Source organism: Pontibacter lucknowensis (genome assembly GCF_900156415.1).
Taxonomy (GTDB): domain Bacteria; phylum Bacteroidota; class Bacteroidia; order Cytophagales; family Hymenobacteraceae; genus Pontibacter; species Pontibacter lucknowensis.
This window is the reverse complement of the sequence record NZ_FTNM01000006.1, coordinates 288,358-346,028: the sequence shown is the minus strand read 5'-3', so window position 1 is coordinate 346,028 and position 57,671 is coordinate 288,358. Positions and strand designations below refer to the sequence as shown.

42 protein-coding genes (2 of these 42 only partly in view) are annotated in these 57,671 nt (G+C 47.5%); 6 read left to right on the top strand and 36 right to left on the bottom strand.

All coding sequences use genetic code 11. The features are described 5' to 3' along the window. On the bottom strand, positions 1 to 2,270 hold the 5' portion of the coding sequence (locus BW972_RS18200) for a SusC/RagA family TonB-linked outer membrane protein (protein ID WP_076423172.1). It extends 850 nt beyond the left edge of the window; only the first 2,270 of its 3,120 coding nucleotides appear in the window; the start codon lies at positions 2,268 to 2,270; the stop codon falls past the left edge of the window. Between the two features lie 649 nt (positions 2,271 to 2,919). Between BW972_RS18200 and BW972_RS20155 the strand changes: the two genes are divergently transcribed. Then, positions 2,920 to 3,045 carry a hypothetical protein gene (locus BW972_RS20155; RefSeq protein ID WP_255345402.1) on the top strand — a complete coding sequence of 42 codons (126 nt, stop codon included), beginning with the start codon at positions 2,920 to 2,922 and terminating at the stop codon, positions 3,043 to 3,045. A gap of 63 nt (positions 3,046 to 3,108) precedes the next feature. Here the strand turns inward: BW972_RS20155 and BW972_RS18195 are convergent, their stop codons facing one another. From BW972_RS18195 to BW972_RS18105, 19 genes are all read right to left on the bottom strand, one after another. After that, positions 3,109 to 3,792 (bottom strand): hypothetical protein, encoded by a 684-nt coding sequence (locus BW972_RS18195; RefSeq protein WP_076423239.1) that lies wholly within the window; start codon positions 3,790 to 3,792, stop codon positions 3,109 to 3,111. Positions 3,793 to 4,059: 267 nt separating this feature from the next. Then, positions 4,060 to 6,180, bottom strand: coding sequence for an ABC transporter substrate-binding protein (locus BW972_RS18190; protein WP_040574421.1), 2,121 nt, complete (start codon positions 6,178 to 6,180; stop codon positions 4,060 to 4,062). A 104-nt stretch (positions 6,181 to 6,284) separates the two neighbouring features. Further along, entirely contained in the window at positions 6,285 to 6,647 is a 363-nt protein-coding gene (locus BW972_RS18185; RefSeq protein WP_007658663.1) for a DUF1622 domain-containing protein, read from the bottom strand. Between the two features lie 20 nt (positions 6,648 to 6,667). Continuing rightward, a complete protein-coding gene (locus BW972_RS18180; protein WP_076423171.1) occupies positions 6,668 to 7,441 on the bottom strand; it encodes an MBL fold metallo-hydrolase in 774 nt (257 codons plus the stop codon). An 80-nt stretch (positions 7,442 to 7,521) separates the two neighbouring features. Continuing rightward, positions 7,522 to 8,892, bottom strand: coding sequence for an amidohydrolase family protein (locus tag BW972_RS18175; RefSeq protein WP_076423170.1), 1,371 nt, complete (start codon positions 8,890 to 8,892; stop codon positions 7,522 to 7,524). A 183-nt stretch (positions 8,893 to 9,075) separates the two neighbouring features. Beyond that, positions 9,076 to 9,771 (bottom strand): ABC transporter ATP-binding protein, encoded by a 696-nt coding sequence (locus tag BW972_RS18170; protein WP_076423238.1) that lies wholly within the window; start codon positions 9,769 to 9,771, stop codon positions 9,076 to 9,078. Between the two features lie 54 nt (positions 9,772 to 9,825). Then, a complete protein-coding gene (locus BW972_RS18165) occupies positions 9,826 to 11,301 on the bottom strand; it encodes a DUF5687 family protein (protein WP_234986442.1) in 1,476 nt (491 codons plus the stop codon). Between the two features lie 81 nt (positions 11,302 to 11,382). Further along, the gene (locus BW972_RS18160) at positions 11,383 to 12,858 is read right to left on the bottom strand and encodes a serine/threonine protein kinase (protein WP_076423169.1); all 1,476 of its coding nucleotides are present in this window, start codon (positions 12,856 to 12,858) and stop codon (positions 11,383 to 11,385) included. 195 nt (positions 12,859 to 13,053) lie between these two features. Continuing rightward, entirely contained in the window at positions 13,054 to 15,783 is a 2,730-nt protein-coding gene (locus BW972_RS18155; RefSeq protein WP_159439873.1) for an InlB B-repeat-containing protein, read from the bottom strand. 282 nt (positions 15,784 to 16,065) lie between these two features. Further along, a complete protein-coding gene (locus tag BW972_RS18150; RefSeq protein WP_076423167.1) occupies positions 16,066 to 17,556 on the bottom strand; it encodes a T9SS type A sorting domain-containing protein in 1,491 nt (496 codons plus the stop codon). A gap of 283 nt (positions 17,557 to 17,839) precedes the next feature. After that, positions 17,840 to 18,904, bottom strand: coding sequence for a glycosyltransferase (locus BW972_RS18145; protein WP_076423166.1), 1,065 nt, complete (start codon positions 18,902 to 18,904; stop codon positions 17,840 to 17,842). After that, the gene (locus BW972_RS18140) at positions 18,901 to 19,881 is read right to left on the bottom strand and encodes a glycosyltransferase family 2 protein (RefSeq protein WP_234986441.1); all 981 of its coding nucleotides are present in this window, start codon (positions 19,879 to 19,881) and stop codon (positions 18,901 to 18,903) included. Before BW972_RS18140 ends, BW972_RS18145 begins: the two co-directional genes overlap by 4 nt. A 106-nt stretch (positions 19,882 to 19,987) precedes the next feature. Next, positions 19,988 to 21,031: a glycosyltransferase family 2 protein gene (locus BW972_RS18135; RefSeq protein ID WP_083674255.1), complete on the bottom strand. Its 1,044-nt coding sequence runs from the start codon at positions 21,029 to 21,031 to the stop codon at positions 19,988 to 19,990. Further along, a complete protein-coding gene (locus BW972_RS18130) occupies positions 21,028 to 21,954 on the bottom strand; it encodes a glycosyltransferase family 2 protein (RefSeq protein ID WP_076423163.1) in 927 nt (308 codons plus the stop codon). The genes BW972_RS18135 and BW972_RS18130 overlap by 4 nt, the downstream gene beginning before the upstream one ends. A gap of 7 nt (positions 21,955 to 21,961) precedes the next feature. After that, on the bottom strand, positions 21,962 to 22,969 hold the full coding sequence (locus BW972_RS18125; protein WP_076423162.1) for a polysaccharide deacetylase family protein: 1,008 nt from the start codon (positions 22,967 to 22,969) through the stop codon (positions 21,962 to 21,964). 9 nt (positions 22,970 to 22,978) lie between these two features. Further along, positions 22,979 to 24,598: a glycosyltransferase gene (locus BW972_RS18120; RefSeq protein ID WP_076423161.1), complete on the bottom strand. Its 1,620-nt coding sequence runs from the start codon at positions 24,596 to 24,598 to the stop codon at positions 22,979 to 22,981. A gap of 2 nt (positions 24,599 to 24,600) precedes the next feature. Then, positions 24,601 to 25,860: a glycosyltransferase family 2 protein gene (locus BW972_RS18115; RefSeq protein ID WP_076423160.1), complete on the bottom strand. Its 1,260-nt coding sequence runs from the start codon at positions 25,858 to 25,860 to the stop codon at positions 24,601 to 24,603. A 10-nt stretch (positions 25,861 to 25,870) separates the two neighbouring features. Next, entirely contained in the window at positions 25,871 to 27,163 is a 1,293-nt protein-coding gene (locus tag BW972_RS18110) for an ABC transporter ATP-binding protein (protein WP_076423159.1), read from the bottom strand. A gap of 11 nt (positions 27,164 to 27,174) precedes the next feature. Then, on the bottom strand, positions 27,175 to 28,029 hold the full coding sequence (locus BW972_RS18105; protein WP_076423158.1) for an ABC transporter permease: 855 nt from the start codon (positions 28,027 to 28,029) through the stop codon (positions 27,175 to 27,177). A gap of 862 nt (positions 28,030 to 28,891) precedes the next feature. Here BW972_RS18105 and BW972_RS18100 point away from each other — a divergent pair. The 5 genes from BW972_RS18100 to BW972_RS18080 all read left to right on the top strand — a co-directional run bounded on the left by BW972_RS18100 (position 28,892) and on the right by BW972_RS18080 (position 36,815). After that, positions 28,892 to 30,622 (top strand): polysaccharide lyase family 20 protein, encoded by a 1,731-nt coding sequence (locus tag BW972_RS18100; protein ID WP_076423157.1) that lies wholly within the window; start codon positions 28,892 to 28,894, stop codon positions 30,620 to 30,622. Between the two features lie 740 nt (positions 30,623 to 31,362). Next, the gene (locus BW972_RS18095) at positions 31,363 to 32,607 is read left to right on the top strand and encodes a polysaccharide lyase family 20 protein (protein ID WP_076423156.1); all 1,245 of its coding nucleotides are present in this window, start codon (positions 31,363 to 31,365) and stop codon (positions 32,605 to 32,607) included. A gap of 797 nt (positions 32,608 to 33,404) precedes the next feature. Next, positions 33,405 to 34,787, top strand: coding sequence for an undecaprenyl-phosphate glucose phosphotransferase (locus BW972_RS18090; RefSeq protein WP_076423155.1), 1,383 nt, complete (start codon positions 33,405 to 33,407; stop codon positions 34,785 to 34,787). 151 nt (positions 34,788 to 34,938) lie between these two features. Beyond that, positions 34,939 to 35,739, top strand: coding sequence for a polysaccharide lyase family 20 protein (locus BW972_RS18085; RefSeq protein ID WP_159439872.1), 801 nt, complete (start codon positions 34,939 to 34,941; stop codon positions 35,737 to 35,739). Between the two features lie 107 nt (positions 35,740 to 35,846). Continuing rightward, positions 35,847 to 36,815, top strand: a complete 969-nt coding sequence (locus tag BW972_RS18080) for a polysaccharide deacetylase family protein (protein WP_076423153.1) — start codon at positions 35,847 to 35,849, stop codon at positions 36,813 to 36,815. Positions 36,816 to 36,868: 53 nt separating this feature from the next. On the opposite strand, the gene BW972_RS18075 is transcribed toward BW972_RS18080, so the two are convergent. From BW972_RS18075 to nusG, 16 genes are all read right to left on the bottom strand, one after another. Next, on the bottom strand, positions 36,869 to 38,044 hold the full coding sequence (locus BW972_RS18075; RefSeq protein ID WP_076423152.1) for a polysaccharide pyruvyl transferase family protein: 1,176 nt from the start codon (positions 38,042 to 38,044) through the stop codon (positions 36,869 to 36,871). Positions 38,045 to 38,051: 7 nt separating this feature from the next. After that, entirely contained in the window at positions 38,052 to 39,587 is a 1,536-nt protein-coding gene (locus tag BW972_RS18070; RefSeq protein ID WP_076423151.1) for an oligosaccharide flippase family protein, read from the bottom strand. A gap of 25 nt (positions 39,588 to 39,612) precedes the next feature. Next, positions 39,613 to 41,514 carry an asparagine synthase (glutamine-hydrolyzing) gene (gene asnB, locus BW972_RS18065; RefSeq protein ID WP_083674254.1) on the bottom strand — a complete coding sequence of 634 codons (1,902 nt, stop codon included), beginning with the start codon at positions 41,512 to 41,514 and terminating at the stop codon, positions 39,613 to 39,615. Positions 41,515 to 41,549: 35 nt separating this feature from the next. After that, the gene (locus BW972_RS18060) at positions 41,550 to 43,232 is read right to left on the bottom strand and encodes a GNAT family N-acetyltransferase (RefSeq protein ID WP_076423150.1); all 1,683 of its coding nucleotides are present in this window, start codon (positions 43,230 to 43,232) and stop codon (positions 41,550 to 41,552) included. 24 nt (positions 43,233 to 43,256) lie between these two features. Beyond that, a complete protein-coding gene (locus BW972_RS18055) occupies positions 43,257 to 44,675 on the bottom strand; it encodes a GNAT family N-acetyltransferase (RefSeq protein ID WP_159439871.1) in 1,419 nt (472 codons plus the stop codon). A gap of 325 nt (positions 44,676 to 45,000) precedes the next feature. Continuing rightward, on the bottom strand, positions 45,001 to 46,668 hold the full coding sequence (locus BW972_RS18050) for a GNAT family N-acetyltransferase (protein WP_076423148.1): 1,668 nt from the start codon (positions 46,666 to 46,668) through the stop codon (positions 45,001 to 45,003). Between the two features lie 104 nt (positions 46,669 to 46,772). Further along, positions 46,773 to 48,437, bottom strand: coding sequence for a GNAT family N-acetyltransferase (locus BW972_RS18045; RefSeq protein ID WP_076423147.1), 1,665 nt, complete (start codon positions 48,435 to 48,437; stop codon positions 46,773 to 46,775). A gap of 45 nt (positions 48,438 to 48,482) precedes the next feature. Further along, complete coding sequence (locus BW972_RS18040) at positions 48,483 to 49,571, bottom strand: DUF354 domain-containing protein (RefSeq protein ID WP_076423146.1); 1,089 nt, start codon at positions 49,569 to 49,571, stop codon at positions 48,483 to 48,485. Positions 49,572 to 49,588: 17 nt separating this feature from the next. Beyond that, on the bottom strand, positions 49,589 to 50,644 hold the full coding sequence (locus BW972_RS18035; protein WP_076423145.1) for a glycosyltransferase: 1,056 nt from the start codon (positions 50,642 to 50,644) through the stop codon (positions 49,589 to 49,591). A gap of 99 nt (positions 50,645 to 50,743) precedes the next feature. After that, the gene (locus tag BW972_RS18030; protein ID WP_143732138.1) at positions 50,744 to 51,943 is read right to left on the bottom strand and encodes a hypothetical protein; all 1,200 of its coding nucleotides are present in this window, start codon (positions 51,941 to 51,943) and stop codon (positions 50,744 to 50,746) included. Between the two features lie 74 nt (positions 51,944 to 52,017). After that, positions 52,018 to 52,962: a glycosyltransferase family 2 protein gene (locus BW972_RS18025; protein ID WP_076423143.1), complete on the bottom strand. Its 945-nt coding sequence runs from the start codon at positions 52,960 to 52,962 to the stop codon at positions 52,018 to 52,020. Then, positions 52,955 to 53,647, bottom strand: coding sequence for a phosphotransferase (locus BW972_RS18020; RefSeq protein ID WP_159439870.1), 693 nt, complete (start codon positions 53,645 to 53,647; stop codon positions 52,955 to 52,957). Before BW972_RS18020 ends, BW972_RS18025 begins: the two co-directional genes overlap by 8 nt. Before the next feature lie 227 nt (positions 53,648 to 53,874). Next, entirely contained in the window at positions 53,875 to 54,501 is a 627-nt protein-coding gene (locus BW972_RS18015) for a hypothetical protein (protein ID WP_076423141.1), read from the bottom strand. A 31-nt stretch (positions 54,502 to 54,532) separates the two neighbouring features. Beyond that, a complete protein-coding gene (locus BW972_RS18010) occupies positions 54,533 to 55,972 on the bottom strand; it encodes a lipopolysaccharide biosynthesis protein (protein WP_083674252.1) in 1,440 nt (479 codons plus the stop codon). Positions 55,973 to 55,975: 3 nt separating this feature from the next. After that, complete coding sequence (locus BW972_RS18005) at positions 55,976 to 57,211, bottom strand: nucleotidyltransferase family protein (RefSeq protein ID WP_076423139.1); 1,236 nt, start codon at positions 57,209 to 57,211, stop codon at positions 55,976 to 55,978. Between the two features lie 36 nt (positions 57,212 to 57,247). Beyond that, positions 57,248 to 57,671, bottom strand: the 3' portion of a protein-coding gene (nusG, locus tag BW972_RS18000) for a transcription termination/antitermination protein NusG (RefSeq protein ID WP_076423138.1). Its footprint extends 74 nt past the window's final position; 424 of the gene's 498 nt are visible here — the last part of the coding sequence; its start codon lies beyond the right edge, outside the window; the stop codon is at positions 57,248 to 57,250.

Sequence of the window (57,671 nt, the reverse complement as noted above, 5' to 3'; positions counted from 1 at the left end):
AAATCCTGCGTTTGAACAGGCACGGCGTTCAGAACGATCTCCACACCCTTGTTGCGCATTTCACCGGAGTTCACGGCAGCGCGCACATAACCTGTTGTAGAGGCGACGGCAATGTTGATAATCTGGTCTTTGCTGAGTGAGTAATAATAAGTGAAGTCAAAACCCAGGCGATTGTTCAGAAACGACATCTCCAGACCAGCTTCATAAGTGTCGGTAAATTCGGGGCGCAGATCCACATTGCCCAGCAGCGCAGCGCGTGTAAAACCAGTGTTTCCTGTCGGCAGACCTGTGTAGGAAGCGAAACCGGATGAAGTGGCATATTCCTCCGCATCCTTACCTATCTGCGCATACGACAACCTCAACTTAGTTTGGTTGATGAAAGAAGGCAGCTCCATATGCTCAGAGAACACATAGCTCAGGCTTGCAGAAGGGTAGAAGAATGAGTTATTCGGTTTTCGCAGGGTAGAGGTGATGTCGTTGCGGCCGGTCAGTGTCAGGAAAAGGAAGTCCCGGTAGTCGACAGAGGCCTCTGCGAACAAGCCCATCAGGCGGTATTCCCTTAAATCCTGAGTAGAGGTAAGCAGACGTGCGTTTGGCAGGAAGAACCAGTCGTGCACCGTCAGCTCATTGCCGAATACCCCGAAGCTTTTGACTCTTCTGTCGTACAACTCGTGCCCCAGGCGCAGGGTAGCGTTAAAGTCTTCTCCAAAACTTCTGTTCGCGGATGCCAGGAAAGTGGAGTTGATAGCACGGAACTTGGTGGTATACTCCCCTACGAAGCCTTGTCCGTTGTCTTCGTACACACGCTCCCCCGCCACACCCAAGGGGCCCGGAGCCGTTCGTGTGCGGTCATCGTTGTAGGTGTCCAAACCGATGCGGTAGGTCAGGTCAAGCCAACTGGTGGGAGTGTAGCCAAAGCTCAGGCCACCTATGAATCTGTTTACGTCATCTTCCAGTCGGTTGGTCGCGGCTCCGTATATCGGGTTGTTGTTGCCGTAGGAGTTCATGGTGCCGTCCGGCTTCCGGTAATCCGTCACATCCCATCGGGGCGACCAGTAGCTCAGGCTTTCATTAAAGCGGTCGGCGTTGTAGCGGGCCCCTCCGGAATTCACATAGTTGAAATTGGCGCCGGTTCTAAATTTATCGCTAATCTTTACTTCGGCGTTCAGGCGAGCCGAGGTATTGCTGAAGTCCGTGAATGGCAGCACTCCCTCATGTGTAAGGTGGGAGATAGAGGAAAGGAAGGTGATGGCCTCGGTACCGCCCGAAAAGGAAAGTGAGTTGCGGAACTGGTGTCCCATCTCGTAAGCGTCTTCAAAATGGTTGTAGAGTCTTTCGGGGTGTGTCGGATCTAGCTGACGGGCTTGTTCTACACGGGGACCCCACGATGGAAAGAAGTTTGTTGCGTCATATACACCCCGGGTTCCCTGGCTATAGGTACTCTGCATATCCGGGAATTTGTTTACCTCTTCTATACCTGCTGTGCTGGTAAAATTCACGCGTAGCGAGCCCTGCTCACCCCGCTTGGTGGTAATAACCACGACACCATTAGCACCGCGCAAACCATACAGCGCTGTTGCGGCTCCACCCCGCAATACGTTGATACTCTCAATGTCATCGGGGTTGATGTCAGCGAGGCGGTTACTCATGCCCCTGAGTTCGGCACCGGCCCCCACAGTGGAGGTGGAGTTGTCCATCAGCACCCCATCAATCACAAAAAGCGGCTGGTTGTTACGGCCCACGTCAATCGAGTTGATGCCCCTGATCTGGATATTGGTGCCTTGCCCCGGTGCGCCGCCTGTGCTCGAAATAGTAGCGCCGGCTACTTTTCCCTGCAGGGCATTGAGTACGTTGGGCTGACGGTGCTGTGTCAACTCTTCCGATTGGACGGACTGCGCGGCATAGCCCAATGCCTTTGTCTCACGGGTAATGCCCAGCGCCGTCACCATCACTTCCCCGAGCTGCTGCGCATCGGTGTTGAGGGTCACATTGATCGTGGACTGGCTGCCTACTGTAATCTCTCTTGTCTGGTAGCCCAGAAAGCGGAAAACTAGGACTGCGCTGTTGTCGGGCACCTGGATCTGGTAACTGCCTTCGGAGTCTGTTGCTACACCGGTGGTGGTGCCTTTAACGGCCACACTTACCCCCGGCATGCCCTGGCCTGTGTCAGAGGCGGTCACACGGCCGCTGACTTGCCGCTGCTGTGCCCAGGCACCTGTGGCACCAAGCACAAATAGCATCAACAAAATGAGTGTAAAGGTGTTCTTCATAAGTTTCTCATTTATTGCATTATAATATTTATTTAAAGCGCATCATCTGTCTGTTATCCAGCATAACGGGTGGTCTAAGTCATGATGAAGCTAGTCCGCTCATGAACTACAGGGTATTGCCTTGTAGGACGTGAACCTGCTGCTATATTCTGGCTTAGTGTCATCTGGTAGAGTGGAATAGAAGTAATGGTTAATGTATGTTATATGAATAATTTATAAAAAAGTTGTCTTATCTGTGTGAAATACGCAGATATAGGAATAGCTGCTACTGGAAACTTGCTGCTAGCTGCAAGTTTTGAGTTTAATCCGATAAAGTTTGGCAGCTTAAATAGGAGGTGTGTTACTGGGGCTGTATGAAAGACCAAATTGGGATAGTACCAGTTTTTAAATAGGACCTACTACACCTCAAGGATAGCAGCGATGAGATATGCATTAGTATTACAAATAGATTTCCAGCTGACACATTGGACTTGACAAGCTGTGCCAACGGGTTATATGCTCCTTTGATCCTTTGCAAACTGGAGTGGTATCCGGGATTGGCTTATCGGTTTGAGTTATAAACACTTCGCTTGTTAGCGGGTACTAACCTTTTAAAATGGGGGAGTTTAAAGCAGGATGCCTTTTGTGCAGGTTTTACGTATAGAAGGGCATGGAGATCATCATCATCGCATCGGTACTCGCCCTTTATGCCGTTGGTTACTTCGTGTATTACATGTATGGCAGGGACAGAAAGAAAAAACGCAGGAAGAAGTTTTACGATCACTTCTGGCCATAAAAAAACAGGCTGCCCTTTGAAGTAGGACAGCCTGTTCTGCGTAGCGGCTTGATAGAAAGATGCTTATACGTGTACTTTCTTCTGTAGCACGGCAATCTGCTCGTTTAGTTCTGCAACAAGGTTCATCTCTGTCTGTAGCTCACGCTTGATCTTGATCTCACGCTCACGGGCATTCTTCTTGAAGTCTGCAAACTCACGGTCGATATCGTCAAACTCTTTCTTCTTCTGGTCTGTCACCTTTCTGCTGCTCTTGAACTGCGTATACACTACACCCAGCGCAATCAGTAGCAGGGCAATAATAGCTGTGTTGATGACCACGTATACCTGCTTGTGGATGGGAATGCCCAGTACATGCAGGTTGTTTACTGCATCTTCGCTCTGCTGCACGGCAGCTTCTTTTTGGGCGTTGTCAAGCTTCAGGGCTTCAATTTCCTTTTCCTGCTCGGTGATGCGCGCCTGTGCTGTTTCCAGGTCCTGGCGGGTGGCGTTCAGATCTTTCATCTGCTTCTGCTCCACTTCCTTGATGGTGGACTGCACACTTTGCCAGAATGAGTTAAGCAGGCCTACATTCACCACTTTATACTCCCTGTTGCCCTCCATGTAGGAATTGGACTTGCTCTTAAGATCGTTGAACTGTCCTGTCAAGGCAGTAGCTGACTTGTTCTCATCTTTAGCAGTTCCCTGCGCCTGCACTGCTTGTGCCGCTGTGGTCAGCACGATCAATAAGGAAAGAAAGAATGCTTTCATGTTATTTTGAATAATGGTAAAAGTTGAATTGCGGTAAATATAAAAATAATATTTTTTTGAGAAAGTCGAATGCTTGATTTTGTGCTCCAAATCCAAAAACCTTTTTACACTAACTTTAAAAGTTTATTTTTTATTGCCAAAACTGACTCAAAAAGATAGGCCGTGTCATCTTGCAAATTCAGGAGGCGCACCGCCTTTACATTCCCGCTTAACACTCGCCGTTCCGGTAAAGTTCTGATTATTAGCGGCAATTAATCGATTGGGGCTCTACCACACTACCGCCAGGGTAAACACCAGCACGATGGCCGGAAAGATATAATGCTGGTAAACGCGTGCCAGGCGGCTTTCAGTGTTATATTTCTTGCGCTTAACAAACTGCAAAATGGAAGTGCCGATGAGGGAGGTGATCATCACATAAGTGAAGATAAAGATTTTGTCTGATACAGTAGCGTACTCCATCTCAGGTTTGTAAGCCGAGAAGTAGAGCGCTATGGATGCGAGCAGCGACGTGACCTGTATAGCCTCCTGTGTTTCGAAGCGGTGCAGCGGGATGAAAACCGAAAAATAGGTGATCGTCAGGATAACGAGGAGCGGGGTAAACACTTTCAGAAAGAAGTCGATGCGCGCCCTGGCAAGCACAAAGGTATAGTTGAACTTATAGAACGGAATAGTATGGCGCGAGGACTCAAAGGTGTTCACTGAACTGATGATGTCGTGATCGAAGCCAACATAGTGACTGTTGTAGTTCCAGCCTTTCACCTCAAACACCGTATCGCGGGAGGCAGGGTGGGAGGGTTGCACCAGAAAAGGCCTCAAAGCACTTGCTGGCTGAAATGAAATAGGAAAACGCTGGGTGTCAAAGGGGTATTGGCGCAGGTCAGGCTCAAAGATGAACTTGCCGGAAATTTTGTAGAGGTAGTTATACAGGGGGGTGACGCCCTCAAGTTGGCGCTGTCGCACCAGTTTGATATCCAGCAGGTAATTATGACTGATTTCACTGCGGGCGGCATTCGTAAAATCGAGTTGCTCTACCATGAAGCGCCCTGCCGATGTCACCTCCAGGTAAAAAGTAGCATAAAAGCTTCCATCCGTATCGCTTACCCTGTTAATCTGTACCAGGTCCATGTGGGTATAGAGCACTGGCACGTTACGCAGGGTATCATCCAGGTGCATGTACTGTCGAGGGGCCAGTATATGCTGCGACGTGTTAGGCGGTTTCCAGGCAAGCAGTACATCCCCAGCGATGGCTCTTTCAGGAGTAAAGTACCAGTCGTTGAACCAGCCCCTGTAAATGCGGCCTGCCCCAATATACTGCTGCATGCCCTGGTTAATACGTTCTCTGATGGGCAGGTCGGCACTGTCTGCCGTACCTGAAGACCGTGCCGCCTCCGCCAGTATACCTATACTATCCGCAAGGCGAGCGCCGAAGCTCAACTGTAGCTCCAGTGTTTGACCATACCTGATCTCCTTCTTAAAAGCCGGTACCTGCTCCTGTAGCCGCAGGTTGAAAGTGCCCGGTATACCTACCACGTTCAAGTCGTACAACTCGCCGGCTTCCTGTCCGTCAGCCTGTGACGCTACAAAGCCCAGGTCGCCCAGGGCTGTGTAGATGGGCATGGTCAGGCCGGCCTTCCGGAGCTCACGGACAAGATATGAGGTGATGCCACTCTCAAAAGATAGCACCAGAAAGTCAGCCTCATTGGAAAGCAGCGCCTGGCTAAGGGAATCGATGTCGGCAGGGGTATAGCGGTGTTCTCCCGCAAACCACTTTTCATGAACAAGCTTCATCTCTGGACTTAGGTCCGCTGTTTCCTGCATTTTTCTGAAAATGGCAATCGAGTACAGGTCCTCTGCCTTACCCACAAAAGCCGGACGGCGGTAAGCTGCAAGCAATTCATTGAAAACTGTGGCTAGGTCCACGATGCTGCGCTCGGCTGTGTACATGGTAGGGTAGGCGGTGAAGAGAGGTGTAAGGGCATAGCCACCGACAAAAGGTATACGGGCTGGCCCCACCAACTCGGATATAGCTTTGGAGCGGGTAGAACTCCAGCAGCCCACATAGCCGATCAGGCGCTTGTCGTCCATCGTTTCCCGCACTATTTCACGGGCTTTTTCAGAACTACCTTCGTCATCCAGGTACTTTACGCGCAATTCCCGACCCTGCACGCCTCCCTGTCTGTTTATTTGCTCCAGTTTTTTGCTGATGATCAGTTTGACAACATCCATATCACCGGGCGTGAGTTCGATCGTGTTGAGAATTACTCCTATCGTATAGTGACCACGCAGGCGGTCAAAGCTTGTAAAGTGTCGGAAGATGATATACAGGACTAACAAGACGCCTGCCAGCAGCACGACTGTTTGTTTGGGAGATGGGACTTTTGTGCGCATGCACAGCGATGAGAGAACCGATACAGGTATAACAGCAGGTATGGCATGGCGCGTGAGCCATGATCCGGGGAGTATGCTTTTATACGTAGTTTGGCGGCAGAATGCTAAAGCGGGTGTTCTGCCTCAGGTCTTCTGGGCTGCCAGGGAAAACGACCCTCGAGTTCTACCTGCAGGGAGAGGCTCAGGAATGTCCTGATCAGCACAATCAGGCCAAGCGTGACCACCCGATCCATGGAGGGCTCCGTGACTACAGTGGCGATGATATCGGCGGCCACCAGTATTTCAAGCCCCAGCAGGATGGCTTTGCCGAGTTCGTGGCGCAGCACTTTGTAAGAACGGCGGGAGTTGTGCCGCAGCGGAAAAATGAAGCGAAAGAGCGCAATGGCTGCCCCGCTCGCAATGATCAGGACGCCAATGGCTTCTATAACACGGGCAACATATTCAATGTACAGCCTGGATTCGTGCATGTAGTGGGAGAGTCGTTTTTTTACTTTTTATCTGTTTCCGGGTACCAGTTGCGCAGGCGCACGTCTATATCCCGGTTACCTTCGTTTACCTTTCTTTTGAATGCCTCAACATCGCTCAGGCCATCCTGACCCCGGTAGTGGTAAGGGTATACGATAGCAGGTTTGAACTCGAGCACAGCAGAGGCAGCCTGGTCGATATCCATGGTATAAGGCAGGTTCATGCAGACAAATGCCACATCGATGTTGCGCAGGGCACGCATCTCCGGTATGTCTTCGGTGTCACCTGACAGGTATACGGTCTTGTCTGCAAACTCCAGCACATAGCCATTGCCCCGGCCTTTGGTGTGGCGGGAGTCCTCAGTTTCGGGAAGGTTATACATGGGGAGAGCTGCAATGGCAATACCGAGTTGCTGTATGTGTTCATTGTTACCCAGCACAACAGAACGCTTTTTAAAGTTTTCAGGTAATTTGTCGGCCACCGCCTGCGGCACTACAAAGGTCGCTTTGTCGGTATTGATAGCCTCTAAGGTTTTCAGATCGAGGTGGTCGCCGTGGATGTCGGTGATCAGGATCAGGTCAGGGGCGGCTATACCTTGGAATACTTCTGCTCCTCCGTAAGGATCGACATAGATCGTTTTGCCATCCCAGGTGAAAGCCAGTGTGCCATGCAAAATGGGCTGGATGGTAAGCGGACCTTTCTCGGTTTCGATCTGGTCTGTTGTTTCTGCTTGCTGGGCATGTGCTGCCACATACAGTAGCATACCTGTCAGTAGCAAAGTCAATTTTAATTTCATAGTCTTAGCTTTTGGATGATCATATTTTTTCAGTGTCGGATTGCTAACAAGCCAAATGGTGTTTGGTTACATCCGCTTGTTCACCTTGTCTTTTCCATCTTCTTCAGTTCCTGCTTTATATAGGTCTCGGGTAGATAGGTATGGCCAATCACTATACCTGCTATACGTTGGGTTTGGGAGATATCGTTGAGCGGGTTGCCATGGAGGAGAAGCATATCTGCAGTGGCTCCTACTTTCAGCACGCCTATATCGTCACGGTCGAAATACCTGCCGACATTGACCGTGCCCGTACGAAGCGCTTCGTATGGGCTGAGCCCTGCGGCTACCAGGTATTCGAGTTCCTGGTGCGTAGAGATGCCGGGCACGTTAAATACCTGCGGTGCATCACAGCCAAGCAGCAGGCCCACCTGGTTGTCGTTGCAGGCTTTGATCAGTTTCCGGCGGAGGTCCACATACCTGTTAATCGCTTCTGCATCGTAGCGTGGGTCTGCCATCAGCTTCTGTTTCGTAGCCACCCAGTTCTGTACTGTTTTAGGATTCATATACTTCATTTCAGGCTTGTTGCCCAAGGTTTCAGGCGACTCTGCTGGTGACATCCAGCGTTCGGCGAGGGCCTGTGTGGGCACTACCCAGATGTTCTTCTCGCGCAAGGCAGTCATCAGTTTAGGTATACGTGTTGTATCTGCCTGGTCTGCAATGTACATGGCAAAGAGTCCGGCCTCCTGCTCAGGTATAGCCTCCAGGCCCGGCACGAGACTCTCCACAAAACCATCCATGTGGTCGATCGAAGCGTAGCCCGCCTCAATGGCACGCCAGACACCTACATCATAAGACACATGGCCGGCAAAAGGCATCCCGATCTGGTTTGCTGTGCTGGCGATAGCACCAAAGGTTTCGTTGTTAAGCCCGGGATGAAGCTTCAGAAAATCATAGCCCGCCTGCTTTTGCTGTCGCACCATCTCAGCACCGGCTTCCGGCGTTTTGACGCTGTTGCCATTCAGGGAGGGGCCGGAGGTATAGAACCTTGGCCCAATCAGTTCACCGGACTGCAACTTGCTGCGCAACTCCAGGTGGCGCGGGTGACCCAGCATTCCCCGGATGGTAGTAATGCCATGGAGAGTAAACAATTGAAGCACTTCTTTCATTGGCTCCAGGTCATCTACGGGGGGGACGTGCGCATGCATCTCAGCCAATCCTGGCATCAGGTATTTTCCTTTGCCGTCTACGATCAGCGCATTTTTACTATGCTTCACTTTTGAGGCGTTACCAATGGCAGTTATTTTTCCGTCTTTCACTACTACCGTCTGGTTTTCGATCACCCGCTCTTTGTCCATCGGTATCAGGCTGACTCCCCGAAACACTACCTCCCGATCGCGGGAGTTAACAGGCTGCTGTGCCAGGGTCGGGTATAAGCTGACAATCAAAAACAGGAGTAGAAAGTATGCCTTCATAATAGAATATTATAACGGTTATATTTGTTTTGTTAAAGTCAAAGTTGGCTGATTTATATTGTCTGTATGCTTAAACGTAAAACAGGCTATTAAGTCGATATGTGTTCGGAGCAGCCTTCTCCAGAAAGCAAAAGCCACCTGATCCGGGATAGGTGGCTTTTAGTGTTGGCTATGATACTAGAATTAAACTGTAAAGTAGGCTTCCAAAGCCTGTAGGGTATTTTCGGTGGTCTGCATATCCTGCACAATCTGCCCTTTCTCCAATATGACAATGCGCTTGCATACCTCCGTCACGTGGTTAAGGTCGTGGCTGGAGATGAGCATGGTCATGCCGTGCTGTTCGTGCAGGTTGCGCAACAGGTTCTTCAGCCTGATCTGGGAGCTAGGGTCGAGGTTGGCGAATGGCTCATCGAGAATTAGGAGTTCAGGGTGGGAAAGGGCAGCTGCCGCTATACCTACCTTTTTCTGGTTACCTTTCGAAAAGTCGCGGATATACTTGCGCTGCTTCAGTACTTCGCCGTTGAACAGGTCAGTAAATGGCTGCAGCCGCTCCTGTATGTCGCCGGTGGATAGGCCATGCAGGTCACCGATAAACTTAAAGTATTCTTCCGGCGTCAGGTAGTCTATCAGGAAACCCTCATCGAGGTGTGAACCGGTATAGTATTTCCAGGCGTCGGTGTGAGCCACGGGTATACCTTTGGAGGTAACTACGCCGTCTGTAGGGCGCACCAGGTCCAGCAGCATCCGGAACAGTGTGGTTTTGCCTGCCCCGTTGTTCCCCACCAAACCAATGGTTTCGCCGGGCGCAATGTACAGCGCAGGTATATTTACGACTGTGGCACTGCTATAGGACTTTACAAGATCTCTTACTTCAATCATATTCATTTCTTTTCAGGTATAGCTGATGTTTTCTTCTTCAGGTAAGGGTGGCGCTTAGTGTTGTCTGAAACCAGCTGCCAAAGTATACTTCCGGTCTTGAAGTCGTTTGGCCATCATGCTGAGCAGCTGGCGGTGGAAAACGATGCCAAGTGCACCGCTCAGCGCGATGGCGAAAATGCCCCATTGCGGTATGTCCATGAGCGAGAAAGGCAGGAAGATCGCAATCGGCCCGAGCACCATAGGCAGCATCATTACAAATCTGGAGGCTCCCACGCCTTGCCAGTTAAAGGCAGAACCATTGCTCAGGTCGAGCCGGTCTTTGTTGAGTGCTGCAAAGTAAAGCACCACAATGCTGTTCACCCCAATGTTAAAGAGGCAACTGGCCAGGTTAATGAGGAGTACTTTAGAGCCGAACAGCGCATAAGGGAGTGTCAGGACTGTGACAAGAAGAATAGAAGGCACAAACATCAGGTATTTGGCTTTCACATACTGGTACGTGGTGATGGGTCTGGTGAGCAGGGCATCGTAATGCGCGCTTTGCCAGGCTGGCACAAACTGACCGTAGTTGAACATCGGAGAGCCCGTCACAAAGATACCCACGAAAATAAGCATGCCCCAACCTTCCAGGTATACCTTGTTGGTGTAGAAGATAAGGCCATAAAACAGCAGAAAAGCGGAGATCATTACCATCGATTTTGGTCGCTTGTGACGCCAGATCAGTTTTAACTCCAGCGCGATCAACTTTCCGGTATCACCAAACCTGTTCAGGAAAGCCATATCATTGCCTTCCACTGTAGCTACTTTTTTAATAAAAATTTCTTCCGGGTACAGATGCTGCATCAGGAACCGGTAGTTGAGCAGGTACGTCCCCGCCAATCCAAGCACAGGCACAAACAGGAGCCAGGGCTGCTGCAACAAGGCGTCAAATGCGGCTACCGAAGCCTGACGCAATGACAGCAGCTGCAGGTAGTCAAGTAGTATGAGGCCACCGACCACCAGAGCGAGTATGAGCGTAAGCTTTGGGTTAGAGGTAAGCTGACGCTTAAAATAAATGAGGATGAAATTATTAATGAATGTGAGTAGCAGGAGAGCGGCCAGCCACACCAGCGCTATACCTGTACCATGCACCGGTACCACCGCACGAAGCATAAATGGCACGAATACGAGCAGCATGAGCAGATTAAACACACTGGGTATGGAACGCAGTAGTACGAAGTGCACAAGTTTGTTCCGTTTCAGGGGCAGGTGCAGGAAAGGCTGAATGGCCAGTACGGGCAAGTCCTGCAGCATGAAGCGCGAAACCAGGTCTATCAGAAAGTAAAACAGCAGGAAGCTGTTGAACGACACAACAGGACTTTGGTCCGGATAAATCTCGGTAAGGAGTTTATGACTAAAGAAGCCAAGCGCAATAAAGATGAGCGCAAAGTAGACGATGAAAAAGCCGAGTATGATCTTTACCACCAGGCTTTTCTGGTAAGCTGGTGATCGACGGCTCTGCTTCCATTGCAGACTAAGGAGTGTTCCGAGCATAACTGTGCAAAAATATATGACTTACTAAATATTATAAAATATGCTCAGAATGCCAAACTAAATGCACTACATGCCTGAAAATTATTGGGCAGCTATGATGCTCACATTGATTTCGTCAATAGCATTTTCCTCCTCAGGGTCATAGATCACTTTATCAATCACAATACTATTGCCTTCCTCCGTGCTTAACAGAATATCGATAAATTCTCCTACGCCAAAGCTGCCTAAGGGGGCATCATGCATGCGGGCGTAAATGATAGCGTCAGGAGAGAAGTATTTCAGGATTTGTGCGCGCCAACGGTCGCGTACCTGCAGGGGAATCTCCTCGTTGAGCAAGCCGTTCAGGTAACCTTCCAGACTGGTGGGCTGTGGGTAGGCCGGTTGCACCGATCGTGATGAGGCAGGTTTGGTAGTAGTCGGGGTTTGTTGTGTCTTGGTACGGGCTTGCGGCTTCCGGACGGCAGCCTGCCTTTTGACCGGAGTGGCTGGCTTAGTCTCCTCCGGTGTGCGGACCGCAGCTGTGGTGTCCGTGATGGCCGACTGGGCAGACGTTGTATCAGTGGCGGTCACAGCAACATCAGCAGCCATCTCCTCGCCAGGTGCCTTCCATACAAAAAAATAGTAAGCGGCAGCCAGCGCACCTGCCAGCAACAGTATGAGCAGCACTGGCCATAAGCGTGATCTCTTCTTATACACGATCGACTCTGCCGTCACATTGCCAAAAGCACCATAGGATTTCCAATTCCCATACTCGAGGTAATAAGTAGCTTCTTCAACCAGTACCTGTGCCGAAGGTCTTCTTTCAGGGTCGGGGTGCAGGCAGGCTCGTACGAGATTGCTCAATATACGGGAGTAGGGCGCTGCAATGATTGGAATCTCTGCCCCCTGGCTCAGGCTCAGCCCCCCATTGCCGAGCCACGGAGTTTCTCCGGTGCATAGCTCGTACAGACTCACACCTAGGGCAAACACGTCGCTTGCTCCCGAGTGCACGGGATGGGGGCCAAACAGCTCAGGAGCAGCATAGGCTGTGCCCTGGGCCAAGGGAGTACCGGTAGCCCGGTGCAGGAGCGTGCGCAGTTGATTGCTTAACGCAGGTACGGCCAGGAGGTAATTGCCCTGTGCATCCAGTATGATATTGTCCGGGTTGATCTGCCGATGCAACACGGGAGGTTGCTGTGTGTGCAGGTACTCCAGGGCGCTACCTACCTGGGCGATCAGTCGGGCTATCTGGTTTTCCGGAAGCGGTGCGGCCTGTGCCACGGTTTGCTGCAAGTGAAGCGGAGCCACTTCAAAAGGTATACCTTCATAGACCCCAAAATGGGTAGGCGTAAGCAGGTGTGGATGCTGTAGCTGTGCCCGTTGTTCCTGTTCCCGTTGCAGCTGTTCCAGGCTGTGATGATCGAGCCGGATATGAGGCGCATACAGCCTCAGCGTGACAGGAGCCCCTTCCGCAGTCCAGTCTTCTGCTTTCCAGACTTCTTCAACCCTCCCTGAACTAAGCTGTTCCTTCAATAAATAATGTGACGCAAATATGCCGTTCGTTTCCGGTATGCTCATAAAACCCCTGTATTCACATGGGGTAATACGGGAATGAGTGATTAAGGTGGTAAAATGGGGGAGGAGTAGCGATTGGAATAGTAAAATGCGTTTAAAATTACATGCTAGATGAAAGCTAAGCATGTAACTAATACTCATAAGAAAAGCAGGAGATCAACCAAACGGTTGATCTCCTGTTGCTTATACATTTTAAGATTATTTATCCAGCATCAGTTTAAGTGTCTTAGTCTTGCTTTGAGTTTGAAGTTTGATGAAATATAATCCCTTAGGGAGGTTGGCTCCATCTACTTCAAGCTTGTTTAATTTACTTGAAGAGGCGTTTCCTTCATGAAGCTTTGTCACCACCATTCCCTTGACATCATAAAGAGTTACGGTATAATCACCTGCTTCCTGTATGGAGAAGTCCAGAGTTGCTTTATTTGTGAATGGATTTGGGTATACTTTAAACTCTTCAGTCTGAAGCTCTGCCTGCTCTAACCTGGCAGAGTTACTTCCTGCGAAGCTCTCAGACACTATATGGAATGTAATGGTCAGCGGTATACCTGCGGTACCTCCGCCGTTAGCCTGGGAGTAGGGGGTGGCCCTGAGGGTGTAGGTGCCGTTGGCCGGCGGGTTCCAGTTGCCGAAGTAGTAGTTGCCGCGGCCGTCGTCACCGAACAGGGCGTAGGGGGCGGCATTGTCGGTGTAGGTCCTGGACTGGGTGCCCGAGAGCTCAAGCTTGACGCTGCCCACCGCACCGGGCGAGGTGTTGGCCCGCACGTTGAGCTTGGTGCTCGACAGGGAGGAGACGTTGACCGTGGCCCCGTCCTCGAGCTGGAAGTGGTCCTGCTCGGTGTGGGAGTTGACCAGGGTGAAGCTCACTACCTGTTGCTGGGCGGTGGTAGCCGTAAAGGTGGCCGTCACTGCCTTGTTGCGGTCCATGATCAGTGAGAGCGGGTTGGCAGAGCCCGAGGCATCGCCGCTCCAGCCAGCGAAGGCATAGCCGGGGGCAGGGGTCGCCGTCAGGGAGACGGTGCTGCCAGCCGGATATGAGCTCTGTTCAGGACTTCTGGTCACCGTGCCGCTGCCTGAGGTGCTGACTGCCAGTGTGTGCTGCTCTGCAGGAGTTTCCTTATCTACGATGGTGAAGGTGATCTCAAGTGGTATACCTGCGGTACCTCCGCCGTTAGCTTGGGAGTAGGGGGTGGCCCTGAGGGTGTAGGTGCCGTTGGCCGGCGGGTTCCAGTTGCCGAAGTAGTAGTTGCCGCGGCCGTCGTCACCGAACAGGGCGTAGGGGGCGGCATTGTCGGTGTAGGTCCTGGACTGGGTGCCCGAGAGCTCAAGCTTGACGCTGCCCACCGCACCGGGCGAGGTGTTGGCCCGCACGTTGAGCTTGGTGCTCGACAGGGAGGAGACGTTGACCGTGGCCCCGTCCTCGAGCTGGAAGTGGTCCTGCTCGGTGTGGGAGTTGACCAGGGTGAAGCTCACCACCTGCTGTTGGGCGGTAGCATCAGTGGTACTGAAGCTCCAAACAGAAGACCAGGCACTGCTCCCGTTGACATTGTTTGCCCGCACTCGCCAATAGTAAGTAGTGTTGTTGCTCAGGCTGCTGATTGAAGCGGAAGTACTTTGAATGTTAGATTGATTAAAGACGGTACTTGAAAAGTCAGACGTGGTCGATACCTGTGCCTGATAGGTGCTTGCCGCTTGTGCCGCTCCCCAGCTTATGTTTACAGGTATGTTCAGGCCGGAGGCGTTGTTTGCAGGCATGGCCAGTACAGGGGTAGCAGGTAATGTGATGGTTGTCTGGTCACTGGCCAGTACGCTAACTACACTGCTACTGCTAGTCGCCATTACTACCACATCCGATGTGTAATTGTCTTTGCTGCTGGAGGCATCATTGTAGTTACCTCTCATGAGTGTCATCTCCGAGCTGAAACTGATAGTAGAAGTAGAAGACTCTTTGTATTGAATATTGCCTCCGTTATTTGAAGCTGTATAAATCACCTTTACTTTGCCGACCTCCTCATTCAAGATAACAATTGGGCGGGTGCCTCTGTCGGTCACTCCATATAAGTTGTCCCATGTGCCGTTCGGGCGACGTACTAGCAGCGCTATTTCAGGGTAGCTTCTGGTGCCGTATTCTGTTTTAACTGCACAATATAGTGTGCCGTCACTGGCCAGGGCCATATTCAGGTGGTCATCAGCCATGCCATTTCCTACGTTCTGCGCTGACTGCGAGGCCGGCACTTCGTCAGCGGACCAGTTATCAGGTGCATCGCCATCCTGGTGCGTTTTAAAGCCAAACCTTTTCGTATTCTGGTTTGACCATAGCACGCCAATTTTGCCGGGCATGGCGATTACGGCACATATATCATCATCATCTACGCCTGAAGCAATTGTCACAGGCTGACTCCAGTTGTTGTAGGGCGAATCACTCCATCGGACATTTATATCACTCACGCCTGCAGAAGCGAGCCACATTCTACCAGTTCCGTCGATATCAATAGTTGCAGTTTCAACACCCTGATCCATTGTCAGGCCGACGGTTGAAGTTCTTCTAGACCAAAGCTTGTAAGTACCTTGTGCATAATCATACTCGATAGAGGCCATTTGGGAAGAAGCACCCTGATATAATAAAATATGCGTTACATCTCCTGCCACCTTGCAATCTGCTTTAGAAGAAGTGCGTGTTGTAAGTCTTAGTATATTAGTCCAGGTGGTGCCATCTAATCGCCAAAGGTGGGTGCCGCTGGAATTTGGAAACACAGCCCACCATTTTCCGGCATGCTTCCAGGGTTTAGACTGTGGTTTTTCGCCAGTGCTGGCAGTGGTAGGCTCAGGACTGAGGTTTTGGATGGAGCTAAAGCCCGCGGATTGCTGCGCTACAGCCTGGAAGCTAAGGAACGCTGAAAGAAATACAAGAAAGGTAAATTTGATATTCATTTTCATAGGAGCTTGTAATGGAAATTGTATTTATAAAATGACGTTCAGGGGAAATATGAGATTTATGCCGGTAAATAAATTCATATTAAAAAAGAGATAAGACTTAGTGTTGATTTATTAATATGATTATATCAAAATAAAGTTGTTTTTAATCTATTGTTTTTAGTGAAGGAGTTACAATTTTGAGTATATATACTGAGGTGGGAATACCATTTGGAGAATTATACTTAACTGATATATGACTACAGGGGCAGGTGCAAATAGATGAAACGACATCATGTCTTATCTCTCCTGAATCACTTTGAGGGCCCTCACAGACTTGCTGGTCTGTAACCTCACCACGTAGAGTCCCCGGGCTACATCTTTCAGATCGACTGTATTGAGTTCTCCGGACTGAGCTCTTCCTTTGCTGAGTGTGGCAATGCGGGCCCCTTTGCTATCAAAAAGTAAGAGTTCGTAATCGTCATCTTCCTGCAGCGTGAAGTAGACAGTGGTTTTAGCGATAAAAGGATTGGGGTATACTACAAATGACCTAAAGGAGGGTACAAAGTCAGGGCACTTCACCAGGGAAGGACTGCCATTACTAATAAGCACTCCGTGCGCATGCGTTTTGTTAGATACCAGAATTGCCGCCTCGGACTTGAAAGCAGCTTTGCTACTGCTCACATTATCAAATTTTCCATCCATCAGTCTTAGTTGGGGTCCGAAATTTATGGAAGCAAGCGAAGTAGATTTGTATAGAATATCCCCTCCGCCTTCTACAGATGAGTAAATGACCATGAGTCTGTTCAGTGTTTCATCCAATAAAGCAACAGGTCGTGTTCCAAATTCTGATATGCCATACATTTTATCCCACTTACCCCAGGGGCGACGCACCAGCAGCGCGATAGTGGGATAACCTGGCATATCATAACTGGTTTTGACAGCACAGTACAGGGTGCCATCACTGGCTATTGCAAAGTTGACGTGGTCATCAGCCATGCCCTTACCAACATTAAGAGCCGAATGGGAGGCTGGCATTTCATCTGCAGACCATTGGGAGGGAGAAGCACCATCCTGGTGCGTTTTAAAACCAAACCTTCTGGCATTTTGATTCGACCAGAAAACGCCCACCTTTCCAGGCAAGGCGACTACACCTGCTATATCATCATTCTTCACACCTGTGGCGAGTGTAATAGGTGAGCTCCAGGAGGTATAGGGTGCATCGCTCCAGCGCACATTTATTTTATTTACAGCATCAGAAGCCAGCCACATCCTACCTTTGCTGTCAATATCGATGGAGGCGGTTTCTACTCCGTTGTCGAGCTTTATATCGAGAGTTGTGGGTCTTTGACTCCAGCGTTTGTAAGTATTCTGCGACTCTTCATATTCTATGGATACCAAAAATGCCTTGTTGTTCAAGGATTTAGTTGAGTCTTCTGCTTCTGATACAATATTGGTAATCGGGGTAACCTCCTCAAAGAGTAACACATGCACCACAGCATCTTTCACCTTGCAATCGGCTTTGGTTACGGTACTAGTGGAGAGGGTCATCACACGTGTCCAGCTATTATCGTCGAGGCGCCACAAGTGCGTGCCACTAGTGTCGGGTAGTACAGTCCATTGCGTGCAGGCATAGCTCCATACCTTCGACTGAGGTTTTTCGCCTGTGTTTTTACTAACAGCTAGTCCGGTTAACCGTTCAACAGAACTTATGCCCTGAATTTCCTGTGCAGACAGGGTCAGAGAAAAGAAGGATGTAAATAAAAATAATACAGTAATAAATTTATTCATAAAATCCTTTATAAACTCACAACCAATAGAAAATAAGCAGCTTGATAGAGCTTATTCATCCACACAAGATTATATTTATACCCAGTTGCCTGTAATAATTCAACTGTACTGTTAGCGTTCACCACAATCACCCAAATGTTAGCTTAGCACTGACATGAGCAGAAGTATACTAGTATAGTATATATGCTAATTATGATAATAAGTTGTATTTAGTGGGTGTTAAATTTGTAATTCGGGATATTTTTATATAAAGATGTGGTTAGGAAAGAATGGTGGCTTTGGCTTAACCGGCAGTCTGCATATCAATCAGAACTTTAACAGGCTGTTTAATACTTTTTTTTTGGAGAGCTTCCTGATTGAACTTAAGAATAGTCTCGAAGTTCTGCTTCATGTTTTTGTAATTCTTAAAAGAAAGAAGCTTTGTTTTGAGTGATACCAGTTTGATCGTGTTGAGCTTTGCTGCCTCTGAATCACCTGGAAGGTATAGCTTGGCTGCCAGCAGCGGCAGCGTCTTTAATAAGTATGAGCCTACGATGCGCAGGCACATGAGTCGGAAAGCAAAAGTATTTTTGCTGCCCATATTCACATGGATGCGGTAAGGCATGATTACCTCAAAGCACCTGGCTCCTTCTGAAATGAACCGGATGAAGTAAGCCCAGTTAAGTCGGGCTGCCGGCATAAAATGCTTGAACTTAAGCTTGTCTTCGTACCAGATGGTGTAGCCTGCCATAGCGATCGCATAGCAAAGCTCGTAGTCACCACCGGCAGTTAGTGTGCCTGCCATCCGATCGGTCAGCAGTGGCTTAAAGCCAGCATGCAGGAGGGTATCATAGGCTGACTTCCGTATGACGCAACCTGCGCCATACACAAACTGTCTGCTGACCGGGCCTGGTACTTTTGCCTGAGGGCCATTTGCAAAAAAACCATGTCCGACCGCCCATTCAGGTGGAGGTGATTCAAACACTAGTTCGCCGTTACCTCCGAGCACACCAATTTCCGGATGTGCTATCATAAGCTGATAGGCCAGGCTAAGGTAATCAGGGCAGAGCCAGTTGTCATCGTCGCAGAACAAAACAAACTCATAATTTGCATGGCTCAGCGCGAGCTCACGGGCATACGTCAAGCCCTGCCTTGGCTGGTGAAAAAGGTGTAACAGAGTTGGCTGGCCCTGCTTCTCCCATTCTTCAAGTACTACTTCGGATGTTTTGTCAGTAGATGCATTGTCCACAACCAGCACCTCCCACTTTATGTGTGAGCTAATGCGCTGGCTGGCTATGTGGCGGATTGTTTCCGGCAGAAGTTTCGCCCCATTGTATGTACAAATCACAATTGAAATACCTAACCTCATATCCTGCTGAATTTTAGTGTAAAGTAAAGTTTTGCTGCCATCAGGTAAATAAGGGGGCTGTTGTGAAACCGCAGTGCATTCTTGATATGAGCCTCCACCAATTGCTCGTTGCGTAGGCTATGCCATAGCCGTGCTGCTATGTTGAGCGCATAAGTAGCATAGTGTTTTTTTGATCTCTGAAGTATAGTGTGCTTTTGGTCTTCGGGCAAATGGGTTTGAATAAGTTGCATAGCTTTGTAGAGATCCTGCAAGTGCTCTCCTTTCAAAAATTTGCTACTGGTGATTGAAGTAGAGTGCTGCCTGTATTCCGCCAGTGTAAGTGGCGTATAGGCCGTCGGGTAATGGCGTGCTATCCGTACCCACATCTCCCAGTCCTCTCCGTAGTTCACTCCATAGAAAGCCCCTAGTTGCTCGTATACCTCGCGGCGCACTGTCATGGCAGCATACTGAATCAACTGTTTTTCTCCGATCCTCGCCAGCCAGTCTGGCAATATGCCATCCTGCTTCATTTCTGGCTTCTTATGCGATACGACCTGACCTTGCTCGTTAATACTGCAATACCCGCTAAAGGCAGCACCTGCTGATGGGAATTGCTCAAAAAGCTGTTCTATCCTGGTATAATAGCCTGGCCTGACCTTATCGTCCCCGTGCAGGAGATGCACAAGCTTGCCTCTTGAGCGATTGATGCAGGTTTCGAAGTTTCGCAGACTACCAACGTTCTGCTCCTGTTTGAAATATTGGATTCGTCCCTGACCAACCTCAGCAACCAGCTTTTCTATATCGGCGTCCGTGCTTGCATCGTCTACAACTTCAATCTGCATTTCTGCTTCAGGTATACCTTGTGCCAGTACGCTATTTAGAGTGTCCTTCAGGTAGATGGCACAGTTATACACCGGTATCATCACTGACCAGGTAGGTCTGTTAAGTGTACCTTGAAGCGGTGCGATTTGGGGAGGAGAAGGAGGTATGCTAAGCATCAAATAAAAGAGTCATATTAATGTAAGTAGTTCTTCCCTGATGTAATAGTAATACGATGTGTTATTAAATTTAATAAGATAAAATGTGATTATTTTATTTAAGTAACTAATTGTTTTTGGTCAATAGTGCTGTTTTATACCTGAGTTTGCTTTTGAGCAGAGATTTGATGCTCCTTGCCAGGCTGCGCATTGGTTCAACTCTCATTCTAAACCATACCTGGGTATGGAGGGGGAGGTGTTGGATCAAAGCGCTGATGATGAACTCCCTTTTATATCTGGCGGCCAGTTTCACGCTTTCTTCCTCCAGATTAGGGTTAAGTTTTTCTAAAATGCACTGGGTTATATAATCGAGCTCCCGGATGCAGCTGATCCATCGACGCAGATCCTGCTCTGCGATGAGCGGCTCGAAGTTATGCCTGTAACACTGAATAAAACTGCTCGGGATAGTGTAATGGCCGCCGGCGAAATAGCGTAAATTGCGCAGTACCTGCTGCTGCTGGGCCGATTCGTACTCTACCTTCTTTAATACCTGGTGCAGGCTCTGGTCAGTTACTCTGTAGTCCAGCAATACTTCCGGCAGATTGTGGAAACTGTATTTCCGGGTGAGCTGCCAGAAGAGCTCAAAGTCTTCTGAATAAGTAGCAGTATAAAGCCCTACTTCCTGCACCGCTTCTTTCCGGTACATAACGGTGGGGTGGTATAGCCAGCAGATGAATGTCAGGTTGTAATAAACGTGCTCACTCCTCATCTTATCCTGCCTGATAAAGCGCCCGTCTTCTCCGATCACCCTGACCATGGACGAAACAAGGGCGCAATCCGGATTGGCCAGCATGTAGCTGTACTGAACCTGTAACCTGTCCGGGTAACTGATGTCATCGGCGTCCATTCTGGCTATCAGGCTGGTACTGGCCAGGCCTATACCTTTGTTCAGGGTGGCTGTGATACCTATATTATCCTTGTTCAGGTATAGCCTGATGCGGGGGTCATCATAAGACTTTATGATAGCTACACTGTCGTCAGTTGAGCCATCGTCGATGATGATGAATTCAAATTCCCTGAATGTCTGTTGCAGTATGCTGTCAACAGCTGCTGCCAGAAACTTCCCGGCGTTATAGACCGGCATCAGGACCGTTAGCTTTGGTAACATCATCTGACAAGTGACTTGAATCCTTTCTTAATAGCACCTTTTACCTTGGAGGGAAAGGTGACCGCTGCAAAATAGCGGCGCGGATAGCGGTAAGGTAGAAGCGCCTTCTCCAGCAGGCGCGACGTCGAGCTTTCTTCTTGTTGCGACTCCTGCAGATAGTTTTCCAGCCACTCCAGAAAATAGCGGCGGACCATGTGGTAGTGCCCATCAGATTTCACCTTCTCTACAATAGAGCCGGTGCGCTGCCGGTACATATTCTGGCAGGCAGATGAAATGTACACCTTCTCCTGCAGGTATATCTTATGAAGAAATGCCTGGTCTTCATACAACTGAAACTCCTTTGTGAAGGACTCCTCAAAACCTCCGGCCCGGACAATGGCCTCTTTGGTCAGCATAAGTCCTGAAGGGCATGGGGCGGCGCCTGTGTGAAGCGGGTACAGGTATGAGGTGAGCGATCCGGGTGCGTAAGCCCTGTCCTGGGGGGCACCAACAGGTATAGCGATGTCCTGCTGTTCCGGGTGCTCCCAGCTATACCAGTAAAAGGAGGCCTCTGCCACCATGGCAATTCCTTGCTCTTCTTGAAATAATGCGACCTGTTGTGACAGTTTGCAGGGGAGCCACACATCATCGGCATCCAGGAAAGCGACCAGCTTACCCCGGGCCTGTTCTATACCTGCGTTGCGGCTGGCACTCAGGCCCCTGTTGATATGCCCCGGATGATCATAATAGAAAACCTTGCCAGGGTAGCGTGCTGCATACGTTTGTGCTATTGCCGTACTATGATCTGTTGAGCCGTCGTCTACAAGTATCAGTTCCCAATGTGTGTAATCCTGCTGCAGAACACTCTCGATGGCCTCGCCCAAGAACTTCTCTTCATTGAGGAAGGCTGTGATCACAGAGACAAGAGGGGTAGGGTTTGTATGCATAGCTGTGTTAGGTTAGTGCCCATTTCTGAAGCGTTTTTGCAAATGCCGCTCCTGTCATATCGTTCACCTGGAATCTGCCGATGCGGTACTGGTGCGTTCGTTTGTTGACCGTGCTGCCTTCCGTAGTAAAGGCGGCGTCAAATGAAGCAGCTTCCGCCGCCTGTAAGGTATCGGCATTGTAGTGTCCATAGGGGTAGGCCATTAGTGAAATGCGATTGCCGGTCAGCTCCTGGAGCAAATCTCTGTTAGCTGCCATCTCAGCTTTCTGAAAGTCAAAGCCGTGATGCCCCAAAGCAGGATGCGTCACGGTGTGGGCCCCTATAGCGAATAACTGCTGCTTTGCCAGTTCAGCAAGCTGGCCTGTTGACATGCTTTTGTAGGCCGGCCGATTTACTGCCTCCGATTTGGTCCAGTCCCTAACCTGTTGTAAGAGCTGCTGGATTTCACTGTCCGCAAGCGCCCGCATTGCGGTCCACAATGCCAGAAACAGCTCGCTGCGCCTGGTGGTTGGAGGGGTAAGACATGCCTTCCAGTGCATGTGCTGTTGCTGAAGCTCATACGATAATTCAGCTTCCTGTTTCAGGTCTCTTTTTATCAGCACTCCCTTTACTTTCATGACGAATGTAGCAGGCAAATGCGCTGCGTGAAGTATAAGATTTTCCAGTTCGTCCCACCAAAACTCCCGCTCTGTTCCCAAGTTACAGGACGTCACAAAGAAGGTAGCCGGTAACCGGTATTTCTCCAGTAGCGGCTTCGCCGTTTCATAGTTGTCAATGTAGCCGTCGTCAAATGATAGTGCGATCAGGTGCTTGCGGCGTCTTTTTTCTTTTGCTCTGGCGGCAAGCTCGTGCAGGGGCACGACCTCACCTGTCCGGCTTAACACCTGTAACTGTTCCTCAAAGTTTGCAGGGCTGACAGCAAGGTCCCATATATCCGTTTCCGGTGCTGCTATGCGGTGGTACATCAGCACAAGCGCTTTCGGTTCCAGGTATTTTTGTATGAAGTGGCGGATCATAGGTATGCGCTACAGCTTTTGGGCTTTCACTGTCACGATCACCTGGTAATGCGGATCATGAAAGTTGAGTTTGGTCGGCGGCACCTCCTGCAGGCCCATGCCATACAGAAAAGCGGCAGCCGTCAGTACGTTGCCATAAGTGCCAACCTTCACCTGGCTCTCCGGGAATGTTTCGTCCATGACTTTGCGCATGGCTTTGTCTGTAAAAGCCCAGTACCAGGTGTCCTTCCATTCGCCATGGTCAATCGGAGTGATACCCGGGACAGTAAGCAGCAGGACGCCCCCCGGCTTCAGTATTCGGTGGCAGGTACGGAGTGCAGCCTTAAAATCGTAGATCAGATGCAGGGTCTGGGTGAGGATGATGCAATCAAACATACTGTCAGGTATGTGTGGGGCATCGCTTATATCACCAATATAGGTCGCGGCTTTGTTTGTCGAGTCCACATGCAGGATGTCGCTTTTGGTGACCTGCTTTCCACCGAACTGCAAGGTATAGGCATTGTCGCCGATCTCGAGCACATTGCCTTGTATGCACTGCGATTCGCTGCGAAGGAAACCCTCGATGTAATGCCGGTCCACGGGACCTCCACGGTCATAGCCAAATTCTTTGCTGAATGGGGTGACTCTGTCAAAGTCTCCCAATTCAACCGCTCCCGGAGCAGGAACATGGTTGTTGTACAGCCCTATGCTGTGCAGCATTCTGAGTGTGAAGGCAGGCGCGTATTTTTTAACTTGAGCTTTAAACATGGCTGTGTTTTTTTTCAGGATGTATTTATAATATAGTGGCGGTCTGTGCAGCTTCAGGAACTGAAGACTTTCTGTCGAAACAGTGCCTTTCGGTTGACCGAGGCTTTTCCATAATTCAGAGCAGTAGTAGCTTCGCCACACTTCCTGTCCGCGCAGGTAGGCCTTCTGCTCACTTTCAGATTTCAGTTCTACTTTCTGGCGATCCAGCACCCTCAACACACCTCCCAGCATAGCCGGAATGTTGTTTGACATATTGGCCGTGTGTATACGATAGGCCGCGATCTTTTCCTGGTGATGGAATACCGGGTATTTTCTGGTTATCTTCAGGTATAGGTCATAGTCTTCGCAGTTCCGCAGCATAGTATCGTACTGAAACTCTGAGAACACCCATTTGCGGAAAAGCACTGTCGAGATCATGCCTATGTAGTTGCCCTGTAGTAAGTGCAGGTAGTGGTCCGCGCTGACCTGAGATGTCTCTTCTTTGACGAGACCTTCTTCCACATATACTTTATGGTGAGCGCCCGACACAAAGGCCAGCTGCTCATGTCGGAGCAGATATGCTACATTGGTCGTTATGGCGCCCGGCAGGAGCCAGTCGTCTGCATCCAGGAAAAGCAGGAAGTCGCCGGAAGCGTTTTTTATTCCTGTGTTCCGGGCCGATGACAGCCCCTGGTTAGGCTGGTATACATATTTGACAGCACGGTATGCGCCTGCTATCTCCTTCGTAAAGTCAGTAGATCCGTCATCCACTACCACTACCTCTACAGCAGGATAGTCCTGCGTGAGCGCACTTTCAATCGCTCCAGCCAAAAAGTGTCCCTGGTTGTAACAGGGTATTACAACGGACACCAACGGGTTCAACTGAGGACCTTTTTTGCTCATACCTACTGTCTGGCATGCTGCCTGTTTTTGAAATAATAATTTAGTCCGGATAACACACCGAGCATTTCTACAAAGAGTGTTTTGTGACGATAGCGGTAGTTAGGGAAGCCTGATTTTAAGAGCTGTGCGTACTGCTTGGGCAATCGCCAGAACAGGTGCCTGATGTAGCCCGCCTTCTGTTGGCGTTGCTGGATCAGAGCAGCAGCGGCGTGCCCCCGCATATAGTAGAAAATCTGCTTCTTCAGTCCTTCGATCTCCCTGCGGTGCTCATGATAAGCGATCGCCCTAGGGTTGTAGTGTATAGTATACCCCTTGATCAGGATTCTATACCACATCTCGGAATCGCCACTACAGCCGGCCGCGCCCACATCCAGAAGTTCATCAAAATACCCTACCTGTTCAAATAACTCTTTCCTGAAAGCCATGTTTGCCCCGGCCCCGATCACCCAGACTGGCGGCCCCTGTGACAGTGTGGCCTGTATAAAGTCGGGCGTATAGAAGATGTCTGTGTAGCCCCGGTTAAAACTCCAGTGCTTCTCAAAAATAAACTGCGCTTCGGTTTTTAATTCAGATGCGATCACCAGGCCAGTCATAGCCGCTATACCTGGATCCTGAAAAGTTTTCCATACCTGGTAGGCCCACAAGGGATGAACCGTGACATCATCGTCCACATAGGCGACGATCGAAGCCTGGGCATCTCTTGCGCCTGTGTTTCTGGCAATATCAAGCCCTGGGCGCGGCTCCTTTATGTAAGTTACCTCCCCGAACTGCTTTACAACCTCTGCTGATGCGTCATTTGAAGGGGCATTGTCAACGACAATGATCTCTTGCGGACGGCAGGGTAGGCTTAGCAACATAGACAGACAGTTCTGCAGTTGAGAAGGCCTGTCGCGGGTGCAAATAACCGCTGCTATCGGCACCCTGTCAGGTATAGCATCCTGTGAAACCGGAGAAAACAGGTTGTTCAGCCTCGTTTCCAAAGCGAGTGATTTCTTTTGATAAACCCACTCTTTCCAGGCAGTTGGAGACATTTTCGCCTGATTCTTATAAAATGTTATGGCAGGCGAAATCGCCTCTATCAATTTGTCGTGATAGCTTGTCTCTGTTAAGCTTTGCTGGGGGGCTACAAAAACATGTCCTAAAGCCACGTCATGCCACCAAAAAACAAGGTAATTGCCTTGATCATGGGTGGACAGAGAAGGAAGTGACAGTCCTTCGTGCAGGTAGATGTGGCTGATCTGATAGGGTAAATGGTTACGCATAGGGTGTAGTTTAAATGCCTTCCTGCGGAATCATGATCTCTGCCTGCCGCAGCTGGATGGGAAACTGAGGGCGCACGGCGCCCCACCACTTGCCGTACCACTGAATATTCTCACGATAGTCCTCCAGTTCGAACCTGAGGCACTCTTCGTGGTAGTAAAGCGAAATGGAGGTATCCCGCACGATGATGACCGAAATGTAGTAGGAACCGTCATTCAGAAAGTTGCCAGGTATCGTACACTCGCCCTCAACGAGGCCTTTGGCGCAGGTAACAGCCGGGGAGGGGAGGTCAAAAATGCATTCGCCGCCTGCTGTGAACAAGTGCAGACCAATACTCAGAACAGCTTCCTCCTGCATGTTCCAGAATTGAACCCGGACTGTGAGTGGTGTACGGATATCGAGTGGCGCATCGGGAGTTGCAAGCTGAGGCTCTAGCTCTACTGACCGCATGCGTACCAGATCATTTCCGGGAGCTTCGTCCGGTGTTTGCCATACCTGCAGGAGGTGGGCGTCCTGGGTGCTGGTCAGGTACTTGTTTACTACGGTGGTCGAAGGACCAAATGCCTGCATTTTGCCCTGGTTCAACCATACTGCTTTGTCGCACAGGTTTTTGATGGCTTGCATGCTGTGGCTCACAAAGAGGATCGTTCTGCCCTCTGCCTGAGAGACCTCCCTCATTTTGCCGAGGCACTTTTTCTGAAAATCAGCGTCACCCACCGCCAGAACTTCATCCACGATCAGAATATCTGGTTCCAGGTGGGCTGCGACAGCAAATGCCAGCCGCACATACATACCCGATGAATAACGCTTGACAGGAGTGTCGATAAACTGCTCAACCCCTGAAAAGGCAACGATCTCATCGAACTTGCGCTTGATCTCAGGTTTGCTCATACCTAGTATATACCCACTGATGTAAATGTTCTCTCTGCCGGTAAGCTCCTGGTGAAAGCCTGTGCCCACTTCCAGCAAGCTGCTTACCTTGCCCTTACCTCGCACTACGCCGTGTGTAGGGCGTACAATCCGGGAGATTATTTTGAGTAGGGTGGACTTGCCAGAGCCATTCTTGCCTATAATACCGATCGCCTCTCCGTGTTTTACCTCCAGGTTGATGTCCTGCAATGCCATGATAGTATCAGGCAACGCTTTGTGCTGGCACTCATGGTTGACCTGAAAGAATGGATCCTCTTTGCGAAGAACATTAGCGGTCCACCAGCGCTGCAAGTCCTGCTTGAACGAGCCGGTACCAATCACGCCGAGGCGATACATCTTGTACAGGTTTTCTATTTCTATAACAGTTTCAGACATGTGGCGCAGATTTAGACTACATCGATCAGTTTATCACCCTGCTTATTGAAAAGCAGCATAGAGCCTGTAAGTAGCACAACTGTAAAGAACAGGCTATAGATGAAATGGACCGGCGTTAAGGTGCCTTCCCCCAGGATCGACAATCGGAACAGCTCAAAGACAGGGGTAATGGGGTTCAGTTCTACCAGCCAGCGCATGTTCTCAGGAACGGCCGCCAGGGGGTAGATAACCGGTGTTACAAACATGAGAAGCCGAATGCCTAATGCCACAAGATTTGACATGTCGCGGTACTTGGCTGTGAGGATAGAGAACAGCAGACCCATACCCAGGCTGATGGCTGCCGTCAGCAGAATTGCCACAGGAAACGCTAAGAGCCAGAGCCCTGTCTGTAGCTGTAAATCTGTTGTGATGCTATAGTATAAGACGATTGCCAGGAACATAAGCAATTGCATCGCAAAGCGCAGTAACTGTGTACCGATTACCGATATAGGCATGATGATACGGGGGAAGTAAACTTTACTGAAAACCTGCACATTTTCCTTGAATGTGCTGGCCGTGCCGGTAAAACTGTCGCTCAGGAAATTCCAGAGCACTATACCTGCAGCATAGAACAGAACAGGTGGTAAGGTGCCAGTAGAGATGCCGGCGATTTTATGAAAGACGACCACAAAAGTTACCAGTGTCAGAACCGGTTGAAACAAGATCCAGATGGGGCCTAAAACAGTCTGCTGGTAGTTGAGTATAAAGTTGCGCCTTATTAAACCAACAAGCAGATGACGATAGGACCAAAGCTCATTTAAACTATGATTCCATACGCTGGTTTTGCTACCAATCTCCCATTCCCACTCCTGCGTAGCTATAGGCATATTTCAAATTTTTATAATAATATAACCATTATTACTCTGATTTGCCTAAAATGTTCTGGTCAGACTTAAGAATTTCGGCTAAGCCTTCCTCTGAATCTGATGCTTTGCCATTCGTCATGTCGAGTATACTACTGCCTCGTGCTTAGGATCTCAAATACTGTGATTTAATAAACAAATCTGAACTTCAGTCATTGGGCCGCCTCCATAAATTCCTTTCATCAATGTGAAAAAGATTACCTGTTGAATATAATAATCTGGAAGTGTTATTCGTTTTGTCCTAATTTGTCTTGTGTTATGGAATACAGTGCGTTTTGCACTGAAATATTTAGTTGGATTTTGTGATAAAGTGTATCCAATATCCTGAATATGTTATGTGCGTTAAAGATTTGATTTAGTTATACATATAAGTCAATATTTATTTATCTGATAAATTTTATAATTGAAAAGTTATAAATTAAAACGAGGTTAAAGAAGTGATTTTATATAGTATATATGAAATAGTTACACGATTTTTTGTGCTTAAATAATATTAAATAAGAAACTTGGTGGAAATAAGTGGTTTTAGAGCTAGTGGATTTTCATTTTTGAAATTAAGTCTTTTACATTTGTCAAACGCTATTAACGAAAATATTCAAAATGAATGAAGCGGATAAATTCGTTGAGAGCAACTTGGAAGAGGATGTAAAACCTTAAATGAGAGTGTGTATGATGAGACTTTTAAGTGTGGGCAAATTCTAATTGCCATATAAAATTTTTGTTAAACTTACTAAAAGCATTGGCTGCTAGTGCTTTATAGAGAATTATCCTTAGTAGTAAAAATACAATAACCAATTATTAAATTTTCAACTTTAGCCAAAACAAGATGAAATTGAGATTCCGCAACATGGTGCTGCCAATGCTGGCCGGCGCCCTAGCCTTTTCATGCGAGAAAAAAGAAATGGAGGAGCTTTCTCCTTCAGCAGCGATGAGCGCTGAGACCTCTCAGAACGCGACCGCCAACCACATATTCGAGGAGACCTTCGAGGGCAGCACGGCCTTCGCCGGTCGCCACAAGCAGTTCGGCACATCGTATGCTTTTCAGATGGTCACCAACCCGGTTTTCCGCGGCGCCAAGTCTGGCCGTTTTGAGCTGCGCAGCGGTGATGCACTGGTAGCCAACGGCACCCGCGCCGAGGTGATCGTGGCCGACCCGGCCACCAACAAGGACCGCTGGTACAGCTTCGCTGCCTACTTCCCGGCCAAGGACTACGCCTCTGACTCCGGCTCTGAGCTGATCAGCCAGTGGTGGCAGACCTCTGGCAGCACGCAGGCCACCTCGCTGCGCGTTCGCCAGGACCGTTTGATCCTGCGCACGGGCAACAACGCCAGCTCCCTGAAGGAGATCGACCTGGGCCAGATCACCAAGGACACCTGGCAGGAGTACGTGTTCCACTTCATCCACTCTTACGGCTCGGACGGCCTGATCGAGATCTGGCGCAACGGCACCAAGATCCTCACCCACAAGGGCGGCAACATGTACGACACGAAGATGCCTAACTGGAAGATCGGTATCTACAAGGCTTCCTGGAACAGCGGCTCCACCTCAACCACTAAGCGTGTGCTCTACTTCGACAATATCCGTGTGGGTAACGAGCGTGCGAGCTTCAACGAGATGTCTTCTTCGGGCAGTAACACAACTGCACCGGTAGAAACTGCGCCAGCTCCAGCACCAACTGAGCCTGCTCCAACACCAACTCCTACACCTGATACAAACACAGGTGGTAGTACTCCGGCGACAGGAGCACATAGTGTAATTCTGGTAGACGCTGGTACTGAGAAAGACGTGATGACAGTTACAAATGGTTCTACACTGAGCTTCAGTGAGTTGCGCACCAAAAAGTTTAACTTCCGTTCAAATGTTGATCCTTCAACAGTAGGTAGCGTGAAGTTTGAGCTGAAAGGTGCCATGGGCCGCACCTATACTGATAATGCAGCACCTTATGCGTTATTTGGTGACGACGGAAGAGGTAACTACTACTATGGCAACCTGACTATGCCAACTGGAAGCTATACCCTGACAGTTACATCATACTCTGGTTCAAATGGCTCTGGTACGGCCGGCACACCGGTGACAGTAAGCTTCAATATCGTTGAGTCTGGATCAGGTTCGACAGCGGAGACTTCTCCGGTAGCGCCAGTTCCTGCACCAACTCCTTCTGAGCCAGTAACAACTGCTCCAAGCACATCAACTTCTTCACAGATATCAAGCCTTACACTGGTTGATGCGCACACAGAGAAAGACGTAATGAAACTGGCTAACGGTGCTTCACTTAGCTTCAGCGCTTTAGGTACAAAGAAGTTTAACTTCCGTGCTGACCTTCAGTCTGGTGTAGGCAGTGTGAAGTTCGAGCTGAAGGGCGCCATGAACCGCACCTACACTGACAATGCTGCCCCGCATGCACTGTTCGGTGACGACGGAAGAGGTAACTACTACTATGGTAACCTGACCATGCCTGCCGGCATTTACACCCTGACAGCTACGCCTTACTCAGGCAGCAATGGTTCAGGTACTGCAGGTACACCGGTTACTTACAGCTTCACTGTTAAAAACTAGATTTCCAGAACGATACCTTGTAAGGTATACTACTTCAAAGCAGCTGGCCATTGGTCAGCTGCTTTTTTTATAAGTGCATAACTGACAATAGGTTAAGTGGAGGGTTTCATGATTTTTGAAAAATCCAATCTTGATAACTACTATATAGAACACACACGCCTTGTTACCGAGTATGTTTAACACAGGACGTGCTTAATAAGGAGTAAAATGCAGAATTCACTCTATTCCTGAAAGCCTATTTTGAAAATTTCAATATGTAAACTAAGTACCGGAACATAAGAAAGGGTTAAAGTTTACTTGGATATAATTCAATATAGGATCCCAATAGTTGTTTTTTTATATATATAAAGTTACATGCAAAACAAGTCATTTTATATAATTTAAATTATTATAAATCTGAAATAACTAAGAAAATCACTTTTTTTGAGGATGACCGCTTTTAAAAGTTGATAAAAGTCATTTACATTTGTGACTGTCGATTGAGAAAAATATCCAATAAATAAGTGGTTTGGTTTCTTGATTGATTAGTGTTCTAAAATATTGATCATTAAATAAATAAGCAGAAAGCTAAGATTGATAAAAAAGGATCCGGGGTTAGGTTAAATACTATTGCTTATCCAATCTGGTTTCAAAAGCACCTTATTAGTTAATAAAAGAGTTTAGCAAGTAATATTATATAGAAAGTACCAACATTAATTAAATTTTTAGCCAATTAAATTTTCAACTTTAGCCAAAACAAGATGAAATTGAGATTCCGCAACATGGTGCTGCCAATGCTGGCCGGCGCCCTAGCCTTTTCATGCGAGAAAAAAGAAATGGAGGAGCTTTCTCCTTCAGCAGCGATGAGCGCTGAGACCTCTCAGAACGCGACCGCCAACCACATATTCGAGGAGACCTTCGAGGGCAGCACGGCCTTCGCCGGTCGCCACAAGCAGTTCGGCACATCGTATGCTTTTCAGATGGTCACCAACCCGGTTTTCCGCGGCGCCAAGTCTGGCCGTTTTGAGCTGCGCAGCGGTGATGCACTGGTAGCCAACGGCACCCGCGCCGAGGTGATCGTGGCCGACCCGGCCACCAACAAGGACCGCTGGTACAGCTTCGCTGCCTACTTCCCGGCCAAGGACTACGCCTCTGACTCCGGCTCTGAGCTGATCAGCCAGTGGTGGCAGACCTCTGGCAGCACGCAGGCCACCTCGCTGCGCGTTCGCCAGGACCGTTTGATCCTGCGCACGGGCAACAACGCCAGCTCCCTGAAGGAGATCGACCTGGGCCAGATCACCAAGGACACCTGGCAGGAGTACGTGTTCCACTTCATCCACTCTTACGGCTCGGACGGCCTGATCGAGATCTGGCGCAACGGCACCAAGATCCTCACCCACAAGGGCGGCAACATGTACGACACGAAGATGCCTAACTGGAAGATCGGTATCTACAAGGCTTCCTGGAACAGCGGCTCCACCTCAACCACTAAGCGTGTGCTCTACTTCGACAATATCCGTGTGGGTAACGAGCGTGCGAGCTTCAACGAGATGTCTTCTTCGGGTAGCACGACAACAGTAGTGTCACAGCCAGCTCCTACTACAACTACATCACCGACAACTACTACTGCGCCTAGTACTACTACATCGCAGGTTGCTGGTATCACACTTGTAAATGCAGGTACAGAGAAAGACGTATTAAAGCTGACTAACGGTGCTACTTTAAGCTTCAGCGCTTTGGGTACAACAAAGCTTAACTTCCGCGCTGATCTGAACGCCGGCGTAGGCAGTGTTAAGTTCGAGCTGAAAGGCGCCATGAGCCGCACCTATACTGACAACGCTGCCCCGCATGCACTGTTCGGTGACGACGGAAGAGGTAACTACTACTATGGTAACCTGACCATGCCTGCCGGCACTTACACCCTGACAGCTACGCCTTACTCAGGCAGCAACGGTTCGGGTACTGCAGGTACGCCAGTAACTTATAGCTTTACTGTTAAAAACTAATAGCATATTATAACGCCTCTTAGTAGGCATCACTAAAAAGAGCAGCTGACCAATGTCAGCTGCTCTTTTTTTGTCCGGTGTTTTAATTCGAATTGAATATCGCCTGACTTACCTGCAAGCTATATAGCTGTTTAATAATGTACAAGCTATGTTAAGATCCAAGCTTTTATTCTGGTAATATTTGAAGGGATGTGTTTGTTAAATAACACTGATAACCGGATTACTGTATCATAATGCATCCCGTCTGATAGTAATCACCATTGAAAAAAAATATCAGTCCTTTATTAGTTGCAAATTCCGTTTACCCTTAAATAAAGGCTGTTTCCTAATAAAAATAAAAAGTTAGCACCTAATTTTATTAAATTAAGTATACTAAATATAAAATTCATATAAATAATGCATAAATAATATTATTTGAGTTGTAACAATTTTTCTATAATTACTTATATACATAAAGAACTCCGAAAGAGCCTATTGATTGAGTATCTGAGAGATACTAATGTTTGAACTTTTACACTACAATGTCTATGGAAAAGAACTATACTTTCATATCTGTCATACACCTCAATCCTGGCTTTTTATCGGACACCAAGCGAGTAAGATCTAGTAAAGCTACATAATCTATTAAACCCTAGGGATGGCAGCCAGAAAGTCGTAAGGTAGAAAGAAGTTACTCCTTCTATTGGCTAAGTTATACCCGTTTATCAGAAGTATTTCATCGCTGACATAGTGTACCCAATTTATTGAGTAGAAACCATTCTGCGTGTATGTTGCCCATTTGATTTTAGTTTAAGATTATGATTAAATCAAAACAAAGACTTCCCATACTCTACCTCGGAGGGGATATGTTTACTATCGTTCTTATCTCGTGCTTCGCTTTATATTTTATCAATGATAAAGAATATCAGCAAACCGCATGGATCGTGCTGATTGGCACCGTGTTTACCTGGACTCTGATTAGTTACTGGATCAGGTTACAGGAATCAGAGTTGTACAATAGGATCAACTTACGGGTGGTGAACTATATTAAGATCTACATTCTTCTGATCGGTTTTGTAATTGCTTTCTATACATTTCTTCCATTTTCAGTAGAGACAAAGAACATAGTAGCAGCTATTGTGCTGGGTTTTCCGATACTAGGGATACCTGTAAACCTACTAGTAGTCAATACAATTGACCATTTGCGTAGCAGCAATAGCAATACGAAATACACGCTTGTAGCTGGTGTTGGGGATATGGCCGGCACTGTGGAGAAGCACCTTTTGCGGCATAATGGATCACACGTCAAGCTTAAAGGATTCATTAAGTGTAAGAAAGAAGAATGTATAGTAGGAGAGGATAGGGTAGTAGGGGATCTGGATCATATAAACGATTACCTCAGAAATAACCCTGTTGACGAAATCGTTATTGCGATTCCTGTTAAAGTTTCGAAAAAAATACAGAGTATCATTACGGCAGCTGATTATCATGGCGTGCGGGTAAAGTATATACCAGATTACAGAGGTCTGTTTGGGGAAAATTATAAGGTGACCAGGTATGGTGAACTTGATGCTATCAATGTCCGGCAGCTACCTCTTGATGAAACTTACGCATTCTTCTTGAAAAATACTTTTGATAAAGTTTTCTCAGCCTTTGCGCTTCTGGCACTTTCCCCTCTGATTGTGGTGCTTGCCATCCTGATTAAACTGGACTCACCTGGTCCGGTGTTTTACTGCCCTATAAGGATCGGGAAGGGTGGAAGACCATTTAAAGTGTTTAAGTTCAGAAGTATGCGTGAGAATGACGCTTCAACAGGTGGCACAAAGTCCACCCAGAAAGATGACCCACGAATAACCAAATTGGGCAGGATCCTCAGAAAGTATAGTCTTGATGAATTGCCACAATTTATGAATGTGCTCCTTGGAGATATGAGTGTAGTTGGACCGCGTCCTCACAGGAGTTTCCTGAACCAGAAACTTCAGGAAAGTGTGGATAAGTATATGATTAGACATTACTTTAAGCCTGGCATCACAGGCTGGGCACAGGTAAACGGCTGGAGAGGTCCAACCGAAACTGACGAGCAGCGCAAACAAAGAACGATGCACGATCTGTGGTACATGGAGAAATGGTCTCTTTGGCTTGACATCAGGATAATCTATAAAACTATTTTCAGCAGGAAAACACATAAGAGTGCTTATTGAACACAAGCAGCATTGATGCTAAATAGTGAAGCGAAAAAGACACATGATGAGGGAGTATATAGTTGGGTTGGTTGCTGTTGTTAGTATACTCGGCTGGAGTACTCTAAGATATGATAGCCCATACCCAGCCTTTTCGCTACAACATAACTATGTGAGCGTTTCAGATCTACAAAATCAAATAGCGAAAATAAGCCATAGATCTAAGTCTGTCTTCTGGCGTACGGCAGAGGAAAAGCCTCTGAGGAACCATCTGCTTTTTGAAGAAACCTTTGAGGGGAGTGACCCGCTTCATACTGCTGTCAATTTGCAGACAGATACAGAGCATGGCTTCCGCGTAGTAACTGATCCATTAAACAATGAAAATAAGGTCGCAAGGTTTGAACTGCGTGCATCTGACCCGATGATTCATCGGGGGATGCGGTCTGAGTTGTTCGTGGTTGACAGGGTGACAGATAAAGAGATGTGGTATAGCTTTGCCGTCATGTTTCCTGAAGATGGTTATGCCCCGGATTCTTCTAATGAACTTATTAGCCAGTGGCACCAGGAAGGAAGTCCTCCAATTTCACTGCGCACTGTAGACAATGTTATTTACCTCAGGGTGCGTCACAATACCAAGGAAGATAAGTGGAAGGTCATGGAGCTCGCTCCTTTGACAAAGGATGTATGGCACGAGTTTGTTTTCCATATTATCCATTCTGCTGGCTCCGATGCAATACTGGAGGTGTGGCACAACGGGGTAAAACGTGTTTCTTACAGTGGGCGCAATCATTTTGAAGATAAAAAAATGCCCTATTGGAAAGTTGGCGTGTATAAAGCAAAGTGGAACAATAGCAGAACTGCGTCAGAAAAAAGAGTTATATATTTTGATAATGTAAGAGTGGGGAATGAGCTGGCTTCATATGAGAGTATGCGGTCACAGAGAACAAATGATAAAACCAACTCTGATTTATAGATCGGGTTATAGTACTGATCATAAAATTAGCGCTGGGTTCCTGCTCATCGCATTGAGCATACTATTGTGCAATTAATCATACTACTAAATTCATAACGGCATTTCACATGGAACTGAGTATCAGAAACGTATTCACCTGGTTGTTGGCAAACCTGCTGATAATGTGCGGATTTGTAAAGAGGGCTAAAGGAAGAGCAATGAAAGCGGACCACATTTTATCAATGTACTTTCATGATCCCTCCAAGAAGGAGTTCGAAGCTTGCGTCAAGTGGCTGAAGCATAATGGGTTCACTTTTATTAGTCCCGAAGATTTAAAGAACATTATAGATAAAAACCTCCCGCTGCCAAAAGGTGCAGTACTCATGACAGCAGATGACGGTTGGAGAGGAAATGTATCCAATCTGGTGGCTGTAGCAGAAAAATACCAGGTGCCTGTCACCATATTTGTATCTACGGAGGCGGTAGAGGAGGGAGCCTACTGGTGGTCTTACCTTGAGAAGGCCAAAGACCTCAAAATCACTATACCTTCCAAATCCTCATTAAAACTGATAATGAATGACAAGCGGGCTGCTTTAATCAATGAAATAAAGCGACAAACAAAAGTAGAAAGGCAGGCGATGACAATCAAGCAGATAAAACAAATTTCTAAATCGAAGTATGTCACCATAGGAGGGCACACGCATACGCATCCTATCCTGGTCAATTGCAGGAATGAACAGCTCTACAATGAACTGTTAATCTCAAAACTTAAGCTGGAATCCTGGATAGGAAAAGAGGTGAAATACTTTGCGTACCCTAATGGTGATTTTGGGGACCGCGAGATGCGCGCACTAAAAGAGCTGGGGTATAAGCTGGCATTTTCAAGCGAACCTCGTCACATCACTTCAGAAGAGTTGAAAAACACATTCTGTCTGCCTCGTTTTGGACTGCTGGAAGGAGCATCACTGGCGGAGAACATCTGCCGTATGACGGGTGTTTGGAAACCAATCATGTTGAAATTCAGGTTACCAGAGTTAGCTAAAGATGAATTAAAATACGGTGGAGATCATAGTAGGAGGATACCTTCTCCAGCTTAATTTATTAGCATTCGCTATAACAGAAAAGCCAGCTTCAGAAGCTGGCTTTTCTGTTATAGCGAAATAGATGTGAAGTTCATCAATGCTTTCTGTTTGCAATTCTCCAGCTTAGTAGGAGGTGTATACCTATTTGGGTCTTCCAGAATTGAAATAATTTGTCCGATTGTTTTTTGAATTTCCTGCATACCATCTCCGATTCTGTAAGCCTCCTTATATCCTACACTCTCCAAAAAGTCGCTGCATTTTCTGTGATACTCCAGTAGAAAAAACGGAACGTTGCCAAAGCAGGCAAACATAGATGCATGCAGCCTCACCGATATCATTAGGTTACACTCTAAAACCTTATTGTATATATGATTTATGTTAGGATTATAAGGTATAAGTTCCACATTGCTCACCTTATTCTCCTTCAGGAAATCAATAATAGAAGCAGTTATTTGCAGATCGCCCACAGTTGAGTTCCCATTGAATTCGAAGAATCTGAGCTTTGCGTTTGTGATTTTGGATACTTCTAGCAGAAGCTGCTTGAGGTATCCTGTCCTACGCTCTTCGTTACAGAGGTTTGTATAACCTCTGTACCTTTCAAAGAAACATGCACTAACACCAATGATCTTTTCCTGATAATAGTCTCGCTGGCTCTGCTTGGAGTGATCATAAATACGTGGAAGTAAAGCTGCCAAATCAAAGGCATTGACTGGTTTGTATGGGAGTTGATAGCTTAAAGCCAGTTGATAAGAGTGCTCATCCCTAAGCGCCAGGAAATCCAGTCTTTTCAGGTATTCAATGATAGATTTTTCATCTGAGGCGTTCTTATAAGGCCCTAGTGACACCCCGATTGCACCGATTTTAAAGTTCTTGATTAGTATTTTCTTAATAATAGACAGATTGCGGATGTGTAGCATTTTCTGAGGCTTTTCAAATGTTGATCCTCCGGAAGATATGACCGCATTAGTGTTTATCAGCTGATATAGCTGCTCCAGGACATGTTGACCGGTAAAAATTTTCTTCTGAAAATGGCTGGCTTCATGCTTAATCAGTGGAAGTGACTTTGCCAGAAAAAAGTTATTCGCCGTATTCCAGTAAGTCTCAGCTCCCCAAGCGCTAACTTCTACGAATGCATCATCACCTGTGTTCAGTTGTCCATAGTAGCCGTCAAATATGATTTTATTTGCAGCTGCTTGTTGTGTATTTAATTGGTATGTCTGTTTGAGAATCACTTGGGAGCTCATAATCAGGCTAGTTATTGTAGTGAAGTTTTACTTTGGAAATTACTTTCTTTGCAGGTACCCAAAAGAGCTCTCTTTCATAATTATTAAGCCCTTTCCACCAGATTGCGTTGAGGTATAGAATACTGAAAATTAGTACTTTTATGAATAGTGAAATGAAAGTAACCTCAGGGGATAGATAGTTGAGGAGTACACCTACTGGTATTAATACTATAACAGGAAGTGACATGGAGCCTATCTCTCTCCAAAAGCGGGGTATGTCAATTCTCACCCGCTTATAATAGTAAATATTCATGACGATGATATTGCCTACAATAAGCGAGAATGAGGTGCCGATGGCGCAGCCTATGCCTCCATATACCTTGGCCAGTGGAATGCTAATAGCCAGGCTTGCCGTGGCCACCAGAATATAAACCAGCGAGCGGAACTTGTGCTGGTTACGTGCCTGAAGTATGGAAATGCCGAGGGTCTGTATCAAGGGAATCGTCAGCGGAATCATCAGCAGCACGGCGATCAGGTAAGCATCGGCGTAGTCAGGCCCAGCCCACAGTATGATAAAGGTTTTCCCGAACAGAATAAAAACACTCAGGACAAATGCCATCACGATAAACTGTATCCTGCCTGTCCGGATAAACAGATCAGACACTTCCCTGTCAGAGGTGTTGCGTGCGACCATGGCGGTGATTTTTGGTAAAAATACACCTGATATGGCAGTCGAGAGGCTCATATAGTACATCTGCAGCTGCACGGCAATAGCGTACACAGCCACCACAGCAGTACCTGCTACCACGCCAAGCACAAACTGACCGGTGCTCCAATAGATTTTGTCCACTATCACCCCCAGGAAAATAAAGAAGGAGTAAGTGGAAATTCCCTTCAGCACTTGCCACTCCATCTTTCTGAAATGCAGCTTGATCTTGAGCTTAGTAAAACAGTACCAGCAGTTTACGAGTAAGCTGATGATATTCAACAGTGTGATAACCAACACAATACCAATGGCTTTGTATCCCAGCAGGAGCAAAGGTATCATCAGGCAGGGTGTGATCAGAGCCCGTACAATATTAACTAGCTTCTGAAATACATAGTTTTCATAGGCGACTATGATCGAACCAAAGATGCTGAGTGGAAACGTAGCGGCCAGGTTGAAGATCAACAGCACTACCATTATGCGGGCTTTCTCGAGTTCTGCCGCAGTTAGTGCGTTGCCAAACAGGACTTCCACATTATGATACAGCAAGGTACCAGCCAGAATGACGAGCAGACTGATACTACAGTAAAGCATCAAAAACATACCAAATAGGGAGTACTGTTCCTGTTGCCTGTTTTGTGCCCTGTATTTGGCGGTATAACGAACCACTGCATTGCCCAGGCCCAGGTCTAACACGGTAAGGTATGCTACTACGGAGGCGACAAGAGAGTAAAGTCCAAACTCTGATTTCCCCAGCATCCGCAACATGAAAGGTGTAAAGAGCAGGCCCACTATATTGTTTATGCCGATAGAGGCATAAGACAGCAAGGCGCCTGCTTTCAATTGATTGATAGCCATATAAGGTATAGGGTAATACCTACTGCTAGGCAGGCAATGGTGTAATGCGCTCATTCAGCGCATCTGCTGGTTGAGGAACTTCCTCCTGCAGGTCCAGGTCTATGAATGTTCTGAACCATAGCTCGAGGTGCACCCACTTCCAGATCTCCTTCGCAATATTAGTTTGTCCTGAGAGGTGCTCCTTATACTTTCGCATGGCAATCTCCGGGTCGATCAGGTTGCGCCTTCTAAAAGAATCGCTGCTCAGGATGCCTTCTACCATGTTCTGCCAGGCAGGCTCTCTGAACCATTCGTCCTGTGGCGTGCCGAAGCCAATCTTATCCTGCCGCATCCTGATTTTTTCGGGAAGCACGCCTTTCATAGACTCCCGGAGTATGAACTTGGTGATGCCGTGGCGTATAGCCCAGTCTTCTGAACTGGCCAGTGTTTTCTCCACCAGACGGTAGTCCAGAAAAGGTACCCGCGCCTCAAGAGAGAAATGCATGGAGTTCAGGTCTTCCCATTTGAGCAAATGCTCCAGCTTATTTTCAAAGTGGTCCAACAGGGCGTCTTTCAGCGAGGTGGAACCATACAGCTTGCCGGCTATACCGTTGGACTTGCTATATCTTTCTACAAAAGCGTTCTGCAAATACCCTTTTTCTCCTACCCTTAACTTCGTGCGCATACCTTCCGGAAGCAGAAAATAGGCAAATGATTTGACACCGTACAGGCTGCGGTGGTTCTTCAGGTAATGGTACATCTCACTGAAGAGCTTGCCGATACGGCCGGAGCGGAGCAGGTCTTTAAAGTAAAAGCCAAAAAAGTAATGATAGCCGGCCAGTTCTTCATCGGCTCCCTGCCCATCAAGTGTCACCACCACGTTATCCTTGGCCAGCTCCATCACCTTGTATTGCGCATAAGGTGAGGTGGATGGGATCGGCTCGGCATGTGTTTTTATGAATTGCATCAGATCGTTTTCAAGCGTTTCGGCATTGGGATAGATGTAATGCATGTTCTTTAGCAGCGGTTTGTACTCATGTATAAACTGCTTTTCATCCCCCGTCTGGCCATTTTGATAGATGGCCGAGAACGTGTTGAGATCTTTTTTTTGATAGCTGTTGAGTAGTACGGAGGTAATGCTGGAAGAGTCAAGGCCGCCACTTAGACAGACACCTACCGGTACATCACTTCTGAGTCGTAAGCCAACCGCCGAAGTGAACAATTCTTTATACTCTTCCGGGTTCTTGAATTTTTCGGCTTTCGCTACTCTCTCCCTTAGATCATACCAGCGGCTTGTCTTTACGTTTCTGCCGCGTACGGTCAGCTTCATGCCGTGCTGCAGCTTTCTAACCTCCTCAAAGAAAGTAGCCTCTGACTGGTCAGTCCTGTTGAAGGCCAGGTAATCAAATATGCTTTGGTAGTTAGGCTTGGGCTTTCCGTCAAGTAAGCTGAGTAGTGGCGGAATCTCAGAGCAGAAAGCAAAATAGTTGGTTGTGTGGATATAGTAAAAAGGTTTGATGCCATACCTGTCTCGGGATGCGAAAACAGTTTTGGTCAAGCGGTCATAAATCGCGAAAGCCCACATGCCGTTAAAGTGGTTCATGCAGTCCTCGCCCCAATGAATGTAAGCGTTCAATAAAACCTCTGTGTCAGTTTTCGTTTTAAATTCAATACCCTCTTGCTGGAGTTCTTCGCGCAACTCCACGTAGTTGAATATCTCGCCATTGAACTCGAGCACGTAACGACCGTCGGCAGACACCATGGGCTGGTGGCCGTCAGGCGAGAGGTCAATTATACTGAGCCGGACAAATCCAAGTCCTATTTCATCTTCTATAAATACGCCATTGTCGTCAGGACCTCTGTGTTTCATTTGTCGCATCATTTCTCGCAATGCAGACTCTTTGGGAGTTTCCTGATTAAAGTTGATAATACCAGCTATTCCACACATGTCTTAAAGGGTTTGTTGTTGGAAACTTTATTCTATTAATTGCTTGAAGCGGGGGTAGAAGGGTACAGTAATTCTAATACTCTGCATACAGCTTTATCAGTTGATTTTGCAACGGCGTAAAGTGGCAGGTCATTTGATACGTTCGAATGAGCGACTATAGCCCGGATAAAGGCGGCTGTTTTTGCATGATCCAAAGAGGGACAGTAAAAACTGTGCAGCACAATTGCCTGTTCGGGTAACTCCAACTGAAAAAAGGTGGTCGGTTTGGAGGCTTTGGGTTCGCTTAACCAGGCATAGCCTAACAAGTGCCCGTTCTTCTGCCAGGTATACACATGCTGACCGGACTCGAGCCTGCGCATCGCATCGATCAGGAACTCCCACTTTGAGGTAAGGCTTTCTGCAGGTGTATAGCAGAGTAAGTCCTGCAATTCATTTTTATTAACAGGTACTTCCTGAACCTCTTTCTGAACAGGCTGCACGGAGTATATACTCAGATCATTGGATTTACTTATACTCCGGATAGATTTCCTGAGCAGCGTTGAAAGACTCTGCCTTTTGATAAGCTTGAATTTTTCTTTCATTATAGCTGTCTCATGGCTCATCTGCTTGATCTGACGGCCCGCTATACCTAGTTTGGGAAGTGTATCCTTCAGGTACTGAGTCAGGTTGTATTTCAGCTTCCTGTTCATAACGACGGCCTTGTTTCCGAAAACCAATTCGGTTGCATGCGTAAAGTCTGTGGCAAGGCTTTCTTTGTATGGATCGTTACCTGGGGTCAGGTCAAAAACTGCAATACCTTCCTCTGCCAGCATCACGCCAAGCATCAGAAAGTGGAGAATGCCTGGCGAGTGTTTCGCCTGCATTGGAGAGTGGGTGTTAATGCCCTGCAGGTGCACCCAGTTTTGCCCGGTCACCCCGACATTAGATGCAATGATGGTATTATCTACTCTAAGCAGGGTGACGTGAAGCAGACCCTCCGAGAACAGCTTTTTCAGAAACTCTTTGCGATAGCCGTCCTCCTGAAAAGCACACTTATTATACATGGCACCTTTCCTGAAATCACTTTGTATGGCAAGTTCATCCAGTACGGAGGAAAACTTCTGCGCATCAGTGACTTTCATAAAAGATAGCTCCCCCTGTCGTTTCAGACGATTGAGTTTTTCCCTTCTATTCTTCTTTCGAAGTTCCTGTGACAGGTTTTCCTTATTCAGGCTGAGCAATGGCTGCTTCACTTCTCTGCGGAAGTACACTTTTTGCAATTCAAGGTCAGTTTCGAGCCACTGCAAGGGTGTGTTGGCTGGCACAAATTTCAGACTGATCTCAGACTGAGGAAACTGCTCCAGCAGATCGTTCAGTGTCTTTTTTATAAAATAAGAATCCGTTTGCTCCCTTGTAAGCCATACCTGATATTCTGCCTGATTAGCTCCGGCACCAACAAGCCGGCCACTGTCATCTTGTGCCAGTGTTAACAGTCCGGTGAGCTTTTCCCCGCAATATGCGACAGCCAGAATAGGTGAATAAGTTGTATGATAAGATTGATACCAGGTATAAACGAAGCCTCTGCTTTGAAAGACAGTCGACCAGGGGCAGGAGGTATAGAGTGTATCCCACTGCAACTGGAAACTTTGCTCAGCGAGCAATGCCAAAGCTTTTTTTCCTGTCAGTATTTTTACGACATCTTCTTGTTGGAACGTAGCTTTCTGTAACAGTGTATTCATAGGCGATCCGGGGTAAGTAAATTATTAACAAGCGCTTTGCCTTGCCAAACAAAATGCAGCTACTGATGGGCCAGTGATCAGGTATATTTGTTTGCCTGGCTGGTTTTTTTCAATTTCTGCAGCTACAGCTTCTATAAACTGGGGCAGCTTATTGTTGTAATCGGAGTGGAAATAAAGGCCGTGAAGCACAGCCCCTTCTGTTGGATAATCAAGCTTGGCAGCATATATGTTTTGTTTCTTAGAGTAACAGCTCATCCAGACACAGGCTTTTAGTACATTGTCCTCGGAGTAGGTATAGGCCTGCTCACCTATCTCAAGCCTATACATGGCTTCAATCAGAAATTCCCAACGAGTTTTTAAAGATTGACCTTCGGAAAAACGAAGTAGGTCTTTTAAGCTGTTTTGACTTATACATGCATACGTGTTTTTGAGAATGGTTATGCTGTTTTTAGTGTTTATTTTATATATTTGTTCTTTTTCCCTAGATATGGTGAATTTCAGGGAGTTGACTAAGCATCTCGTAATACCTTGCTGCTTAAGGAGATGCCACTTGGCTTTTAGCATCTTATTATTAGCTCTGAGTTTCGCTCTGAAAGCTATATAGTCAATGCCGGCTTCTGACAATCTCCCAATGACTTGCTCTTTGAGAGGGTTCGGTATTTTGAAAGTCGATTTATTCCTGCTCAGGATTACAAGGGCATATACTTGGTCCTGTGTGTTGGTCATACGCTTTTTGTATTCCTGGTCTCCGGTAGACAGGTCAAGCATGTGGTACTGCTTATTTGCCAGTTGCTGCGCTAGCATAATAAAACTAATGAAACCGGGAGAGTAGGCTGCATAAGTAGGGGCATGGGTATTGATCCCGACGCCATGGACCCACTTGTCTTTGCCAATTGTAGCAATAAGCGAAGCTACGATTATGCCATTCATTTTCAGCACTGCGACATGGAGCATGTCCAGCCGGAACAGCTCCATCAGGAATTCTTTTTTCTGAGGATCTGATCTGAACGGCAGTGTATTGAGGGTAGCCCCTTTTCTGAAGTCGAACTGATCCATCATTTCGTCAAAAATGTCAGATAGTTGATCGATGCAGGTGATATGCTCGAATGTGACTTCGCCTAAACGCTTCAGCCGGTTACGACATTCTTTAAACTGCTTTTTGGTGTAGAGTTTTGACAATTCAGGGTGTGTTAGGTCCACCAAGGGGCGGTCATAGGTTTTTAGCACAGCCAGATTCAGCCACTTCTTATCGGTTTCAAGCCACTTGATTGGCGTATGCTGTGGGAGCTGGAACAGGCGGATGTTATATCCCGGAAAATGTTCCCTTACTTTATGAAGCGCTAATTTTATGAATGACTCTTTATTATACTCCTCGGCTAACCAGGTATGATAGTAAGCGTCTGACGCGCCTGTGCCGGTTATTTCGAGTTTCTTAAGGCTCATACTCAGGTTCAGTATACCTGTGAGTTTGTTCCCTTTGTAAGAAGTAATCAGGATAGGAATGTACTGTTTCTTGTATAGTTTATACCAGGTATTGGTATAGGTAGTTCCTTGAAACACGGTAGCCCAGTAGCATGATTGGTAAAGTGCCTCCCATTCTGCCTGAAATTTTTCATCTGATAGTATTTTCAGGGCGTCTTCACCCACGCTTATTTCGATTTTATCCTCAATTTCAGGATACAGAACATTACTTCCTTTGTCGGTACAAGTGCCTTTCATACTAAGACGATTTGAGGGTTAAGAGTTTATGTGACGTTTGGGAAAGTGGTTATGTGACTACTTGAAATCCTGACCTGATCAGTGCCTGACTGTTCGGCTTATGTACCGCGTACAGCTTGGGTTCGTTGATCTCCAGGGTGATGATAGAGGTTACATGCTCCAGAAACTGTTCAAATTTGTCGTTCGCCTCAGGGTGGCAGTATAGGTGCATCAAGGCAGGTATATTAGACAGTTGGGGCTGCTGTTGATTTGTGAAATCAGTATAGGCAAACCAGGCGCAGGCCATCAGGCGTCCTTCTTTTGCCCAGGTATAGGCATGATGCCCTGTTTCAAACAGCCTCATAGTGTTTTCCATAAACTCCCAGCGTGTAAGGGTCTCGTCCTTCTCGAAATCGAGTATATCGTTTAAGTTATTCTTTTGAATATGCATCGCTGAAAAGCGACTGTTTGCCTCTAGGTCCTTAACATATAATTGCTCAGGAGAGCCTTTCTTGTCGCTGCTTAATAGCTGTCTGATCACCTTTACGTAGCCAGACTTCTTGGCTCTTCTAAGATGGTTTTTCAATAGGTATACCTGTTTCTTGATCTGAAGCTCTACCGTCATAGGGCGTCTTCCTGTTCTAACGAGGTAGTCTTGCAGCTCTTTCTTGATCAGCCTTTTGAAGCGGAAGCCTTTACTGCCTGTTATAAGCAGTCCATATACTTGGTCATGACTAGTAGCAAGGCGCTCCTTATAAGTGTCACCACCAGGGGTTAAATCAAATACGTCAACTCCTTCATGCGCCAGCAACTGACCTAGATTGAGGAAATGCAGAATACCAGGTGAGTGTCTGGCATAAAACGGGGAATGGGTGTTAATACCTTGCAGGTATACCCAACCTCTGTCTGCTACCGCTACCATGGAACCGATAATATCATCATTCACGCGGAGCAGCGTGACATGAAGCAAACCGTTCTTAAACAGCATCTTCATAAACTCGGCTTTCAGCGGCTTGTCTCTGAACTGATTTTTGTTGAAAAGCCCTCCCTGCCTGAAGTCGTATTGCAGAGCAAGTTCAGGTAGCACGGCTTCGAACACTCCGGGATCTGTCACCCGCTCAAACTTCACAGTTCCCAGCTTCTTCAGACGATTGAGTTTGGTCTTATACTGATTGTTGATACGAAATGCTTTCTCGGCTTCGGGGCTTTTTATCTCTAGTAATGGACGTCTGAAAGCCTGTTTCACACTAAGACTTTGCCATTTGGGGTTCTGGTCGTGCCAGGCCAGGGGTGTCCCGGGTGGCATAAACCGAAACATGATTCTGGCTTTCGGGTAATGCTGGAGAAGTTTAGTAAGCGCATTCGTTATGAAGAAATCATTAGTATCCGGCTCAGCGATCCAACAATGATATTCGGCCTCATATTCGCCTGCTCCCACAATTCTAACGCTACCTTGCCTGCCCTCGGCATTAGATCTGTCTGAGGCAGGAATAGCCATCGCCAGCAAACCAGTCAGCCGGCCTTCTTGCTCTGACTTGAGCAGCACAGGTATGTAGTCGCTTCTGAACACATGATACCATGACACGATAAACTCCCAACTTTGAAAAGCAGTAGCCCATGCGCAGGCCGAGTACAGGTTGTGCCAGGACTCTTTAAATGTGGCATCGTCCAGAAGTCGATATACCTGATCACCTATCAGCAAATCTACTTGTTTAGGTTGCTCAATAAGTGGGGGCATATCGATTGCGCTAATTACATTTTCCATCATCTTGTTGTCTTATAAGGTGTGTAACAAGTAGAGCTACTTTAGCTCAGACAAGGGGTGCCGAGCAGTACTGAAGATTAAGGCAATGGTTCCCTGGTTTTCTGAAGGCCTGCACGCTTCATAGCCTTCGAAAGCAGCTTATCTTGATCAGGTACCGACAGGTATACCTGCGCACTTGATAGATTAGGGGTGATAGCTGAAATTACAGCTGCCAAAAACTCCTTGAGTTGTGCCACTCCAAAAGGATGCACATAAACATCCTGCAGGTAAATGGCTTCTCGACCAGCAGCTATAGCTGCTTCTGTAGCAGTGTCTGTAGCTGGCGTGGTGTACCAGGCACAGTAAAGTAGCGTGCCTCTGTCAGAGATAGTAAAGCACTGTGCGCCCTGCTCCAGTCTTCGCATCGCATTCTCCAGAAACTCCCAACGGGTACACATGCTCCCCTGCATCTGGTAATCAAGCAGATTGCTGAGGCTATTTTTATTAATAGAGAAATCACAGCTGAATTTTTTCAGCTCAAGTGTGGCATGATAGATTTTATCCTGATCGTTGGCCCATAGCTTTCTCAGACCACGAACTATTTCTTGTGCAAGACCACGCTCCTTTACTAAATACAGGTGTCTTTTTAGACTAAGCTCTACTGACATTGTTCTGATCCCCATCTCTGTCATGCGCTGATAGAGCAGTTTTCTGAACTGGCGTTTAAAGAAGTACAGTCTGGAGTTGGTAGTAACCAGTATATGTACCTGATCATGCTGTGTGGCTAGCCGGTCTTTGTAAGGGTCACCACCGGGCGTCAGGTCAAAAGAGCTTATGCCTTCGTGCACAAACTGTTGCGAAAGCATTAGGAAGTGCACATAACCGGGGGAGTAACTAGCAAAAAGCGGTGAATGAAAATTAATGCCGCCTAAGTTAGCCTTGTTCTTGCTTATTACAGCCGCTACAGAAGCGACCATTTCTTCACCTGCCTTCAGCACTGTGACATGCAGCAGTTTGCGCCTGAACAAAGCGAGCAAAAACTCTTTGTTGACCGGGTCGGTTCGGAATGGGTTTTTGTTGTACATCGCTCCCTGTCTGAAGTCATAATAGATCGCTAGTTGATCAAGCGCATCACGGAATGCCGCTTCATCAGTCAGGTGTATAAACTCACCGATCTGATTCATACGACTTACCCTTTTTCTGTCCCTCCTGGATACGGTAAAGTCCGACATGACTACCAGCGGGCGGGTCAGTGGATAGAGTATGCAGGAGCTTTGCCAGCGCGGCTCTGACTTTGCCCAGTCAGTGGGTGTGTTTGGCGGCAGGTGCCGCAGCATCAGGTCTGTGGTTGGGAATTTCCGCATCAGCACTTTCAGGGCGGAGCTGATAAATGAATTGCCATTACTGTCGGAGGCCAGCCAGGTATGGTAATCGGCTTCATAATGGCCTGCGCCAACAATAAATGTTCTGCCGTTTAATCTGTGTAGAGGCAGTGCCAGTGTAAGTAAGCCACTAAGCACACCTTTTGTGTACTCTCTTATAAGGATTGGTTGATAAGCATGCTGGTAAAGCCTGTACCAGGTAGTGACAAAATCAGGACTTTGAAATACAGTGGCCCAATGGCAGGAATGATAGAGCGAGTCCCATTCAGTCAGATAAGTGGCATCTTCCAGTAAGTGCATTACTTCCTCACCAGCCAATAGCTCTAAGTTCTTTTCGCTTTGTCCGATTTTTACATTCTCGTAGGCAATTTCTTCAATCATGATCTAGGGAGTCAGAACAGAGTGGAACATATCAGGTTAAGTTGACTATTCGGTAAGAGACACATTTGTATAGTGCTCAGCGGGCACAGTTTCTTGGCTCAGGTTATAGCGGAGTACCTGCTCTACCATGAACTCCGTGGTATCAATGCATTCTGACACGATCCGGTCCCGCACTTTTTTGAATTTATGCTGGCTGCTTTCGTCTTCCAATATGTGAACGGCCTGGTGAATGGCACGCTGCTGGTCGTCCTCACTTTCGCTGAAGTTGAAGACAATGCCATACCTGCTTTCCTCTTCATCTGTATAGCCCCTGCCGTCATTATCCATGAAAATGGAAGGCGTACCCAGAACTGCCGCCTCGGAAGCCATGGTAGCGCTCTCCCCGAATAGCAGACTGCTGTAGTAGATGGCGTCGTGCATCTTGTCGAAGGGGATGGAGATGCGATACTGCTCCAGGTCTGCTGGTAGCTCTCCTTCGGAAGTGATAAAGACCCGTGCCAGCTTCGAGAGTGCCTGCACGGCTTTTCGCTTGTTATCGAGCGACATACCTGTGTGGTCAAAGTCATGGGCGGCTGCCCAGGAAACAAAGCGCACAATCACATACTTTTCTCCTGCTGCTACCTGCAGCAGCTCCAGTATTTCGGGGTTTGGCATGAAGTAACGCGGGTGAAGATAAGCCAGCTCCATGTACCCCCTGAAGCGCACCTGTTTGTCGCCCAGATCTGTGCGGTAGCAGGCAGGTGTAAATACTTTCGTAGCAAAAGGCACTGTCAGTTTATGATGCAGGGTAGCGTGCTCTGTGTCACTGAACACAAGCGATGGCTTGCCCAGTAAGGCAGCTACCTGAGAAGGGTAAGGGTGCAGGAAGTTCAGAAAGAGATCGGGCTTGAAAGAGGATGCGATCTGCAGCAGTTTGTAATCAGCATACAGCAGGTATAGAAACTTGCCGATCTTGCCGTCTTTGCCTTTGCCTCTGTTGATGTATGGGATCTGGTAAAGATTAAGCAGTCTCTGAGCCATCTCCTTGTCCCGCGAAACGAAGAGAACAGCATGGCCTTTCGCTTCCATCAGACTCGTGAAATTTCTGAAGTAATGCACATGGGCAGGGTGATTGATGTCGATAAGTATCTTCATGGCGGGGGCGGATTTGTTCAGATAGACCGGGTAGGTGATACTGTGTTAGCGGTTACGTTTCTGGTAAGCTGAGCAGCTGCTTCATGCACTGTAGCCGCGGGTATGGGCACATGCTTTCTGTAAATACTGATCACCTTCTGAGCGATGGTGTCGGCGTCAAGGCCCAGCCGCTCGATCCTTTGACGGCCTGTGGTTCTTCTTTTCGTTTGGGCAAATTCCAATGCGCGGTGAATTTTTTCGGCGAAGTCCTCTACCTGGAACGAAGCCAGGTAGCAGCCTTCCGTGTCGCCCATCACCCATCTGATGTCGCCCACATCCGTGGCTACAATAGGGCAGTTGCAGGCCATCGCCTCTTTGATCACATTCGGGGAGCCTTCCATAAACGAGGGCACCACCAGCACGTCTGCCGAATTCATGTATTTAGGTATGGCATCATGAGGGATCGGGAAGGGGTTGATGAGTTGCACATCTGGCAGGTTGAGGTGCGCAACTGCCTGCTGCGCCAGCGGGTAGTTTTTACCGACTCTTTCCTGACTTCCCAGAAACAGAACCAGCTTTTTCGCCGGGTCCAGCCCCAGTTCTTCCCGATAGCCTGCCGGATTCGGAATGAAGGTTTTGGTATCTATCCCATTCGGGACAATGTAGGATTTGTGTTTTTGGTACACATACTTCTCCAGGTTGGGGGCCTTTGAAATGATGGCTCTTACAAAAGGCTGAATAAGGATAGATGACAGCATAAAGAACCTGCTGCTGAACCTTATTTTGTTTACGCCAATATAATCTCCCTGTGCGTCATCTCCCATGAGAGAGAGTATAACCGGTGTGCTGCCTGCGCCCAGCACGGCAGACCATCCTGAAAGCGAAAAATGAGCATGAATAAGGTCATAGCGATGATACTTCAGGTGTTGACGCAGTTGACCGCCTGCCTGCAGGTAGCCGCGCAGTCCTTTGCCCTTGATTGGGAAGTATGCTACCTCTATACCTGCTTTTTGCAATGACTCACCCTGCGCTTTTATAAATGGCGCTACTTCAAAATTTTTAGAATTGCCGCTGCACACAAAAAGTACCTTCATAAAATTGAAATGTAGTATTGAAGAGCTTTGGACGGATTTGCCTAAGCCCTGGTTGAAAAATAGGTGTATCAGGAACTGCCAGGCTTACCTGGGTAAAGCTCAGGCGTTCATCTCCAGCAGTTTTTCCTCTTGAACTGTTTCTTCTTTTTCGGTTTCTGTTTCTTCCACTGGCCGGTAATACTTGATGGCTGAAAGCAGCAGCATCAGAAGCGGGGCATAGGTAAAGGTGCCGATAAAGCGCCCAGGTATTAGCACCATGACAAACATGGCCAGAATGGGATAGTATGCTTTCCTGTTTTCAGGTGTGATCTTGCCGTTTCCGAGCAGAAAGTAGTGCACGAAGAACAGCGTAAACAGAAAGAGGCCAAAGAATCCCGTGCTGTAGAAGATCATGTTAATGTCACTGTGGATGGGACGGTCTCGGCCGAAATATTTTATTCCAAAGCTGAATGTGTCCCACAGTTTGACACCGAACATAAGTTCCAGCGGATCTTCACGCTTATCATGGTAGTCAATGATGAACAGGGTCTCGAGGTATCGGCCCTCTTCCTCGTATGTTTCGAGATCCTGTATCCTCTCGCGCTTCTCGAGTTGCGCCGCAAGCTTGGCCTCATAAAGCGGGTAACTGAAAATAAGGGCGGCAACCAGGCAAAATACCAGTATCACCATTTTGAAGATCAACTGCCGGTTCAACAGCATGTAGACAAACAGCGCCCCGACAGTCATCACAAGCGACGTGCGCCGGGTGATCACAATCAAAAGCGCTATATTGAACAGAATCAAGCCGATATCGAAGAGCTTGATCATGGCCCCTCTGTTTTTATTTGTGAAAATATAATGGACACCCAGAAAGATCAGAATGGGGGCAATGTACATACGGGAAGTACTCAGGAAGCCTGTTGTAAAGGACTCAGCATATGAGCGCCCAACATTGAAAATATTCGCGTAAATAATGTACAGCGGGATCAGGATAAGCAGGTAGCGGTTATATTTTTCAAATTCCTGCAAAAAGTTTCTATTCTCTGCTATCTCCCGCCCAATGGGGATCATCAGCAGGGCTATTAGGATAGCCAGCGTAGTTTTGGCCGATAGAATGATGTCCCCCGGGATATAGATCATCAGTAAACCCAGGTAGGTAATAAGCACCAGAAAGATACTGTCGGATTTGCGAAGGCCCCCATGTGCAAACAGGTACACAAGCATGAGCGAAAGCGGGATAATATAGCGTATCGCCGCAAAGATCTGATCATCTTTGTAGAAGCCGTCGAACATATCAAACAGCAGAAAGAATAGAACCAAACCAATAGGGAATAGCTTCTGATTGACTAAAAAAAGAAGTATAAGCAGTATTCCCAGAGCAATCAGAATCATAATCAGGCAGATAAATAGCGGGGACCGAAGAATCGAATTGTAACGAGCTTCTTATAGAGAAGTAAAATCCTCACGGCAAACAGAGGTGTTCTGTTCAGACAGAATAACCGTACAAACCGTTGGTTGAAGAACTTGTCGTTGTACGTTCTGGCAAAATTAAGCTGACGTTCGATTAATTTGCTTTTCCTCTTTTGTCCGGCCCAGGCGTGGCGCAGGCCATTTTCAACGGCCTTATAAGCAATAAATTTATTCAGGTACATGTCATGGTCACTGTACAGGTCAGACCAGGACTCCTTGCAGGAGTCAGGCTTGGCGATCCTGCTGTAAGCGCCGCTCATCATCATGTTGTAAGTAGCCATGATCTTATGGGTATAAGCCACAGGATAGTGCATAGCTACCTTGCACCACATAAATGAGTCCTCACCGCTGATCATGCCAACCGGAAACAGACCTGCTACGGTAGTGACCTCTTTCCTGATGATGGTGGCAGAGGTCCAGGAGATCATGTTATCCAGGGTCAGGGTGGTTTTGAAGTAATTATCGATAACGCCGTCCGGTATATTAGGGCTCTCTATGAGGATTCTGTCTCCTTTGACACCTCTGTAGGCACAGTTATACATACCGCATTCCGGGTGACGTGCTATCAGCTTGCTCATTTCTTCCAGGTAGTTGCTGTCCCAGGCGTCATCTGCATCCAGAAAGGCGATGTAATCATAGTTTGCTCTCTCTATGCCGTAGTTGCGGGCATGCGACACACCTCCGTTTTGTTTGGAATAAACTTTTATCCTGCTGTCGGTGAATGACTGAACAATGGAGAGGCTCCTATCCGTTGATCCGTCATCTACCACAATCACTTCATAGGCAGTAAAAGTCTGGGCGAGCACAGTGTTCAGTGTTTCTGCGACACTGGCTTCCTTGTTATAAAGCGGTATGATGATACTAAACATTCTGCTTGATAGAGGTGGTAAGGTGAGTTAACACAGCGTTGTACTTGTCTATCTGGCTAGCCGGGACTAAATCTGTTCTTGGAAACTGGCTGGCTTCTCCGGCTATTCTGTTGAGGGTGTAGACTATACTAAGAAGCCCTGGCTCTGTGCTCATGTGGCTAGCCAGTCTGCGGAGGTAGTCGCTGTCTTTTTGAATAGCTACCGTCCAGCTTTCGTTGTGTTTTACGGCTTCAGCAAAATTGTAAAAGTGTATGTAGTCGGTGATAAAGCTACCGCTCCGGTTATACATGCACCAGTCGATTATTCTGATCTCTTCGTCAATCAGTATCATGTTTTCGATGTGCAAGTCTCCATGGGCACTTGTAACGGGTAGTTTTAAGTGACGCAACAGATTGTGGCAAACCTCAATCAGCCGTAAGTCAAGACCCTGTTGCCCTAGCTTCTGCAACTTCATCAGATTATAAGTCATGTGAGCCTGTTGCCACTCGTGGTTCAACGCCTCTTCCAGTTTGGCTGCCATGAACTGCTCCGCCTGCTCCATCCTGGATTCAGGTACAGGTGTGCCCTTCACCATAGCCAGGCATAGCACAAAAGGATTCACCTGTATGACAGTGTCTGACCAGAACTTTGTTTGCAGTGCTTTTTGATTACCGCATAGTTCAGCGTTCTTTATAGCTCCCCCCATTGGCGTGAAGAGTTTGTATGTGGTATCTCTCCAGTGGAATATGTAGGAGTAGCATCTTAAAATCCGGGAAATTGAATCTAAAGAGAATGGCATAAGTAGATGTTTATGATCAGGAAAACTCGTCAGGAATACACTCCAGTTCTGGCAGGTCCGCTGGATGTATGATAGTGAGTAGAATCCCCAATCCAAGGAGTCTTTTACTTCCTCGTATTGTTTTTTAAAGTTTGTCATTTGGTAAGGGTTAAGTGCGAGGCTGGAATTTGCTTATACACTTTCCAGGTGGAGAGCGCCTCAGGATGTATTACGCCTAATTGGGCAGGTATGCTGCTTAACTGCAGTACCTTGGCAATGGCTAACCGGTGTATCCCACCGCCGCCAAATATCACTTGGTTTTGCCGGCCTATATGAATAAAAATTCCGCCCTCTTCATTATAGCTGCGAGGATTCAGTTCCCGCTGTGTTTTCAGTTTACCGGTTGATTTTACATGTTCAAAGAGTTGATCCAGTCGCTTATACCTGGTCAGGATCTCATCCAATGTGCTACACTTGTCAACCGGCTTGTTACGCTGCAGTATGAAATCTAGCATGAACTCATAGATGCCGGTGTCTTCCCAGCTTTTGTTTAATTTCCATCGTTCAATGCAGGCATTATACTTGAAGCGTGAACTTATCTCAGTCATGTTCTCCTCCCGGTCCCAGTCTCCCCCGATTACACGGCCCGAGTCTTTCTGTTTCCAGGCGAAGGAGTAATGGTTAACCTGCATGGGGTCTACAAAAATCAGCTCAGCGAATGCAGGTGCATTGGCTCCATACCTGATTTTGTTTAAAGCACTTCTTATGTATTTTTTTACCATGTTACAGGAGAAAAGAAAATACAGAGTTGACTTAGTACTTCTTAATCAGCTTTATACCTTGTTTTAAATCGTCTAAAAAGAACATTAGATAAACCAGACCGCCTATAATACCCGCAACGAGCAGTTCCACTAATACAGCCATGCCCACCAGTGTGATCAGGTAGATGATGACAAGCATCACAAGTGCAGCCAGTGCTGGGTCTTTTAGCGCATACATTACCTCCAGGTCAGTAATGTGAATGTACTTTTTCATGAAATAATGGAAAGCGATGCGAGAGGTGGTATAATGGATACACACGGCGTATGCCACACCATCTATCCCAAAGTATTTCTGTCCGAAATAGATAAGCGGTAATGCGATCACAAAGGTGTTGATTGTGTTCAGGTAAAAACTCACAGACGGCTTTCCAATCCCTTTGAGCACCTCGGCAGGTGTGCCGGAGATGGCAAAAATCATGGCGGCTACGGATAGTATGCGAAGTGGGGAAGCCGCCTCCAGCCATTTGGCACCGAAGAAGAACAATACGATCTCCTCTGCCAGTCCGATGAAGAGGACTGAGATCGGAAACGTAATGATCGCCGTCATCCGCATGGTTTGCAGGTAGTACATTTTGATCTTCTCCGGATCGTCCTGCAGCTTGCTGTACACTGGGAAGAACACTTTGTTGAAGATGGAGTAAAGCTGTGACTTCAGCGTTAGGCTCAACATGAATGCCAGGGTATAGATACCGAGCAAATGTGAGCTGACCAGCTTGCCAATAATCAGGTAGTCCAGGTTCTTGCGGAGGAAGTGTAGTACGTTGTTGAGCTGTGTGTAAACGCTATACCCGGCCATGTCCAGCAATACATCTTTGCGAAACACAAACTTCGGAGACCAGCCAACTTTCACCCAGTAGGAGACCAGGATCACGCCTGATCCGGCTATGTATTTTGTAACCAGACTCCATACGCCAAACCCCAGCAAAGCCATGACAACAGCAGCTACTGAACTGATAGCAGTGCCCAGGAAGGTGATGGTCACAAGAGACTTGAAGTTCAGCTTCCGGGTGAGGATCACCCGCGGGATGATCGACGAGATATTGAAGAACAGGTATATGCTCAGTGCGTTCAGAATAGGTACTAAACGGGGTTCGTTATAAAAGGCGGCTCCCGCCGGTGATATGAACAGAAAGAAGCAGAGCACAAGCAGAAGCGAAACGACAAGCAGAAACCACAGCGCACTTGAGTATCGAACCTCGGTCAGTTCGTCTTCTTTTTTTTGTATAAGCGCATTGTAAAGACCCATGTCCGAAACCACTTCCAGAATGCCCACCACCAGCATGGCCATACCCACGATACCATAAGCCTCCGGAACCAGCAGCCTGGCCAGGATCAGCATTACCAGAAAGTCAGTACTTTTGGTGGCAACCACACTGATCGTGTTCCACTTTATACCAGATAGTACCTTACCCCTCATGCCCGCTAATGCCATAGTCTAGTTGAATTGCGCTGTTAACAGATTGTCGTATACTTTGCGACTTTTATATATCTCAGAAATGATGGCATCGGCCGCTTCACTTATGGAAAGGTGAGAAGTGTCGATGCCGATGTACTGCCCTGCGGAAACCAGCTCTGCCACTTTCCTGAATTTATTTATATCAATCCGGCTTCTCTCTAAAGTATTCTCGGCTGGTTTCCTTGCTACCAGTACCTCCGGAGAGGCATATAGGAAAAACACAAGGTCAGGTGTCGGCAGGATGGAGCGGTAGAGCAGATTTTTCCCCATGCCTTTGTCCATCAGGAAGGCTCCCGGTACGCGGTCAATCAGCACAATGCTATACCTTGATCTAAGCTTAACCGGCAACTGGCGAAGCAGGAGTTCAGCCGGCAGCACCACAAATGACTTCAGAAAACTGAAAGCCTTGTCAAGCACTTTGGGTTTGAGCCTTTTGTTGTAAACCAATTTTACCCAGGGTGAAGTCCAGCCGTTTTCTCCCATGCCCAGGTATAGCTTGTTTGTTTTGAGGTTCAGCTTTTGCTCTACAGCCTCTATCAGTGTGGATTTGCCTGCACCGTCAGTACCCAGAAAGAGCACCTTCATGCCATAGCCATACCTTCTGAACTTACTATTATACACCATCCTTCTACGCTGCTGGCTGAAATAGGGGCGAAGCATTGCTTTGAGCTGCTCTGTGTTATGGGGGAAGCCCTGGCTGAGCCATCTCTGTAGGCCGGCTACCATTTGGCTGAGTTGTGCTGTTAGCTCAGCCTGGTACATGCTGATGTACTGGCTCAGGTATACCTGATGCTTTGGCTCCAGTCTGCCCCTTTCCCTATAAGCCAGGTGCGCTGCATATAGCAGAATCGCATCCACTCCATTTGGTCTGTACACCCCTTTGGCGTTAAGCACAGCAGCTGAAAGTGCCTGATCCATGTTGGAGTAGGTATAGCATTGGTCTTCGCCATCGGCAAAGGTTAAACTGTACTTCACATCCAGGTATAGCTCAGACTGCGGGGAATAGTAAAAGTGGTGATTGGTATGATAACTTGGCTCTTTTCTTTTGAACCAGCCTAAGGTGCGCAACCGCTTCTCAAATTCACTTTTGCTTTCAGGGGCGACAAACAGATCGATATCGCCGGACTGAGACTCAGATTCAAAATCTGAAAGCAGAAAATAGCTGATGCCATCTTCGTGCAGCGTACGGAATAAGGTCTGTAATGTAGTGTTCATTGACTTTCTGAAAGAATAAGGAATATCGGTAATGTGCTAGGCGAGTACTTTGGTGACACTGGATTTTTCAAGATTGGCGTACATGACATACCCAAGGGATGGCAGTGCAACACGCACGGTGTTGTTCTTAATGGCAACCACAGTGCCTTCTTTGTCCTGCAAAAAACCCCTGGATACTTTCACCGGATCGTTGACGCATACACTTGTTTTCTCGAGCTGCACATTGCTGTGCTCGTTCAGGAAATTTCGGATCGCTTCTATTTCTTCGTCTCTGATCACAGCCGGCTTGCCCAGCCAGTGCACCAGGTTGATTACACCATCCACTTCCTTTACTTCCCGGATTTGCTTATCGGATAGATGCACGAATACATAAGAGGTAAAGAGGGGTTCGTGCAGCACTTTCTTCCTGTCGCTCCACTGGCGGGTAACCTTGTTCAGTGGGCAGTAGCTCTGGATTTCT

Excerpts from the sequence above, each read along its gene's own strand:
- BW972_RS18040 (WP_076423146.1), bottom strand. The coding sequence starts at position 49,571 with ATGAAGATACTTATCGACATCAATCACCCTGCCCATGTGCATTACTTC.
- BW972_RS18115 (WP_076423160.1), bottom strand. The coding sequence starts at position 25,860 with ATGCGTAACCATTTACCCTATCAGATCAGCCACATCTACCTGCACGAA.
- BW972_RS18180 (WP_076423171.1), bottom strand. The coding sequence starts at position 7,441 with ATGAAATTAAAATTGACTTTGCTACTGACAGGTATGCTACTGTATGTG.
- BW972_RS18090 (WP_076423155.1), top strand. The coding sequence starts at position 33,405 with ATGATTAAATCAAAACAAAGACTTCCCATACTCTACCTCGGAGGGGAT.
- BW972_RS18165 (WP_234986442.1), bottom strand. The coding sequence starts at position 11,301 with ATGCTCGGAACACTCCTTAGTCTGCAATGGAAGCAGAGCCGTCGATCA.
- BW972_RS18045 (WP_076423147.1), bottom strand. The coding sequence starts at position 48,437 with ATGATTGAAGAAATTGCCTACGAGAATGTAAAAATCGGACAAAGCGAA.
- BW972_RS18095 (WP_076423156.1), top strand. The coding sequence starts at position 31,363 with ATGAAATTGAGATTCCGCAACATGGTGCTGCCAATGCTGGCCGGCGCC.
- BW972_RS18120 (WP_076423161.1), bottom strand. The coding sequence starts at position 24,598 with ATGAGCAAAAAAGGTCCTCAGTTGAACCCGTTGGTGTCCGTTGTAATA.
- BW972_RS18155 (WP_159439873.1), bottom strand. The coding sequence starts at position 15,783 with ATGAATATCAAATTTACCTTTCTTGTATTTCTTTCAGCGTTCCTTAGC.
- BW972_RS18020 (WP_159439870.1), bottom strand. The coding sequence starts at position 53,647 with ATGGGGGGAGCTATAAAGAACGCTGAACTATGCGGTAATCAAAAAGCA.
- BW972_RS18005 (WP_076423139.1), bottom strand. The coding sequence starts at position 57,211 with ATGAACACTACATTACAGACCTTATTCCGTACGCTGCACGAAGATGGC.
- BW972_RS18125 (WP_076423162.1), bottom strand. The coding sequence starts at position 22,969 with ATGATCCGCCACTTCATACAAAAATACCTGGAACCGAAAGCGCTTGTG.
- BW972_RS18185 (WP_007658663.1), bottom strand. The coding sequence starts at position 6,647 with ATGCACGAATCCAGGCTGTACATTGAATATGTTGCCCGTGTTATAGAA.
- BW972_RS18100 (WP_076423157.1), top strand. The coding sequence starts at position 28,892 with ATGAAATTGAGATTCCGCAACATGGTGCTGCCAATGCTGGCCGGCGCC.
- BW972_RS18050 (WP_076423148.1), bottom strand. The coding sequence starts at position 46,668 with ATGCCCCCACTTATTGAGCAACCTAAACAAGTAGATTTGCTGATAGGT.
- BW972_RS18175 (WP_076423170.1), bottom strand. The coding sequence starts at position 8,892 with ATGAAGGCATACTTTCTACTCCTGTTTTTGATTGTCAGCTTATACCCG.
- BW972_RS18010 (WP_083674252.1), bottom strand. The coding sequence starts at position 55,972 with ATGGCATTAGCGGGCATGAGGGGTAAGGTACTATCTGGTATAAAGTGG.
- BW972_RS18170 (WP_076423238.1), bottom strand. The coding sequence starts at position 9,771 with ATGATTGAAGTAAGAGATCTTGTAAAGTCCTATAGCAGTGCCACAGTC.
- BW972_RS18025 (WP_076423143.1), bottom strand. The coding sequence starts at position 52,962 with ATGTTTAGTATCATCATACCGCTTTATAACAAGGAAGCCAGTGTCGCA.
- BW972_RS18195 (WP_076423239.1), bottom strand. The coding sequence starts at position 3,792 with ATGAAAGCATTCTTTCTTTCCTTATTGATCGTGCTGACCACAGCGGCA.
- BW972_RS18070 (WP_076423151.1), bottom strand. The coding sequence starts at position 39,587 with ATGGCTATCAATCAATTGAAAGCAGGCGCCTTGCTGTCTTATGCCTCT.
- BW972_RS18105 (WP_076423158.1), bottom strand. The coding sequence starts at position 28,029 with ATGCCTATAGCTACGCAGGAGTGGGAATGGGAGATTGGTAGCAAAACC.
- BW972_RS18110 (WP_076423159.1), bottom strand. The coding sequence starts at position 27,163 with ATGTCTGAAACTGTTATAGAAATAGAAAACCTGTACAAGATGTATCGC.
- BW972_RS18055 (WP_159439871.1), bottom strand. The coding sequence starts at position 44,675 with ATGAGCCTTAAGAAACTCGAAATAACCGGCACAGGCGCGTCAGACGCT.
- BW972_RS18130 (WP_076423163.1), bottom strand. The coding sequence starts at position 21,954 with ATGCATACAAACCCTACCCCTCTTGTCTCTGTGATCACAGCCTTCCTC.
- BW972_RS20155 (WP_255345402.1), top strand. The coding sequence starts at position 2,920 with ATGGAGATCATCATCATCGCATCGGTACTCGCCCTTTATGCCGTTGGT.
- asnB (WP_083674254.1), bottom strand. The coding sequence starts at position 41,514 with ATGTGTGGAATAGCTGGTATTATCAACTTTAATCAGGAAACTCCCAAA.
- BW972_RS18080 (WP_076423153.1), top strand. The coding sequence starts at position 35,847 with ATGGAACTGAGTATCAGAAACGTATTCACCTGGTTGTTGGCAAACCTG.
- BW972_RS18140 (WP_234986441.1), bottom strand. The coding sequence starts at position 19,881 with ATGCTTAGCATACCTCCTTCTCCTCCCCAAATCGCACCGCTTCAAGGT.
- BW972_RS18035 (WP_076423145.1), bottom strand. The coding sequence starts at position 50,644 with ATGAAGGTACTTTTTGTGTGCAGCGGCAATTCTAAAAATTTTGAAGTA.
- BW972_RS18075 (WP_076423152.1), bottom strand. The coding sequence starts at position 38,044 with ATGAGCTCCCAAGTGATTCTCAAACAGACATACCAATTAAATACACAA.
- BW972_RS18150 (WP_076423167.1), bottom strand. The coding sequence starts at position 17,556 with ATGAATAAATTTATTACTGTATTATTTTTATTTACATCCTTCTTTTCT.
- BW972_RS18160 (WP_076423169.1), bottom strand. The coding sequence starts at position 12,858 with ATGAGCATACCGGAAACGAACGGCATATTTGCGTCACATTATTTATTG.
- BW972_RS18015 (WP_076423141.1), bottom strand. The coding sequence starts at position 54,501 with ATGGTAAAAAAATACATAAGAAGTGCTTTAAACAAAATCAGGTATGGA.
- BW972_RS18190 (WP_040574421.1), bottom strand. The coding sequence starts at position 6,180 with ATGCGCACAAAAGTCCCATCTCCCAAACAAACAGTCGTGCTGCTGGCA.
- BW972_RS18145 (WP_076423166.1), bottom strand. The coding sequence starts at position 18,904 with ATGAGGTTAGGTATTTCAATTGTGATTTGTACATACAATGGGGCGAAA.
- BW972_RS18135 (WP_083674255.1), bottom strand. The coding sequence starts at position 21,031 with ATGATGTTACCAAAGCTAACGGTCCTGATGCCGGTCTATAACGCCGGG.
- BW972_RS18060 (WP_076423150.1), bottom strand. The coding sequence starts at position 43,232 with ATGAATACACTGTTACAGAAAGCTACGTTCCAACAAGAAGATGTCGTA.